51 protein-coding genes, 1 tRNA gene and 1 pseudogene (1 of these 53 running past the window's edge) are annotated in these 57,086 nt (G+C 63.9%); 25 read left to right on the forward strand and 28 right to left on the reverse strand.

Annotated features, from left to right (window positions below; all coding sequences use genetic code 11):
• The 4 genes from B552_RS27810 to B552_RS0122445 all read left to right on the forward strand — a co-directional run.
• The coding region (locus B552_RS27810) for a hypothetical protein (protein WP_237718324.1) at positions 1–325 on the forward strand (325 nt) is incomplete at its 5' end.
• Positions 326–1,118: 793 nt separating this feature from the next.
• Entirely contained in the window at positions 1,119–3,038 is a 1,920-nt protein-coding gene (locus tag B552_RS0122435) for a DEAD/DEAH box helicase (RefSeq protein WP_019451304.1), read from the forward strand.
• Between the two features lie 207 nt (positions 3,039–3,245).
• The gene (locus tag B552_RS0122440) at positions 3,246–3,518 is read left to right on the forward strand and encodes a type II toxin-antitoxin system Phd/YefM family antitoxin (RefSeq protein WP_019451305.1); all 273 of its coding nucleotides are present in this window, start codon (positions 3,246–3,248) and stop codon (positions 3,516–3,518) included.
• A complete protein-coding gene (locus B552_RS0122445; RefSeq protein WP_019451306.1) occupies positions 3,515–3,841 on the forward strand; it encodes a type II toxin-antitoxin system RelE/ParE family toxin in 327 nt (108 codons plus the stop codon). Before B552_RS0122440 ends, B552_RS0122445 begins: the two co-directional genes overlap by 4 nt.
• Before the next feature lie 44 nt (positions 3,842–3,885).
• On the opposite strand, the gene B552_RS0122450 is transcribed toward B552_RS0122445, so the two are convergent.
• Together B552_RS0122450 and egtD are read right to left on the reverse strand one after the other, a co-directional pair.
• A complete protein-coding gene (locus tag B552_RS0122450; protein WP_019451307.1) occupies positions 3,886–5,142 on the reverse strand; it encodes an ergothioneine biosynthesis protein EgtB in 1,257 nt (418 codons plus the stop codon).
• A 130-nt stretch (positions 5,143–5,272) separates the two neighbouring features.
• Positions 5,273–6,364 (reverse strand): L-histidine N(alpha)-methyltransferase, encoded by a 1,092-nt coding sequence (gene egtD / locus B552_RS0122455; protein ID WP_019451308.1) that lies wholly within the window; start codon positions 6,362–6,364, stop codon positions 5,273–5,275.
• A gap of 560 nt (positions 6,365–6,924) precedes the next feature.
• Here egtD and B552_RS0122460 point away from each other — a divergent pair.
• From B552_RS0122460 to B552_RS0122470, 3 genes are all read left to right on the forward strand, one after another.
• Positions 6,925–7,623 carry a TerC family protein gene (locus tag B552_RS0122460; protein ID WP_019451309.1) on the forward strand — a complete coding sequence of 233 codons (699 nt, stop codon included), beginning with the start codon at positions 6,925–6,927 and terminating at the stop codon, positions 7,621–7,623.
• 119 nt (positions 7,624–7,742) lie between these two features.
• Positions 7,743–8,537 (forward strand): thymidylate synthase, encoded by a 795-nt coding sequence (locus tag B552_RS0122465; RefSeq protein WP_019451310.1) that lies wholly within the window; start codon positions 7,743–7,745, stop codon positions 8,535–8,537.
• The gene (locus tag B552_RS0122470) at positions 8,534–9,034 is read left to right on the forward strand and encodes a dihydrofolate reductase (protein ID WP_019451311.1); all 501 of its coding nucleotides are present in this window, start codon (positions 8,534–8,536) and stop codon (positions 9,032–9,034) included. The genes B552_RS0122465 and B552_RS0122470 overlap by 4 nt, the downstream gene beginning before the upstream one ends.
• Positions 9,035–9,087: 53 nt before the next feature.
• Here B552_RS0122470 and pmbA read toward each other — a convergent pair whose 3' ends face one another.
• On the reverse strand, positions 9,088–10,455 hold the full coding sequence (gene pmbA, locus B552_RS0122475) for a metalloprotease PmbA (protein ID WP_019451312.1): 1,368 nt from the start codon (positions 10,453–10,455) through the stop codon (positions 9,088–9,090).
• Positions 10,456–10,512: 57 nt separating this feature from the next.
• On the opposite strand from pmbA, the gene yjgA reads away from it, so the two are divergent.
• Together yjgA and mog are read left to right on the forward strand one after the other, a co-directional pair.
• Positions 10,513–11,112 (forward strand): ribosome biogenesis factor YjgA, encoded by a 600-nt coding sequence (yjgA, locus tag B552_RS0122480; protein ID WP_019451313.1) that lies wholly within the window; start codon positions 10,513–10,515, stop codon positions 11,110–11,112.
• A complete protein-coding gene (gene mog, locus B552_RS0122485) occupies positions 11,109–11,753 on the forward strand; it encodes a molybdopterin adenylyltransferase (RefSeq protein WP_019451314.1) in 645 nt (214 codons plus the stop codon). The genes yjgA and mog overlap by 4 nt, the downstream gene beginning before the upstream one ends.
• A gap of 249 nt (positions 11,754–12,002) precedes the next feature.
• On the opposite strand, the gene orn is transcribed toward mog, so the two are convergent.
• A complete protein-coding gene (gene orn, locus B552_RS0122490) occupies positions 12,003–12,626 on the reverse strand; it encodes an oligoribonuclease (RefSeq protein ID WP_026035942.1) in 624 nt (207 codons plus the stop codon).
• Positions 12,627–12,791: 165 nt separating this feature from the next.
• On the opposite strand from orn, the gene B552_RS0122495 reads away from it, so the two are divergent.
• Genes B552_RS0122495 through B552_RS0122505 form a run of 3 tightly spaced genes read left to right on the forward strand, consistent with a single transcriptional unit; the run spans position 12,792 to position 15,351 of the window.
• Entirely contained in the window at positions 12,792–14,042 is a 1,251-nt protein-coding gene (locus tag B552_RS0122495) for a M48 family metallopeptidase (protein WP_019451316.1), read from the forward strand.
• On the forward strand, positions 14,039–15,010 hold the full coding sequence (rsgA, locus tag B552_RS0122500; protein ID WP_019451317.1) for a ribosome small subunit-dependent GTPase A: 972 nt from the start codon (positions 14,039–14,041) through the stop codon (positions 15,008–15,010). Before B552_RS0122495 ends, rsgA begins: the two co-directional genes overlap by 4 nt.
• A gap of 35 nt (positions 15,011–15,045) precedes the next feature.
• Positions 15,046–15,351, forward strand: coding sequence for a DUF2007 domain-containing protein (locus tag B552_RS0122505; RefSeq protein WP_019451318.1), 306 nt, complete (start codon positions 15,046–15,048; stop codon positions 15,349–15,351).
• Between the two features lie 46 nt (positions 15,352–15,397).
• Here the strand turns inward: B552_RS0122505 and B552_RS0122510 are convergent, their stop codons facing one another.
• Positions 15,398–16,378: a CobD/CbiB family protein gene (locus tag B552_RS0122510; protein WP_019451319.1), complete on the reverse strand. Its 981-nt coding sequence runs from the start codon at positions 16,376–16,378 to the stop codon at positions 15,398–15,400.
• A 218-nt stretch (positions 16,379–16,596) separates the two neighbouring features.
• Complete coding sequence (locus B552_RS0122515) at positions 16,597–17,295, reverse strand: pirin family protein (protein ID WP_019451320.1); 699 nt, start codon at positions 17,293–17,295, stop codon at positions 16,597–16,599.
• A gap of 145 nt (positions 17,296–17,440) precedes the next feature.
• Between B552_RS0122515 and B552_RS0122520 the strand changes: the two genes are divergently transcribed.
• Together B552_RS0122520 and gluQRS are read left to right on the forward strand one after the other, a co-directional pair.
• A complete protein-coding gene (locus B552_RS0122520; protein ID WP_019451321.1) occupies positions 17,441–18,376 on the forward strand; it encodes a LysR family transcriptional regulator in 936 nt (311 codons plus the stop codon).
• A gap of 13 nt (positions 18,377–18,389) precedes the next feature.
• On the forward strand, positions 18,390–19,322 hold the full coding sequence (gene gluQRS / locus B552_RS0122525; RefSeq protein ID WP_019451322.1) for a tRNA glutamyl-Q(34) synthetase GluQRS: 933 nt from the start codon (positions 18,390–18,392) through the stop codon (positions 19,320–19,322).
• On the opposite strand, the gene B552_RS0122530 is transcribed toward gluQRS, so the two are convergent.
• Positions 19,265–20,767, reverse strand: a complete 1,503-nt coding sequence (locus tag B552_RS0122530) for a DEAD/DEAH box helicase (protein ID WP_019451323.1) — start codon at positions 20,765–20,767, stop codon at positions 19,265–19,267. The genes gluQRS and B552_RS0122530 overlap by 58 nt on opposite strands.
• Positions 20,768–21,007: 240 nt before the next feature.
• Between B552_RS0122530 and B552_RS0122535 the strand changes: the two genes are divergently transcribed.
• Positions 21,008–22,618 (forward strand): alkaline phosphatase D family protein, encoded by a 1,611-nt coding sequence (locus B552_RS0122535; protein ID WP_019451324.1) that lies wholly within the window; start codon positions 21,008–21,010, stop codon positions 22,616–22,618.
• Between the two features lie 29 nt (positions 22,619–22,647).
• On the opposite strand, the gene B552_RS0122540 is transcribed toward B552_RS0122535, so the two are convergent.
• From B552_RS0122540 to B552_RS27820, 7 genes are all read right to left on the reverse strand, one after another.
• Positions 22,648–24,321 (reverse strand): acyl CoA:acetate/3-ketoacid CoA transferase, encoded by a 1,674-nt coding sequence (locus B552_RS0122540; protein WP_019451325.1) that lies wholly within the window; start codon positions 24,319–24,321, stop codon positions 22,648–22,650.
• A gap of 283 nt (positions 24,322–24,604) precedes the next feature.
• Positions 24,605–25,213, reverse strand: a complete 609-nt coding sequence (locus B552_RS0122545; RefSeq protein WP_019451326.1) for a glutathione S-transferase — start codon at positions 25,211–25,213, stop codon at positions 24,605–24,607.
• A gap of 217 nt (positions 25,214–25,430) precedes the next feature.
• Positions 25,431–26,081, reverse strand: coding sequence for a hypothetical protein (locus tag B552_RS27815; protein WP_035880202.1), 651 nt, complete (start codon positions 26,079–26,081; stop codon positions 25,431–25,433).
• Between the two features lie 106 nt (positions 26,082–26,187).
• Positions 26,188–26,811 (reverse strand): hypothetical protein, encoded by a 624-nt coding sequence (locus B552_RS0122560; protein ID WP_019451328.1) that lies wholly within the window; start codon positions 26,809–26,811, stop codon positions 26,188–26,190.
• Positions 26,812–26,914: 103 nt separating this feature from the next.
• Positions 26,915–27,535, reverse strand: coding sequence for a hypothetical protein (locus B552_RS0122570; RefSeq protein ID WP_026035944.1), 621 nt, complete (start codon positions 27,533–27,535; stop codon positions 26,915–26,917).
• A gap of 3 nt (positions 27,536–27,538) precedes the next feature.
• Complete coding sequence (locus B552_RS0122575; RefSeq protein WP_019451330.1) at positions 27,539–28,555, reverse strand: hypothetical protein; 1,017 nt, start codon at positions 28,553–28,555, stop codon at positions 27,539–27,541.
• Between the two features lie 271 nt (positions 28,556–28,826).
• Positions 28,827–29,423, reverse strand: a complete 597-nt coding sequence (locus B552_RS27820; protein WP_019451331.1) for a hypothetical protein — start codon at positions 29,421–29,423, stop codon at positions 28,827–28,829.
• Positions 29,424–29,665: 242 nt separating this feature from the next.
• On the opposite strand from B552_RS27820, the pseudogene B552_RS29280 reads away from it, so the two are divergent.
• Positions 29,666–30,889 (forward strand): annotated as a pseudogene (locus B552_RS29280) (glycosyltransferase); the annotation flags it as partial.
• A 72-nt stretch (positions 30,890–30,961) separates the two neighbouring features.
• Here B552_RS29280 and B552_RS0122590 read toward each other — a convergent pair.
• Positions 30,962–31,040: transfer RNA gene (locus tag B552_RS0122590), tRNA-Ile, on the reverse strand.
• 10 nt (positions 31,041–31,050) lie between these two features.
• The gene (rpoD, locus tag B552_RS0122595) at positions 31,051–33,312 is read right to left on the reverse strand and encodes an RNA polymerase sigma factor RpoD (protein WP_348600380.1); all 2,262 of its coding nucleotides are present in this window, start codon (positions 33,310–33,312) and stop codon (positions 31,051–31,053) included.
• A 10-nt stretch (positions 33,313–33,322) separates the two neighbouring features.
• Between rpoD and B552_RS28675 the strand changes: the two genes are divergently transcribed.
• The gene (locus B552_RS28675; RefSeq protein ID WP_237718326.1) at positions 33,323–33,730 is read left to right on the forward strand and encodes a hypothetical protein; all 408 of its coding nucleotides are present in this window, start codon (positions 33,323–33,325) and stop codon (positions 33,728–33,730) included.
• Between the two features lie 82 nt (positions 33,731–33,812).
• Here B552_RS28675 and dnaG read toward each other — a convergent pair whose 3' ends face one another.
• From dnaG to B552_RS0122620, 4 genes are all read right to left on the reverse strand, one after another.
• Positions 33,813–35,654: a DNA primase gene (dnaG, locus tag B552_RS0122605; protein WP_019451334.1), complete on the reverse strand. Its 1,842-nt coding sequence runs from the start codon at positions 35,652–35,654 to the stop codon at positions 33,813–33,815.
• A gap of 248 nt (positions 35,655–35,902) precedes the next feature.
• Positions 35,903–36,352 carry a GatB/YqeY domain-containing protein gene (locus B552_RS0122610; protein ID WP_019451335.1) on the reverse strand — a complete coding sequence of 150 codons (450 nt, stop codon included), beginning with the start codon at positions 36,350–36,352 and terminating at the stop codon, positions 35,903–35,905.
• 124 nt (positions 36,353–36,476) lie between these two features.
• Positions 36,477–36,689, reverse strand: a complete 213-nt coding sequence (rpsU, locus tag B552_RS0122615; RefSeq protein WP_026035947.1) for a 30S ribosomal protein S21 — start codon at positions 36,687–36,689, stop codon at positions 36,477–36,479.
• Positions 36,690–36,820: 131 nt separating this feature from the next.
• A complete protein-coding gene (locus B552_RS0122620; RefSeq protein WP_019451337.1) occupies positions 36,821–38,062 on the reverse strand; it encodes an NAD(P)/FAD-dependent oxidoreductase in 1,242 nt (413 codons plus the stop codon).
• A 158-nt stretch (positions 38,063–38,220) separates the two neighbouring features.
• On the opposite strand from B552_RS0122620, the gene tsaD reads away from it, so the two are divergent.
• Positions 38,221–39,249, forward strand: coding sequence for a tRNA (adenosine(37)-N6)-threonylcarbamoyltransferase complex transferase subunit TsaD (gene tsaD / locus B552_RS0122625; RefSeq protein ID WP_019451338.1), 1,029 nt, complete (start codon positions 38,221–38,223; stop codon positions 39,247–39,249).
• A gap of 52 nt (positions 39,250–39,301) precedes the next feature.
• Here tsaD and folE2 read toward each other — a convergent pair whose 3' ends face one another.
• The 4 genes from folE2 to B552_RS0122645 all read right to left on the reverse strand — a co-directional run bounded on the left by folE2 (position 39,302) and on the right by B552_RS0122645 (position 43,586).
• Positions 39,302–40,105: a GTP cyclohydrolase FolE2 gene (gene folE2, locus B552_RS0122630; RefSeq protein ID WP_019451339.1), complete on the reverse strand. Its 804-nt coding sequence runs from the start codon at positions 40,103–40,105 to the stop codon at positions 39,302–39,304.
• Between the two features lie 325 nt (positions 40,106–40,430).
• Positions 40,431–42,347 (reverse strand): 1-deoxy-D-xylulose-5-phosphate synthase, encoded by a 1,917-nt coding sequence (gene dxs / locus B552_RS0122635; protein WP_019451340.1) that lies wholly within the window; start codon positions 42,345–42,347, stop codon positions 40,431–40,433.
• Between the two features lie 43 nt (positions 42,348–42,390).
• A complete protein-coding gene (locus tag B552_RS0122640; RefSeq protein WP_019451341.1) occupies positions 42,391–43,275 on the reverse strand; it encodes a farnesyl diphosphate synthase in 885 nt (294 codons plus the stop codon).
• The gene (locus B552_RS0122645; RefSeq protein WP_026035948.1) at positions 43,272–43,586 is read right to left on the reverse strand and encodes an exodeoxyribonuclease VII small subunit; all 315 of its coding nucleotides are present in this window, start codon (positions 43,584–43,586) and stop codon (positions 43,272–43,274) included. Before B552_RS0122645 ends, B552_RS0122640 begins: the two co-directional genes overlap by 4 nt.
• Before the next feature lie 424 nt (positions 43,587–44,010).
• On the opposite strand from B552_RS0122645, the gene B552_RS0122650 reads away from it, so the two are divergent.
• The 3 genes from B552_RS0122650 (at position 44,011) to B552_RS0122660 (ending at position 47,162) form a co-directional block, all read left to right on the forward strand.
• The gene (locus tag B552_RS0122650) at positions 44,011–45,117 is read left to right on the forward strand and encodes an aromatic ring-hydroxylating dioxygenase subunit alpha (RefSeq protein WP_019451343.1); all 1,107 of its coding nucleotides are present in this window, start codon (positions 44,011–44,013) and stop codon (positions 45,115–45,117) included.
• Between the two features lie 201 nt (positions 45,118–45,318).
• Positions 45,319–46,239: a DMT family transporter gene (locus B552_RS0122655; protein ID WP_019451344.1), complete on the forward strand. Its 921-nt coding sequence runs from the start codon at positions 45,319–45,321 to the stop codon at positions 46,237–46,239.
• 65 nt (positions 46,240–46,304) lie between these two features.
• On the forward strand, positions 46,305–47,162 hold the full coding sequence (locus tag B552_RS0122660; RefSeq protein WP_019451345.1) for a sulfurtransferase: 858 nt from the start codon (positions 46,305–46,307) through the stop codon (positions 47,160–47,162).
• Positions 47,163–47,199: 37 nt separating this feature from the next.
• Here B552_RS0122660 and B552_RS0122665 read toward each other — a convergent pair whose 3' ends face one another.
• The 4 genes from B552_RS0122665 to polA all read right to left on the reverse strand — a co-directional run bounded on the left by B552_RS0122665 (position 47,200) and on the right by polA (position 53,735).
• On the reverse strand, positions 47,200–48,012 hold the full coding sequence (locus tag B552_RS0122665) for a ZIP family metal transporter (RefSeq protein ID WP_237718328.1): 813 nt from the start codon (positions 48,010–48,012) through the stop codon (positions 47,200–47,202).
• A 151-nt stretch (positions 48,013–48,163) separates the two neighbouring features.
• Positions 48,164–49,036: a dienelactone hydrolase family protein gene (locus B552_RS0122670; RefSeq protein ID WP_019451347.1), complete on the reverse strand. Its 873-nt coding sequence runs from the start codon at positions 49,034–49,036 to the stop codon at positions 48,164–48,166.
• 222 nt (positions 49,037–49,258) lie between these two features.
• Entirely contained in the window at positions 49,259–50,662 is a 1,404-nt protein-coding gene (locus B552_RS0122675) for an NAD(P)/FAD-dependent oxidoreductase (protein ID WP_019451348.1), read from the reverse strand.
• Between the two features lie 268 nt (positions 50,663–50,930).
• Entirely contained in the window at positions 50,931–53,735 is a 2,805-nt protein-coding gene (gene polA, locus B552_RS0122680; RefSeq protein WP_026035951.1) for a DNA polymerase I, read from the reverse strand.
• Positions 53,736–53,739: 4 nt separating this feature from the next.
• On the opposite strand from polA, the gene B552_RS27825 reads away from it, so the two are divergent.
• The 4 genes from B552_RS27825 to B552_RS0122700 all read left to right on the forward strand — a co-directional run.
• Positions 53,740–54,687, forward strand: a complete 948-nt coding sequence (locus tag B552_RS27825; RefSeq protein ID WP_026035952.1) for a TIGR00730 family Rossman fold protein — start codon at positions 53,740–53,742, stop codon at positions 54,685–54,687.
• A 175-nt stretch (positions 54,688–54,862) separates the two neighbouring features.
• Positions 54,863–55,285, forward strand: coding sequence for a membrane protein (locus tag B552_RS0122690; RefSeq protein ID WP_026035953.1), 423 nt, complete (start codon positions 54,863–54,865; stop codon positions 55,283–55,285).
• A 171-nt stretch (positions 55,286–55,456) separates the two neighbouring features.
• Complete coding sequence (locus B552_RS0122695; protein ID WP_026035954.1) at positions 55,457–56,443, forward strand: homoserine kinase; 987 nt, start codon at positions 55,457–55,459, stop codon at positions 56,441–56,443.
• A 6-nt stretch (positions 56,444–56,449) separates the two neighbouring features.
• Positions 56,450–57,086, forward strand: the 5' portion of a protein-coding gene (locus B552_RS0122700) for a BPSS1780 family membrane protein (RefSeq protein WP_019451354.1). The gene runs 167 nt beyond the window's last position; the window shows 637 of its 804 coding nt (coding positions 1–637); its start codon is at positions 56,450–56,452; the stop codon falls past the right edge of the window.

The raw sequence follows: 57,086 nt of genomic DNA on the forward strand, positions 1-57,086 counted from the left end.
GGGGCCGCTCGCCTATACTGAATCGGGCCGCGCCTGCCCCGGCGCTGTCCTGGCCGGCGCGACAACGGCTGGCCAAAGGGCAAGGCCCGAGAAGCTGGAGAACGCCATGGCAGTGATCGTCATCAAGGACTTGCCGGAGAACATGGACCTCGACCGCGAGGCCATGACCGCCATCATCGGCGGCGCCCGCGTGACAGGCACCTATCGCTGGCAGTCCTCGCACCGGCGCCCGTCGCTTACAAGACTGATCCAGTATCCGGAGGGATTCCCCGGCGCGTCACAGGCTGCAGGGCAGGAACGGGAGGCCGGGACCAAGCGCAAGTAGGCATCCGCGCTTCCGGCCACACAAAAGAAAAAGCCCGCCAAGTAATTGGCGGGCTTTTGGCTGCGGACGGGCCCGGACCACCTGGGTCTGCGTCGCCGGCGAACTCCGGTCATTCCCATACCAAGCATGTTTCCTATGATTCCGCCCATGACGCGGACGTCCATCCGGACCACCCGGACAGTCGAAGAAAACCTGGCAGTGGCATCAATGACCGCAATGCCGGAGGCGAGCGGCAAGCCAACCTTGCCGAAGGCAGGATCAGCGGGACTTGTCGTCGTCCGCCCCATACGAGCACGTATGCTCGCGCACTGGAGTATAGGCAGCCGGGAGACACAATCAAGCAATGTGCCCGACACATCTCGTTACGATTAGGAATTTTCGCGGTGCAACAAAAAATTCGGCGATCTGCTATACTCCGCGCCGTGAGTTTCGCACTGTGAGTTCCGCACCTCGCCCCGGCCTTCGCGCCAAAGCGTATCCGCTGCCCTCCCAAGATCTGCTCCCTGCCTCTGTCATTCTTCAGAAGTTTCTCTGACAGGCGCCTGGCCAGAACGCACCGCTCACCTGACGCCGCCTCGTCTCCGATCCTGAAGAACAGCCTGTTTGTTTAGCTGTTTGCCTGCCAGGGTTCCGGTTGGTTCCTGATGACCAGTCGCCCCTGCCTGCCGCCGTATTGCCAGCTGAGTCTGTCGAACGGCCCACCGATTGGCGCCGAAGCCTTTTTAAAGACTTTGCACTGCGCCCACCCCTTCGCGCATAGGCCAGGGGTGCCATGCATTCATACAAGTAAGACATGACCCAGCACGACTTCCGTGCGGAGCAGCCTTTTGCCTCCGCCACTGACGCTTCCATTTCGTCCGCCGCTGAAGTGAGCCCGCTCGACAAGCTCGACGCGATGCTCAATGCCGATACCGCCTCGGCCGCCCCGGCTGCCGCTGCTGAAGCCTCGGAAAACGGCTTTACGAAGCTCGGCCTCGACCCCGCCATCCTGCGCGCGCTGGCCGAAGCCAACTACAACAACCCCACCCCGGTTCAGGCCCAGGCGATTCCTGCGTTCCTGGCTGGCCGCGACCTGCTGGTCTCGAGCCAGACCGGCTCGGGCAAGACCGCCGCGTTCATGCTGCCCGCGATCCAGCGCATCAGCGAAAAGCCGTCGCCGAATCGCCCGACCGAACCGGCCAAGCGCATGAAGGGCAAGCGCCCCCGCCCGTCTCCGGCCCAGCCGTCGCTGCTGGTGCTGACGCCGACGCGCGAACTGGCCCTGCAGGTGACCGATGCTGCAGCCAAGTACGGCCGCCATCTGCGCCGCATCGTTTGCGCCAGCATCCTGGGCGGCATGCCCTATCCGAAGCAACTGGCCATGCTGGCTCGCATGCCGGACATCCTCGTGGCCACGCCGGGCCGCCTGCTCGACCATATCGAAGCCGGCCGCATCGACCTGTCCGCGCTGGACATGCTGGTGTTCGACGAAGCCGACCGCATGCTCGACATGGGCTTTGCCGATGACATCGACGCAATCGTCGCTGCCACGCCGGCCTCGCGCCAGACGCTGATGTTCTCGGCCACGCTGGACGCGCGCATTGCCCAACTGGCCTCGCGCCAACTGAAGGACCCGCAGCGCATCGAGATCGCCGCCGCCCGCGCCGATCACAGCAACATCGAACAGCGCCTGCACTTCACCGACGACATGTCGCACAAGGAGCGCCTGCTGGACCACCTGCTGCGCGACGCATCGCTGAAGCAGGCCATCGTGTTCACGGCCACCAAGCGCGACGCCGACTCGCTGGCAGAACGCCTGTCGGACACCGGCTTTGCTGCTGGCGCGCTGCACGGCGACATGACGCAGGGTGCGCGTAACCGCACGCTGACGGCCCTGCGCCGTGGCAACCTGCGCGTGCTGGTGGCCACGGACGTGGCCGCTCGCGGTATCGACGTGCCCGACATCACGCACGTGGTGAACTTCGACCTGCCCAAGCAGGCGGAAGACTACGTGCACCGCATCGGCCGTACCGGCCGTGCGGGCCGCTCGGGCGTTGCAATCAACCTCGTGAACCACGGTGACATGTTCCAGTGGCGCCGTATCGAGCGCTTCACGAACAACCGCATCGACGCATCGGTGATCGAAGGTTTCGAGCCGCGTCGCTCGCCGAAGCCGCGCTCGAACTTCGGCGGCAAGCCGGGCGGCCGTGACGGCTTCCGCGGCAACGGTGGCGGCTACCGCGGCAACAACGGCGGCGGCTACCGTGGCAACAACGGCGGCAACCGCGAAGGCGGCGAGCGCAGCTTTGGCGATCGCAACTTCGGCGAGCGCAAGTTCGGCGGCGAAAACCGCGGCTTCGGCGATCGTGGCGCACGCCCGTTCGGCGACGACAACCGTGGCTTTGGCGACCGCGGCGAGCGCGGCTTTGGCGATCGTGGCAACGGTGGATACCGCGGCCAGGGCCAGGGCCAGGGTCAAGGCCAGCAGCGCAGCTTCGGCGGCGATCGCAACGCCGGTGGCGAACGCAGCTTTGGCAACCGCGACTTTGCGCAACGTGACGGCGGCCGTGACTTTGGCGGCAACCGCGACGGCCAGCGCGATGGCAACCGCAACTTTGGCGACCGCAGCTTCGGTGACCGCAGCTTCGGCGACCGCAAGTTCGGCGATCGTGGCGATCGCGGCGGCTTCGGCGGCCAGCGCAACGGCAACAGCCGCTCGCGCTACGAGCGCTAAAGCGAAAAGCTGGCCTGTTGGGCTAGCCACTAGCGAAATGCGTTGAAGGATCGGGGGCTGTCCTGGAAAGGACAGCCCCCGATTTGCATTCCGGCTGCCATCCGGCGCAGTCGGCAGGGTGCCGCTTCCTGCACTGGCGCGAGCTTGCCGAGGCGACCGAATTCGGTCTATATTCAGTCCTATCCTTTGCAAGCGGAGAGCATAGCCGTGAAGTTCTCAACCCAGGTCAAACCGATCAGTTACCTCAAGAGCCACGCGGCCGAGATCGTCAAGGACATTTCCGAGTCCCGCGAGCCGATGCTGATTACCCAGAACGGCGAGGCAAAGCTTGTGGTGATGGATGTCCGCTCGTACGAGCAGCAGGAAGAAACGCTTGCGCTGCTGAAGCTGCTTGCCATCGGCAGCCGTGACATCGAGCACGGGCGCTTCCGCGATGTCGAGGACGTATTTGCAGATCTGGACAGGGAAGACCGCGAATGAAAGTGGTATTCCTTGCGGGGGCTGAAGAAGACCTGAAGGAGCTTCGCCACTACGTTGTCAGAAGCTTTGGCAAGCAAGCCTGGCTGGAGACTTTCCAGCGGATCAAGGACTCGGTGCGCGCGCTCCAGGATTACCCTCTGAGCGGCCCCATTCCAGACGAACTGGTGGATCTGGGCCTGCGGCAATACCGCCAGGTCGTCTCAAGCATGAACCGCATCATCTACGAGATCACCGAGGAAGTTATCTATATCCACATCGTGTGCGACACGCGCCGCGACATGAGGACACTTCTCTCGCGCAGGCTCCTGCGCATGGTTCCGTAGAGATTCCCTTGGAGTTCCCTTAGAGGTTCGTCAGGGAAAGCGGTCTACACCGCGCACGTCCTGAACCCCACGAACGACACATCATCCTCGGGCAGCAATGCCATCCGTGCGCGCGTATGGCGCAGCCGCGCGGGGCTTGCAAACGACACGCCGCGGACGGCCTGGTGGGTGCCGAAATGGCTCACGATCTCGCCATCGGTCGGCTCCGCGCTGAAGCCCAGATACGGCTCATATGGCGTGGCGGTCCACTCGCGCAGCGCGCCCCATTGCAGCCCACGGTTCTGCGTGGCCGCCAGTTCCCATTCCACTTCCTGCGGCAGGCGGCGGTCGGCCCACACGCACCATGCCTGCGCCTCGAACAGCGTGACATGTCGCACCGGTTCGTCGGGATTGAGCGTGCGCTCGGCGCCAAAGCGCGACACCACCCAGCTTCGCGTCACCGCGTGGCGTGCCCAGTAACGTGGCGCGGAGCGTTCCTGCGTCATCAGCCACTGGCGCCCCGCCATCGACCAGTAAGCCGGATGCTCATAGCCGTGGTCCTCGACGAATTCGAGGAACTGCGCGTTGGTAACCAGCGCGGCGTCCATCTCGAATGCCGGCACATAGACCTTCTGCGGCGGCAGTTCGTCCGGCCAGGCAAACCCGTGGGGTTCGCTCCAGCCCTGTGTGAAAGTGCCGCCCGGAAAATGGAGCGAGTCGTTGTGCGAAACAGAAGCCGACGGTCCCACCGAGGCGGGTTCCGCCGGCGCGATCTCCAGCGCCTGCAGCAACGCGGCAATCGTCTCGCCCTGCATGTCCTCGTGATACAGCGCACGGCGGAACGGGTACAGCGTGGCGTCTTCGTCGTCAGCGAGCGGCGCGATACGGCGCAGCAACCCATCGAGCACCTGCGTCGCGTATTGCTTCACGCGCGACACATCGGGCAGCGCAATCTCCCAGCGCTCGTCCGGTCCAATGCGGTCGGGGTCGAACCACTCGTCGGCACCATCCAGCAGCGACGGCTCGCTGGCCACTGGCAGGCGAATGCCGCCCTGCTCCAGGTGGCGCACGCCGCGCAGGCACCACCATTCGGCATGCCAGGCGATATGGCCAAGTGTCCACAACGGCGGATTGCAGTCGTACTGGCGCTCCACGGTCCAGCCGCGCCGCGTCTGGCCGAATGCGCCGAGCCACGCGAGCGTGCGGTTGCGCGACTCCACGAGCGCCTGCGCGAGCCCCTCGCGCGGCAAACGGCGCGCATTGGGCCACGCCGCATTGCCGCCGGTGAAGTGGAGATCGGGAAGCATGGAAAAGCCGCTCATCGAAAGATCCGTGACTGTGGGTAAATAGGGGGCCGGACACGCCAGTTGCGCGCATTATGACACCGGCGCAGCGGCGGCCATTTCGCGCGCGCCCTATCCCCTGCTGACGCCGCGGCTTCTCCGCGCAGGATCACCCGCGCGCGTGGAACACCGCGAACCAGCCACGCGGATCGGTCCAGCTTACGGGGTCGGTAAAACCGGCGGCCTCGAGCAGGATCGCAAAATCCTCGGGGCGATACTTGTGCGAATCCTCGGTATGAATCCGTTCGCCGGAGGCGAAGCGGCGCTCGCCCTCGGGCCAGCGCACGGTCACGTCGCGCACGGCTTCAAGATGCATCTGGATGCGCGATGCCTGCCGGTCGAACGTCGCCGCATGGCGCCAGTCCTCCAGCGCGAAATCGCTGCCCACGATGCGGTTCACATTGCGCAGCACGTTGCGATTGAACGCAGCCGTCACGCCAAGCGCATCGTCATAGGCAGCGACCAGCGTATCGGCATCCTTGTAGAGATCGACGCCGATCAGCACGCCATCGCCGTGCCCGGCCGCCGCACGCAGACGTTGCAGCAGCGCCAGCGCATCGATCGGCGAGAAATTGCCGATGCTGGAGCCCGGGTAGAAGAACAACCTGCGGCCACGCATGACGTTGGTGGGAAGGTCTAGCGGCCGGCACAGGTCGGCCCCCAGCCCCAGCATGGGGATCTGCGGATGCTGCTGCTGCAGGCCTGAGAGCGTGCCGCGCAGGAAGTCCACAGAGATATCGAGTGCGACGTACTGGGCCGGCTGCAGGCTCGGGAAGAGCCGCGCGGCCTTTTCGCAATTGCCGGCGCCCAGGTCGATCAGCACGCAGCCACTACCCGCGCGTGCGGCGATCGCCGGAGCGGCGCCGGCGAAGATCGAAGCCTCGGTGCGGGTCGGGTAGTACTCGGGCAGATCGGTGATGGCCTCGAACAGGCGCGAGCCGAGCACATCGTAGAAAAACTTGGGGCTGATGCTGGCCTGCGGCCGGGCAAGCCCCGCCACGATCTCGGCGCGCAGCGCGCCGCTGTCTTCGTGGAACTGCTGGATGAACTCGGGCCGCAGACCGGCATGGACGCCATTGGCGACGACCAGGCGCGGAGCCGGATCCGGAGCGCGATTGGACGCGGAATGGTGATTGGCGTGGTTCAGCGATTGGGGCGATTGGGAGCGTGACGGGTTCAGTGGTGTCGTAACGGCCGGCATGACGTTTCCTTGTTGTCGATGGGCACTACGTGAATCCCTCAAAAACCGCGCGGCACGGCGACGGCGCGCGGCTGGCGCGGGATGCCCACCTGTCCTGTCCGGTGCCCATCGGCCGCCTGCCAATCCAACAAGCATAGGCGCATATGAATATGCGTGCGCCACAAGTTGCATCATCCGGCACTTTGGAAGTTGTTCCATACATTCAGGCGCATCGTCGGCGGTGCAACATATTTGCCTCGGCTTCGGTATAATCGCGCCCAACGCGTCCGCCGGAGTCTCTGGCGCCGCGTCCCTTCCAAAGGGAAGTTAAAGGGGAGTAGCTTGGGGGCCCATGCCCTTAGCACAATCGTCATTCCGAGACGCTGACCCGTCTCCGGTTGTGCTGACCCTGGTGCGCATACCGCACCAGCTGTGTCGAGCAAGACCTTTGCAACCTGGTTTTACGGTTTGCAAAGGCAGTCCCGCCGATCCGGCAACTTCCGCGCTCCGTAATCCCAGGTGTCACAAAAGACCTTGCTGGCCTGACCGGCCGGCAGCTTGTTCGCACTTGAGGAGCCTATATGGAGTGGTTTACCGATTTGTTCACGATGCAGTTCCTGACGGCGCTGCTGTCCATCGTCGTCATCGACCTGGTACTGGCTGGCGATAACGCCATCGTGATTGCACTGGCGGCGCGCAACCTGCCGCCTCACCTGCAGAAGAAGGCGATCGTCTGGGGTACCGTCGGCGCCGTGGTCGTGCGTTCGGCGATGACCATCGGTGTGGTCTGGCTGCTCAAGATCCCCGGCCTGCTGCTGGTTGGCGGCCTGGCGCTGGTCTGGATCGCCTACAAGCTGCTGGCCGCCGAGGAAGGCGGCGACGAACACGGCGCTGGCGCCGCCACGCTGATGGGCGCGATGAAGACGATCATCATCGCCGACGCGGTGATGGGCGTGGACAACGTGCTGGCCGTGGCCGGCGCCGCCCACGGCAGCTTCCTGCTGGTGGTGCTGGGCCTGCTGATCAGCATCCCGATCGTGGTGTGGGGCTCAAGCCTGGTGCTCAAGCTGATGGGGCGCTTCCCGGCCATCATCTACGTGGGCGCCGGCGTGCTGGCCTTCACGGCAGTCAAGATGATCCTGGGCGAGCCGATCATCAAGGATTTCTTCGCAAGCCAGCCCGTGCTGTACTGGGGCCTGTACGTGGTGGTCGTCGGCGGCGTACTTGGCGCCGGCTACCTGACGCAGAAGCGCCGGGAACCTGCCACGCAACCCAACTGACAACCCAACTGACGCCGCGCGTCTGACGCAGAAAGCCGCCTCCGGGCGGCTTTCTGCTTTCAGGCTAAAATCCGTGCTTGCGGCCAGCGCGCCAACATCACATCCCACTTCCTGTTCCGATGAAACAGTACCTCGACTTCATGCGCCATGTGTACGAGCATGGCACCGAAAAGTCCGACCGCACCGGCACCGGCACGCGCTCGGTCTTCGGCTACCAGATGCGCTTCGACCTGAACGAAGGCTTCCCCGTCGTTACCACGAAGAAGCTGCACCTGAAGTCGATCATCCACGAACTGCTGTGGTTCCTGCAGGGCTCGACCAACATCAAGTACCTGAAGGACAACGGCGTCACCATCTGGGACGAATGGGCCGACGCCAATGGCGAACTGGGTCCGGTCTACGGGTATCAGTGGCGAGCCTGGCCGACGCCGGACGGCCGCCACATCGACCAGATCAGCGAAGTGGTTCAGCAGATCCGCAACAACCCCGACTCGCGCCGGCTGATCGTGTCAGCCTGGAACGTCGGCGAGATCCCGCAGATGAAGCTGCCGCCCTGCCACGCGTTCTTCCAGTTCTACGTGGCCGATGGCAAGCTCTCCTGCCAGCTCTACCAGCGCAGCGCCGACATCTTCCTTGGCGTGCCGTTCAACATCGCCAGCTATGCGCTGCTGACGCACATGATCGCGCAGCAATGCGGCCTGGGCGTCGGTGATTTCGTCTGGACCGGCGGCGACTGCCATATCTACAGCAATCACTTCGAGCAGGTGCAGACCCAGCTTGCCCGCACGCCGATGAAGCTGCCGACGCTGAACATCCTGCGCAAGCCCGACAGCATCTTCGACTACAAGTACGAGGACTTCGAGCTGGTCGGCTACGAATCGCACGCCGCAATCAAGGCGCCGGTGGCCGTATGACGCTATTGACGCTGATCGTCGCGCGCGCCCGCAACGGCGTGATCGGCCGCGACAACACATTGCCGTGGCGCCTGCCGGAAGACCTGCAGCACTTCAAGCGCACGACCATGGGTGCGCCGGTCATCATGGGCCGCAAGACCTGGGATTCGATTGGCCGCCCGCTGCCGGGCCGACGCAATATCGTGGTGAGCCGCAACCGGGATCTCACGATCGAAGGCGCCGAAGTGGTCGGCTCGCTCGAGGATGCGCAGCGGCTGTGTGTCGGTGTGGAGCAGGTATTCCTGATCGGCGGCGCGCAGCTCTATGCCGAGGCCCTGCCGTCTGCCGACCGCCTGGTCGTCACCGAAATCGATGCCGACGTGGAAGGCGATGCGTTCTTCCCCGCCGTGGACCGCACGAAATGGATCGAGGCGGCGCGGGAGGTGCACCATTCGGAGGCGAATGGTTTTGATTATGCGTTCGTGACTTACGAACGGCCGCCCTCGGGCGAAGAGTGACGCAAAAAAAGCGCCCTGCGGGGCGCTTTTGTCATCTTGGGGAACTCTGAGGCTCAGTTACCCGCGATCGTCATCTGCTCGATCAGGATCGAGCCGGTTTCCTTGGTACCGCGCACCAGCGCATCTGCGCCGACTGCGACGATCTGCTTGAGCATCTCGACCATATTGCCGGCGATTGTGATTTCTTCCACCGGGTACTGGATCACACCGTTCTCGACCCAGTAGCCCGACGCGCCGCGCGAATAATCGCCCGTCACGTAGTTCACGCCCTGCCCCATCAGCTCGGTCACCAGCAGGCCGGTGCCCATCTTCTTCAGCATGCCGGCGAAGTCATCGCCCGGCTGCGTCAGCGAGCTGGTCAGCGTCAGGTTGTGCGATCCGCCTGCGTTGCCGGTGGTCTTCATGCCGAGCTTGCGGGCCGAATACGTCGACAGGAAATAGCCCTCCACAACACCATCGCGCACCACGTCGCGCTCGTGCGTGCGCACGCCTTCCTCGTCGAACGGTGCGCTGCCCATGGCGCCGGGCACGTGCGGCTGTTCGTGGATCTGGATATGCGGTGCGAAGACGGCCTTGCCCAGCGTGTCGTACAGGAATGTCGATTTGCGATAGAGCGCACCGCCCGATACCGCCTGCACGAACGCACCAAGCAGGCCGGCCGCCAGCGGCGCCTCGAACAGCACCGGGCACTTGCGCGTGGACAGCTTGCGGGCGTTCAGGCGGGCCAGGGCGCGCTCCGCCGCATAGCGGCCGATTGCCTCCGGCTCGGCCAGCGTGTTCGGCGAGCGCTTCGACGAATACCAGTCGTCACGCTGCATGCCGCTGCCCGATCCGGCAATCGGCGCGCACGAGATGAAATGGCGCGAGTAAGGGTAACCGCCCGTGAAGCCGCGTGACGTGGCCAGCACGAACTGCGAATGCTGGGCAGACACGCTCGCGCCGTCGCTATTGCGGATCTTCGGCGAAACCGCAAAGGCAGCCGCCTCGGCACGGCGGGCGATATCGATGGCCCCTTCGGCATCGATGGTCCACGGGTGGAACAGGTCCAGGTCCTGCGGATTGCGCTCCAGCAGTTCTTCTTCGGCCAGGCCGGCGCAGTCGTCCTCGGCCGTGAAGCGGGCGATGTTGTATGCCGCCTCGGCCGTGGCACGCAGCGCGGCCGGCGAGAAATCCGACGTGCTGGCGTTGCCGCGGCGCTTCCCGATCATCACCGTCACGCCCACCACCTTGTCGCGATTCTGCTCGATGGTCTCCACCTGGCCCTTTCGCACCGAAACCGACAGGCCGCCGCCCTCGGAAATCTCGGTGGCGGCGTCCGTTGCGCCGAGCTCGCGTGCCACGCGCAGCACATCGGCCGCCATGGACTTGAGCTGGTCCTGGGTGTACGTGAAATGCGCGGTCTGTTCGGCAATCTGGCTCATATGGGCGGGCGTGATCAAAAGTCCAAACGGGAATCATAGCAAGATAAAATGCCGCCCATGACGCGAAATACCCGTAACAACTCCAACGGCCGTTTTCCGGGCGCCTTCGGCCCCGAAGAGGACGACGACCTGCCCAAGAGCAAGTCGCAGCGCAAGCGCGACATGACCGCCCTGCAGGATCTTGGCTCCGAACTCGAGGCCCTGCCCAAGGACCGGCTGGCCCGCGTGCCGATGCCGGAGCCACTGGCTGACGCCATCCACGCAGCCCGCAAGATCACGAGCCACGAAGGCAAGCGCCGCCAGATGCAGTTTGTCGGCAAGGTCATGCGGAACCTGGACGACGACGAAGTCGAGGCAATCCGCGCCGCGCTGGAAGGCTTCAAGGGCACCAGCAAGGCCGAGACGGCCCGGCTGCACCTGATCGAGCGCTGGCGCGACCTGCTGCTGGCCGACGACGCCATGCTGACGAAATTCCTGGGAGAACACCCGGGCAGCGACGTACAGGCGCTGCGCAACATCATCCGCAATGCCCGCAAGGAAAAGGAGCTGTCCAAGCCGCCGAAGTACTACCGGGAACTGTTCCAGGCCATCAAGACCGCGCTGGAAGACGGTGACACCGACGCAGCCCCCGACAACGTACCGGAGCCCGACGCATGAACCCGCCACTGACCTCACCCGTGCAACGCAGCAGCCCAGACGAACTGGTTGTCGGCTTCGTGTCGATTTCCGACCGGGCATCGTCCGGCACCTATCAGGACGAAGGCATCCCCGCACTGCGCGACTGGTTCGGCAAGACGCTGACCACGCCGTGGCAGGCTGTGGAACGGCTGATTCCCGACGAGCAGGCGCTGATTTCGCGCACGCTGATCGAACTGGTCGACGTGGCTGGCTGCGACCTGGTACTGACGACCGGCGGCACCGGCCCTGCGCGTCGCGATGTGACGCCGGAGGCCACGCTGGCCGTCGGTACCAAGGAGATGCCGGGTTTTGGCGAGCAGATGCGCCAGGTAAGCCTGCATTTCGTGCCGACCGCGATCCTGTCGCGCCAGGTGGCGGTCATCCGCGAAACACCGAGCCGCGCCGCTCTGATCGTGAACCTGCCCGGCCAGCCACGCGCAATCCGCGAGACGCTGGAAGGCCTGCGCGATGCCGACGGCAAGCCGGTTATCCAGGGCGTATTTGCCGCGGTGCCGTACTGCATCGACCTGATCGGCGGGCCTTACATCGAAACCGATGAGGCGGTGGTCAAGGCCTGGCGGCCGAAGAACGCGGTAAGGCAGAAGCCCGCAACAGCCTGACGGTTGCCTTCCCTCTCCCATGAAATGGGAGAGGGGTCGGGGAGAGGGCGCTGATGTTCAAATCACGACTGGTCGCCGGTTGAGCCGCCAGCCCTCTCCCCCTGCCCCTCTCCCGCCTGTTCAGACCGGAGAGGGGAGCAAACCCATCGCTACTTCAACCCCAGGTAAAGCCCAATCGGCACGAACACCACCGCGGCGATGTTGCCTAGCAGCATATGGAGCGGGGTTGAGGCGCTACTGGGCGGGCGATTAAGCAGCCGGCGCCTCGGGTGCCGCAGCAGGCGCCTCAGGTGCCACGGCCGGCGTCGACGTCTTGATGAAGTGCTGGCGGTAGTACTTCAGTTCTTCCACCGATTCCAGGATGTCGGCCAACGCCGTATGCAGCTGGCGCTTGGTGAAACCCTTGTGGATCGCCGGCTCCCAGCGCTTGCAGAGTTCCTTGAGCGTCGACACGTCAAGGTTGCGGTAGTGGAAGAACGCCTCGAGCTTGGGCATGTAGCGCGCCATGAACCGGCGGTCCTGGCAGATCGAGTTGCCGCACATCGGCGACTTGCTCGCTGGCACCCAGCGCTTCAGGAACGCCAGCAGTTCGGCCTCGGCCTGCGCCTCGGTCAGTGTGGAGGCCTTGACCTTGTCGATCAGGCCCGAGCGGCCGTGGGTGCCCTTGTTCCAGTTGTCCATGGCGTCGAGCACAGCGTCCGGCTGATGGATCACCAGCACCGGGCCTTCGGCCAGGATGTTGAGTTCGGAGTCGGTAACCACCACCGCCACTTCGATGATCCGGTCGGTGTCTGGCTGCAGGCCGGTCATTTCCATGTCCAGCCAGACGAGGTTATTTTCACTTTTGACGGAGGATGCGGAGGGGCTTGTCATCTGGCGGTACGGCTCGATATGGAAAACGGAAGGAATACGGATGAAATCGCCCGGCGGCCATATTGCGAAGGTACCCCCGGCGAACAATTTATAATTCTCGCATATCCGCCCCGGATGGCATGGTGCGCACACCTCCTGCCATGCCATCGTCAACAAGGCCCGCCGATGTTCACGCTGATCTTCCTTGCCGCTCTGGTCGTCATGGTACTGACCAAACTCTGGCTCGCCAGTCGCCAGATTCACCATGTGGGCCGCCATCGCGGCGCCGTGCCCGCGCGCTTTGCCGACACCATCACGCTTGCCGCCCACCAGAAGGCCGCTGACTACACGATCGCCCGCACGCGGCTGTCGATGCTGGAGGTGCTGGCCGGCGCAGCCGTGCTGATTGGCTTCACGATGCTGGGCGGCCTGCACGCGCTGAATCAGCTCTGGATCCATGTCTTCGGCGCAGGCGGCTATTTCTACGGCGTGGCGCTGATCGCCAGCGTGCTGCTGATTGGCGGACTTGTGGATCTGCCATTCTCGCTCTACGGCCAGTTCGTGATCGAGGAGCGCTTCGGCTTCAACAAGATGACCTTCGGCCTGTGGCTGGCGGACCTTGCCAAGATGGCGGTGGTGGCCTGCGTGCTGGGCCTGCCGCTGTTGCTGGCCGTACTGTGGCTGATGGACCAGGCCGGCACCTACTGGTGGGTGTGGACCTGGCTGCTCTGGATGGCCTTCAGCCTGCTGCTGCAGGTGATCTTCCCGACATTCATCGCGCCGCTCTTCAACAAGTTCGAACCGCTCAGCGACGAAAGCCTGCGCGATCGCATCGAGGCGCTGCTGCGCAAGTGCGGCTTCGCCAGCAAGGGCCTGTTCGTGATGGATGGCAGCAAGCGCAGCGCCCACGGCAACGCGTACTTCACCGGCTTTGGCGCCTCCAAGCGCATTGTGTTCTTCGACACGCTGCTGTCTCGCCTTGACGGCGAAGAAGTGGAAGCGGTGCTGGCGCACGAACTGGGGCACTTCAAGCGCCGCCACGTGGCCAAGATGATGATCGTGACGTTTGCGCTGTCGCTGGTATTCCTGGCCCTGCTCGGCTGGCTTGCCACGCGCGAATGGTTCTTCACCGGACTGGGTGTGCTGCCTAACTTCGGCGGCAGCAACCACGCGCTGGCGCTGGTGCTGTTCTTCCTGACACTGCCGGTTTTCACGTTCTTCCTCGGGCCGCTGGCCAGCCTGTCATCGCGCAAGCATGAGTTCGAAGCCGACGAGTTCGCCGCGCACCAGACCAACGCCGGCCACCTGGTCTCCGCGCTGGTCAAGCTGTACAAGGACAACGCCTCGACGCTGACGCCCGACCCGATCTACAGCGCGTTCTACTACTCGCATCCGCCCGCGGCACAGCGGATCGACCGGCTGCTGGCGCACGCATGACGCGCAGCGCACGCCATCACAACGCCGGCAAGGGCACCGGCAAGGGTAACGAGAGCGAAGCCGCGCTGATCGTCGCGGCACACGGCCGGCATTACGTGGTGGAGCGCGCGGATGGTTCGCGTCTGCACGCGTTCCCGCGCGGCAAGAAGAGCGACGCCGCCGTGGGCGACCATGTCCGCGTGGAAATGGCCGCGCTCGACCAGGGCGTGATCACGGCCATCGATCCGCGCAAGAACCTGCTGCATCGCTCCGACCAGTTCAAGTCGAAACTGCTGGCGGCCAATATCGACCAGGTGATCATCGTGCTGGCCACGGAACCGAGCTTCTCGGAGGACCTGCTCGGCCGGGCGCTGGTATCGGCCGAGGCATTGGAGATCCGTCCGCTGGTGATCCTGAACAAGATCGACCTGACCGGGCGGCTCGACGACGCGCGTCGTCGGCTCAAGCTCTACCAGGACTTGGGCTACGACACCCTCGAACTGTCTGTGCACGGGCAGCCCGAAGAGACGCTGGCCGCGCTCAGGCCGCGTACGGCGGGCGTATCGAGCATCCTGATCGGCCAGTCCGGCATGGGCAAGTCGTCGCTGCTGAACCTGCTGATCCCGGGCGTGGAAGCGCAGACGCGCGAGATTTCGTCAAAGCTCGATTCGGGCAAGCACACCACCACGTTCACGCGGCTTTACCACCTGCCCGAGGACTGGGCTGTTGTCGATGGCCGGCCCGGCTACCTGATCGACTCGCCCGGCTTCCAGGAATTCGGTCTGCACCACCTGAGCGAAGGCATGCTCGAGCGCGCATTCCCGGAATTCCGGCCGCGCCTGACCGAATGCAGGTTCTACAACTGCCACCACATCAACGAACCGGGCTGTGGCGTGCTGACGGCAATCGACGACGGCGCGATCTCCGAGCGTCGCCATCAGCTCTACACGCAGTTGCTGCACGAATCACGCCAACAAAAGCCGTGGTAAGGTAAGAGCACCTGTTTGCCTTGTCGGGCGACGCTATGAAGCTTCTGTTGAGGACGCCCTCGCTGGTCCATGCCGCGCACTGCGAGAACGTGTTGCGCGCGGCAGGCATCCGGGCTGAGGTTCGGAACACATGGCTGGCTGGCGCGGCGGGGGACATCCCGCTGCAGGAGAGCGCACCACAGGTGTGGATTGCGGACGAAGCGACGGAGGCAGACGCCTGGGCCGTATTGAATGCCGCGGCCAACCCGACGCCGGGGCCGCGCTGGCAATGCCGGCATTGCGGGGAATGGCACGAAGCCCAGTTCGCCGCGTGCTGGCACTGCGGGCATCAGCACGAATAAAAAAGCGCCACCGACCGTGGCGCTTTTTTTGTTGTGCACTGGCTGATCAGCCCACCCACAACGCCAGCGAGATCATCGCCAGCAGCAGCATCCAGAGAATCACTGCGCGCCAGACCAGCCCGACTGCCGATTGCAGCGTACGTACGCCCGGATCGGCGCCAAACTCGGGCGGCACGGGCTCCGCGCTGTCGTCCATGCCAGGCGCGTAGTCGACGCCGGCCAGGCTTGTGCGAAGCATCACGCTGGAATCTTCCTCGGCAAGCGGCGCACCAAGCCGCACTCCAAGCGCGCCGCCGCCACTGGCAAGCAGAATGCCGTTGACGGCGTCGTTCCACTTGCGCGCGTGGTTGCGCCACGCGTAGATCGCATCCTCGAAATTGCCGACGATCGCAAACCCGATCGAGGTCAGGCGCGACGGCACCCAGTCAAGCACGTAGAACGCCTGCGCCGCAAAGCAGCCCAGCGCCGGACTGCGCTCGTTCGACGAACTGTTCCACTGGCGGCTCAGGTACTCGGCCGTGCGATAGAGAATCACGCCGCCTGGGCCAATCGGCACCAGGAACCAGAAGAACACGCCAAACACATGACGGTGCACGGCGACGATCGCCGCTTCCAGCGTATGGCGCACGATTTCGCTGACCGGCATTTCGATGGTCTCGAGCCCGGTCCATTCATTCAGCAACGCGCGCGCGGTGTGCAGGTCATCGCGATTGAGCGCCTCGTGGATATCGGTGAAGTAGTGGCTGAACTGGCGGAAACCGAGCGTCAGGTAGAGCAGCAGTACGTTCCAGACCAGTGTCAGCGCCACGCTGATCGAGGCCAGCAGGTAGTGAACCACCACGACAGCCAGCGTCAGCGGCAGCACCACGGTCAGCCATGCCAGCGCGGCGTCGCGCGGGCGGCCGGTATCGAACGCATGCTCGGCTCGGTCACCCAGCACGCGCACGATGTCGAAAATAGGATTATTCCGCCCCAGGGCACGGAACTGTTCGGCAATCAGTGCCAGAAGAATGGAAACAAAAGTCATCGCGTGACGATAAATCGGCGCGCGGCGATGTGCCGCGCCGGTCGCATGGCGGTATAGCCAGACGATAGCATAGCGGCAACGTGGCCAAGGAAAAGTCGTGTAAGAACTAGTAAATGGCGACGCACTTTCGTGGCACGATCACTATTCGCCCCTCCTCCCATACGGCGGAAGAAGGGCTCCGAGTGACGATGAATTACGCAGGGTGACGCAATCGACAGTTACGGCAGGTCGAATACCAGTACCTCGGCCGCGCCGCCTTGCGACAGGTTCACGGCATCCACGCCTTCCAGCTTTGCGGCATCCCCGGCTTCAAGAACCTGCCCATTGACGCTCACCCGCCCGCGCGCCACGTGCACATAGGCGCGGCGGCCCGGGGCCACCGCCAGCGTGGCTGCTTCATCACCATCGAACAGGCCGGCATAGAGCCGCACATCCTGGTGGATGACCACGGAGCCATCGGCGCCATCGGGGCTGCCCACCAGGCGCAGACGGCCGCGCTTGTCCGCCGCGTCGAAGTGCTGTTCCTCATAGCCGGGCTCGATGCCAATCTGGTTCGGCATGATCCAGATCTGCAGGAAGTGCGTTGTGGCGTGCGCCGCGTGGTTGTACTCGGAGTGACGTACGCCGGTGCCGGCGCTCATGCGCTGCACGTCGCCCGGACGGATCACGCTGCCATTGCCCATGCTGTCCTTGTGGGCGAGTTCGCCTTCCAGCACGTAGCTGATGATCTCCATGTCGCGGTGCCCATGGGTACCGAAACCCATGCCCGGCGCCACGCGGTCTTCGTTGATCACGCGCAGCGGACCAAACTGGATATGGCGCGGGTCATGGTAGTCCGCGAACGAAAAGCTGTGGTACGACTTCAGCCAGCCATGGTCCGCATACCCGCGCTCTTCAGACTTACGGATTTCAATCATTTTGATGGCCCTCCTTGTGGCCTGGCTATCGACTCAGACGGCATGTCTTGACTGGGTCGGTGGCGTTTCGATGCTAGGCAGTTTAGGGGCACGGGAGTATATTGGCGGGCACAACGTTAGAAGTAGTCGTTCAGAAAATCTGAATATGCCACTATCCCTCGAATCCCTCGAAGTCCTTGACGCCATCGAGCGCAAGGGCAGCTTCGCCGCCGCTGCTCACGAGATGGGCAAAGTGCCTTCGGCACTGACCTATGTCGTCCGCAAGCTTGAGGAAGACCTCGACGTACTGCTGTTCGACCGCCGCCGTCATCGTGCCGAACTGACGCCCGCCGGCCGGACGCTGCTCGACGAAGGCCGCCATCTGCTGCACGCCGCCGACGACCTGGCGCGGCGCGTCAAACGGCTGGCCACGGGGTGGGAAGCAAGTCTGAGCATCGCGATCGACGACCTCATCAACTTCCGCGCATTGCTGCCCGTGATCCAGGATTTCTACACCGAGAACACGGCGACGCGGCTGCGCTTTTCCAAGGAAGTGCTGGGTGGCTCATGGGATGCGCTGGTCAGCAACCGGGCCGACCTGATCATTGGCGGCGCATTCGAGGCGCCGAGCACGCAGGGCTTTCAGGTGAGGCCGCTCGGGGCGATGCCGTTCGTGTTCGTGGTGGCGGCGCATCATCCGCTGGCAGCTGCTGAAGGCCCGCTTTCGATGACCGAGATTGCCAAGCACCGCATCGTGGCGGTGGGCGATACGTCGCGCAACCTGCCCGCGCGCACGTTTGGCGTGCTCGCGGGTCAGGACGTGCTGGTGGTGCCCACCATGCGCGACAAGCTTGAAGCGCAGATCCGCGGCCTGGGCTGCGGCTGGCTGCCTGCGCCGATGGCGCAGCCGCACATCGAGACCGGTGTGCTGCAGGCCCGGGAAACGGTGGAAGTACGCGCACCCGGCACTTTCAAGGTGGCCTGGCGGACCACCACGCGCGGCAAGGCACTGCAATGGTGGGCCAACAAGCTCGAAGACCCGCGCCTGGCGCAGGCGCTGCTGCTGCAGGCGCCACCAGCGTCGATGGAGCAACCTGACTGAATCGCGCAGTCCAATGCCGCAACGTTATCGGGGCCGTTTCGCGCCCTCACCCACTGGCCCGCTCCACCTTGGCTCGCTGGTCACCGCACTCGCAAGCTGGCTCGATGCCCGCGCGCATGGTGGCGACTGGCTGGTGCGCATCGAGGACATCGACTACCCGCGTTGCGTCAAGGGCGCCGATACCGACATCCTGCAGACGCTCGATGCGCTGGGACTGCATCCGGACGAGCCGCCGGTATGGCAGAGCCGCCGCGAAGCGCTTTATGCCGAAGCATTGCGCAAGCTCGATGCCGAAGGCCACCTCTACCCGTGCGGCTGCTCGCGCAAGGAAATCGCCGATTCGCTCGTGCACGTACGTGAGCGGCACCAGACGCTTGGCTATCCGGGCACCTGTCGCAACGGCCTGCACGGCAAGCTGCCGCGCGCGTGGCGCGTGCGCGTGCCGGACGGCCCGGCGGCCACGATCTGCTTTGAGGATCGCTGGCAGGGGCGTCAATGCCAGAACCTGGAAACGGAACTCGGGGATTTCGTGCTGCGGAGGGCTGATGGGCTATGGGCCTACCAGCTTGCAGTCGTGGTCGACGATGCCGCTCAGGGCATCACCGATATCGTGCGCGGCGCTGACCTGCTGGACTCAACGCCGCGGCAGATCCACCTGCAGCACCTGCTTGGCCTGCCGACACCAGCCTACCTGCATGTGCCGGTCGTGGTGAACGCCATCGGGGAAAAGCTCAGCAAGCAGAGCGGCGCGCAGGCGCTGGATACATCGGCGCCACTCGATACGCTCCGGGTGGCCGGCGCGCATCTGGGCATCATGAACGGAGAGACGACGGTTGCAGCCTGGCTGGCGACCGCAACCGCTCAATGGCTGGAGCGGCTCCGAATCATTCAGGACTTGCGCGGGGCGCCGCCGAGCAGCGCGGCCACCGGACGCTTGGGCGCCTGACGGCCTCGCGTCAGCGCGGCAGCCAGTTGCTCCTCGGCCTTCGGGGCCGGAATGTGGCTGTTCGACGGCTCGTAAGGACGCGAGAAGAACGGGTCGTCCGACGGACGGAAAGCCTGGCGCCCGCTCGGTTCGGTACGGCGGCGGCGTTGTTGTTGTTGTTCCTCGCCATCACCACCATTGTCACGGGCCCGGCGCACTTCCGTACGTGCGCGGCGGCGGTCCGAGTCTTCCTGACGCGCGCGCTCACCCGTCGGGTCGAAGCCATCGAGCGTCCCGCGCGGGATGCTGCGCTTGATCAGCTTTTCGATATCGCCCAGCAGACGGTCGTCATTGCCCGGCACGAAGATCGACAGCGCGTCGCCGCTGGCACCTGCGCGGCCCGTACGGCCGATGCGGTGCACATAGTCTTCCGCGCTGAACGGCAGGTCGAAGTTGATCACGCACGGCATGGCCGGGATGTCGAGACCGCGCGCGGCCACGTCAGTAGCCACCAGCGCGTCGATCGTGCCGTTCTTGAAGCCGTCGAGCGTCTGCATGCGCTCGGTCTGGGTCTTGTCGCCGTGAATCGCGGCGGCGTTGATGCCTTCGCGCTCCAGATGGCGCGCCAGGCGCGAGCAGCCGATCTTGCTGTTGACGAAGACGATGCACTGGCGCGACTGGTCCTGGGCGCGCTGCTTGAGCAGGTGCACAACGGCGGCCTGCTTGTGGCCGTCTTCCACCTGGAACACCAGCTGGCGCACGTTTTCGTTGGTCGAGTTGCTGCGCGCCACCTCGATCGTCACCGGCTGCTGCAGGTAGCTGGAGGCCAGCTTCTTGATTTCGGGCGAGAACGTGGCCGAAAACAGCAGCGTCTGGCGCTGCGCGGGCAACAGGTTGATGATGCGCTGCAGATCGGGCAGGAAGCCCATGTCGAGCATGCGGTCGGCCTCGTCGAGCACGAGCATCTGCACCTGCGACAGGTTCACCGACTTCTGCTGCACGTGATCGAGCAGACGGCCCGGCGTGGCCACGAGGATTTCCACACCACGGCGCAGTGCGTCGGTCTGCGGGTTCATGTCGACGCCGCCAAACACCACGGTGCTGCGCAGGTCTGTGTGCTGCGCGTACCGGGCGACGTTGTCGTAGACCTGGTCGGCCAGTTCGCGCGTGGGCGTCAGCATCAGCGCGCGCACCGGGTGGCGTGCTGGCGAAGCGCTTGCGTTGGCCATCGGCAGCAGACGCTGGATGATCGGCAGTGCGAAACCAGCGGTCTTGCCGGTGCCGGTCTGCGCGGCGCCCATCACATCCTTGCCCAGCAGCACCACGGGAATTGCCTGCGCCTGGATCGGCGTCGGCTTGGTGTAGCCCTGGTCGGACAAGGCGCGCAGAATGCGCGGATCCAGCCCGAAGCTTTCGAACGTTTGCTCTGCGGCTGGGGTCTGGTCTTGTGTGGTCGTCATCGTCATGGTTGGAGTGTCGGTGCAGGGCGCGAAGCCGTCGCAATCGGACACGCGTCTGGTACTGAGACCGGGCAAAGGATGAATTACCCGGAAAATCAAAGACTTGGATTCTACCATCAGTGCCCGGGCAAGGTCACCCGCCAGGGCAACCAGTATGGACGCCCCCGATGTCAACAACATGTCACATCCAGCGGTCACCATATTGGCCCAACCAAGTGCCGATCACGACCCATTCAGGCATCGCCCATGACCGATACCATCCTGCCCGCCGAGCCCAGTGACCTTACCCGCCGCAGCTTCCTGCGTACTTCGCGGCGCTTCCTGGGGCTTGGAGCCGGCCTGGCGCTGGTAGGCCCGGCAGCACTTGCCGCACCGGCCGTGGTGGCTTCCGGCCGCCCCGGTGCGGCAGACGGCATCCAGCTTGGCGATCCGTCGGATGACGGGCTGGTGATCTGGGCCCGCGCCGAGCAACAGTCGCGCATGGTGGTCGAGTACGCCACGGCGCCGGATTTCCGCAACGCGATGCGCATTTCGGGCCCGCTGGCCACCAGCGAAGCCGACTTCACGGCCCGCACGCTGCTGACCGGCCTGCTGCCGGGCCAGCAGTACCACGTGCGCGTGGCGTTCGAAAATGCCGACCAGCGCCGCGGGATGGGCGCGTGGATGCAGGGCCAGTTCCGCACGGCGGCGCAGCAGCCGGATAAGCCCATCCGTTTCGTGTGGTCGGGCGATACGGCCGGCCAGGGCTGGGGTATCAACCCCGACTTCGGCGGCATGCGCATCTATGAAGCCATGCGCCAGCGCAATCCTGATTTTTTCATCCATAGCGGCGACACGATCTACGCGGATAGCCCGATCTCCGCCGAGCAAAAAGCCGAGGATGGCCGCATCTGGCGCAACCTGGTCACCGAGGAAGTCAGCAAGGTGGCCGAGACGCTGAAGGAATTCCGCGGCCGTCATCGCTACAACATGATGGACGCGAACGTGCGCCGCTTCGCCAGCCAGGTGCCGCAGATCTGGCAATGGGACGACCACGAGATCACCAACAACTGGTCGGACTCGAAAGACCTGTCCGGCGACGCGCGCTACACGGAAAAGGACGTGCGCGTGCTGGTGGCGCGCGGCAGCCGCGCGTTCCTGGAAAATGCGCCGATGCGCTGGCACAGACAAGGGCTGGCAGAGCGCGTGCATCGCAAGATCGCCTACGGCCCGCTGCTCGACGTGTTCGTGCTCGACATGCGCAGCTTCCGCGGCCCGAACGGCGTCAACCGCGAGACGTCCGAGAGCGCTGCCACCGCGTTCCTCGGCAACGCGCAACTTGAATGGCTGGTGGCCGAACTGATGGCGTCACAGGCCACGTGGAAGATCATCGCCGCCGATATGCCGATCGGCCTTGGCGTGCCCGATGGCAAGGATGCGCAGGGGCGCCCGCGCTGGGAAGCGATCGCCAACGGCGATGGCCCGCCGCTGGGGCGCGAACTGGAAACCGCGCGGCTGCTGACACGCATCCGCCAGGCTGGCATCAAGAACGTGGTGTGGGTGACGGCGGACGTGCACTACTGCGCCGCCCACCACTACTCGCCTGAGCGCGCGGTGTACAAGGACTTCGACCCGTTCTGGGAATTCGTGGCCGGCCCTCTCAACGCGGGCAGCTTCGGGCCGAATCCGCTCGACAACACGTTCGGCCCGCGTGTCGTATTCCAGAAAGCGCCCACCGCGCAAAACATGTCGCCGTTTGCCGGCTACCAGTTCTTCGGCGAGGTCAACATCGACCCCACGTCGCGTGCGCTGACCGTCGACCTGCGCGACCTGAACGGTGTGTCGCAGTACTCGCAGACGCTGCAGGCGCAGGCCTGAGCGGCCTGATCGCACGCGCCGCCGGGCGCTCAATCGCTCCTGATCCCGTTGTGCCGGGCGGCCAGCTTCATGACGCCGGGCCGGAACAGCCGTGCGTCCATCAGGCGCAAATCGTCGGCCACGGCTACCGGCGTGGCGCATTGATCCAGCACGTCGCGCTGCAGGTCCACGCCCGGCGCAATCTCCACCAGCGTCAGGCGTGGCTCGCCCTTCGCATCGGCACGCATCTCGAACACCGCGCGTTCGGTGATGTAGAGCACCGGAACGCCGAGCGATGCCACGTATGGCCCGTTGAAGCTCAGGTGCGAGACCTCTGGCACGATCTTCTTCACGCGGCCTTCGCGAACGATCTGCAGTTGATCGTTCTCGGCACGAATGTCGAGTCCACCGGCCGTCAGCGTGCCCATGAACACCACGGCGCGCGCGCTCTGCGTGATGTTGATGAAACCGCCGACCCCGGCAATCAGCGCACCCGCTCCCTCACCAAACTTGCTCACGTTGACGTTGCCGTGGCCGTCGAGTTCGGCCAGCCCGAGGATGGCCAGATCGATGCCGCCGCCTTCATAGAAATCGAACTGCGCGGGCTGATCAACGACCGCCTCGGGATACGCCGACGCACCGAAGCTCAACCCATCGGCAGGCGTGCCGCCGATTGGGCCCGCTTCCACCGTCAGCGTGAATCCGCCTAGCCCGGCCTGATGGGCAAGCGCGCCCACGGCGGCCGGCATGCCCACGCCAAGATTCACCACGCGCGGCTGGCGCGCGGCCAGTTCCATGACGGCGCGGCGCTGCACGATCATGCGTGCATCGAGCGGCGCCGATGCATCGGGCAGCGCCTCGGCCTCCTTCGCCTTCTCGGCGGCATCGGCCGCCTCGCCACGCCACGGTCTGACGTAGGCCTCGTTGTAAGGCTCGGCGAATGTCATCTGATGATGCGCGAGCTCCTCGCTGACCACCACGTAGTCCACGAGAATGCCCGGCACGTGGATGGCCTGCAGGTTTTCGTGATAGTCGACGATCGACTCCACCTGTGCGACCACGATGCCGCCCGAGTTGTGCGCGGCCTGCGCCATCGCCAGCAACTCATGATGGAACGCCTCGCGATGCGTGCTGAGGTTGCCGCGCGTGTCGGACGCCGTGCAGCGGATCAGCGCGCAGTCGATGCGGAAGCTCGGATAGAACAGGTACTCGTCGCCACGGAAATCCACGGCCTCGACCCAGTTAGCGGTGCCGGCGGCGATGGCATCGCGGGCGCGCTGGTTGACTGCGCCACCGTGGTAGCGCGCGTCTTTCTCTGTGCGCGGATCGACAAACGTATGCAGGCCGATCTTCGTCAACACGCCGGGCTTGCCGCCCGCGATGGCGCGATAGAGATGCGTCAGCACGCCCTGCGGCAGGTTGAATCCCTCGCACTGCTCGTTCATCGCCAGCGTGGCCAGCCGCGTGGCGGAGCGCCAGTGCCCGCCGACGATTGCGTGCGTCATGCCGGCATTGCCAAAGTGATTCACGCCACGCGCGCCACGGTCGCCCTGCCCGGCCGAATACACGAGCGTCAGGTCACGCGGCAGCCCATCGCGCAAGAAACGCTGTTCGAGCGCCTCGGTCACGCCTTCGGCATGGCCTGCCCCAACAAACCCGGCGCTGGCGACGGTCCAGCCGCTCTGGACGAGTTCCGCCGCCTGCGCGGTGGTGATGACCTTCATTGCTGTCTCCTGGATTTTCTGCTCTTGTGGTTTCTACCAGCTCACGTTCTTGCGAACAAATGTCGGCCGTCCGAAAAGGAAAAAGCCCCGCTGGCCGGGGAGGTCAGCGGGGCTGAAGTGGTAGCGGGGCAAGGATCCTGTTCGCCCCGAAAGAGATCTTGCTGTAGAAGCCTTGCTGCTGCATCCCCCGAATGCGGGGAATTTGGTGGGGTACCGCACAAACCGCGCATCCGCTTCTACGCCAATTTCTACTTCAACGCCGCGCTGGCCAACACACGTTCCATCACGCGTGAGGCAAGTCCTTGAACGCTGCGAACTGCTCGACCGCGGACGTGAATGTCTCCAGCGCCGGATGCCGCGCAGGATTCACCTGCCCGGGCAGCATCGCCTGGGTAAAGGTCCAGACCACGGCCGCCGTCAAGCCGGCCTGATCGACCGCACGCGCATCGGCCGGCACCGGCATGCTGGCAACCTCCTGCTCGAGCAATTCGAATGCGCTGGCGCGCTGACCATCGATCCGGTCCACCCACGGCTGGTGCTGCTTGGCCTCGGGCCGCAGATTGTGCTCGTAGACGTTCTGAACGACCTTCTCGCAGGCAGCCAGCGCCAGGCCGATCGTGCGCAGCGCGCGCTGGCGCGCCTCCAGGCCGGACGGCATCAGGCTGCGTCCGGCCAGTGCCTCGGCATAGTCGATGATCAGCGTCGAATCCATCAGCACCACACCGTTGTCGCACACCAGCGACGGCGCCTTGACCACGGGATTGATCGCCCTGAACTGCTCGAAGGTGCGGAACACCGAGACCGATTCGTGTGTGAACGGCAATTCGAGCAAACGCAGCGTGATGGCGGTACGGCGCACGTAGGGGGAATCGAGCATGCCGATCAGTCTCATGTCCTTGGCTCCAGGAAGTACTTCAGGTGGGGATGCGTGCCGCGCCCAACGCGCAATGCAGGTCGTGCGTCATGATCGCCCGGAATGCGGCAGGCCCGAGGTGAGAGAGTGTATATCGGCTACGCGAGGCTAGTGCAAACAGCCCGAACCGCTCCACCCCTGAAGCGGGCGCGCGCGGCGATGGCCGGCTAACGTCCTCGTGCTGACTCGACCGAGATCACGGCCGATCTTGCCAATCCCCGGCGACGTCCGCAGTGTCATCGTGCAACCATGGCGCCGCGAAGCTGAGAGTGATCAGGTAGCGCTCATCTTCCGGACGGTTCTCATGGACGAATCGAGCGATAAAGAGTATGGCCTGATACTTCTCGCCTGCTGCCCAGTATGTCGTCGGACTGTCTCCAGTTCTGATCAGCGCACGCACCTCCGGGGTATCAACCAAAGGGGCATTGGGCTCGACATGGAAGGGCCTCCAGCCACCGCTTCGAAGCTGCCGCTGCAAGTCCATAAGGACGGCCATCGCTTCGTCTAGCGGCAGCGTTTTTACCTGCGGCGACATTCGTATCGCGTCCACATTGCCGTGATTGTCGTAGGCCACAGACAGGAACTTTGCCGGCGGCGTTGTGAAGCCATACTGGGGATCTGTAAAACGCAAATTGGCCGGGCGTTTGACAATACCCCCCCAGTCTCTTCCTGGCTCAACCGGCGGCAATGTCGATCGCGATCGCTCGCGCACCTGTTCGTACGGCTCACCAATTGTCAACTGAACCTCATCAACCGGACGAGTTGCTGCGTAGAGCAGCCACAGCGCCGCTGCCGCAAGCACCGCGCCGAGAAGTTTGGCACACCACCTTCGCTTTGCTTCTGCCACCTTTCACCTCCCGTGCGCGATGAGGTAGATCGAGTTTTCGACAAGGGCTCGCTCTATGGTGGCACGGAGCAATTCGTCGAACTGCATTCCCGATCCATTCTCAGTTTTAGCGCGCGTCATCGGAAATCCACGGCGTACTCAGACTAATGGAAATGAGATAGCGCTCGTCATCCGGATTCTCATCGGTGCGGAAACAACGGACGTCCAGCATGAGCTGAAATTTTGTGGCGACCTCCCAAAACTCCGTAGGTGCTTCGCAACGGCGGATTCTGGCTTTGACAGAGGGCGTGTTCTCAATAGGCGGGTCATCGACTACACGGAACCTGGTCCAGCCGCCACGGAGAAGTTGTTTCTGTAGATCCGTGACAATCTCCATCGTCTCGTTGAGCGGCAGCGTTTTGACCTGCGGTGACATTCGTATGACGTCCACGTTGCCATGATTGTCGTAGCCCACGGTCAAGAATTTTGCCGGTGGGGTGGTGAAGCCATACTGGGGGTCCGCGAAACACAATCTGGCCGGTCGCCTGACGACGCCCATCCAAACCTTTCCAGGCACAAGAGGCTGCAACACTGAGCCCGATCGCTCGCGCACCTGTTCGTACGGCTCGCCAATCGTCAAGTGAACCTCGTCAACCGGACGAATTGCCGCGTAGAGCAGCCACAGCGCCGCTGCCGCAAGCACCGCGCCGAGAAGTTTGGCACACCACCTCCGTTTGGCTTTTGCCACCATTCACCTCTCGCGCGCGATCAGGTAGATCGAGTTCTCTACAAGGGCTCGCTCTATGGGGTCACGGAGCAATCGGTCGAATTGCATTCCCGATCCATTCTCAGTTTTAGCGCGCGTCATCGGAAACCCACGGTGTACTCAGACTAATGGAAATGAGATAGCGCTCGTCATCCGGATTTTCGTCGATGCGGAAACAACGGACGTCCAGCATGAGCTGAAATTTTGTGGCGACCTCCCAAAACTCCGTAGGTGCTTCGCAACGGCGGATTCTGGCTTTGACAGAGGGCGTGTTCTCAATTGGCGGGTCATCGACTACACGGAACCTGGTCCAGCCGCCACGGAGAAGCTGATTCTGTAGATCCGTGACAATCTCCATCGTCTCGTTGAGCGGCAGCGTTTTGACCTGTGGTGACATTCGTATAGAAATCACATTGCCGTGCCCGTCATAGGCCACGGACAGAAATTTTGCCGGTGGTGTGGTGAAGCCATACTGCGGATCGATAAACCGTAGTTTCGCGGGGCGCGTAACAACACCCCCCCAGTGTCCACCAGGCTCAACCGGCGGCAATGTCGATCGCGATCGCTGGCGCACCTGTTCGTACGGCTCGCCAATCGTCAGCTGAACCTCATCAATCGGACGGGTTGCTGCGTAGAGCAGCCACAGCGCCGCTGCCGCAAGCACCGCGCCTAGAAGTTTGGCACACCACCTTCGCTTCGCTTTTGCCACGATTCACCTCCCGTGCGCGATCAGGTAGATCGAGTTCTCGACAAGGACTCGCTCTATGGGATTGCGCAGAAGTCGGTCGAATTGATCTGCGGCGCGCATCACGAAGGCCATGCGCTGACCGGCATCGGCCAGGTTGGCCAGCGGTTTGTCGCTGAACCGCTCCCGCCGCGCCAACGTGCCCGAGACCGTGCACTGGTTGGCCAGGACCAACTCCACCTCCCGCGCCGAGGATGTAGGAAAGTTCAGCGCCCACGCAAACTGATTGGCGCGCATCAACGTCGCGAAAGCCGGATCGTTGTACATGGCGGGCTGCAGTATGTTGATCTGCTCGTGCCGCGCCAGAGACTCCACGCCGAGTTGGATGTTGCCAGCGTCAATGGCTTCGAATCCCCGCTCTACGTCTGGCTGCAACCCACCAAAAGGGACGCGATCACCAATCGGCCACACAACTGATCCCCGCAGCAATTTGCGCTCTGGCAAACACCGCTTGAACCTCTCCAACCCATGCCTTTTGTAGAACACGTGCAACGGCCAGATATCTAGAAACAGCGCCGTGTTGCCCTTGGCCAGCATCTGGTAGATCTTGTGCGCGACTTCGCCAGTTGCCTGGTCCGCCATCGGCATGCGGGGCGATGCAAATGGCGAAAATCGATCCAGTACCGGGCGCTGCTGGTCCCACTGCTGGTAGGCGCGGCGCTGCTGATTCGATTTGCCAATCATCTCGGCGGCGTTCAGAAGTCCGCATCCGACCTGCTTCGATGCGAATGCGGCAAGACCCGCCCATTGAAAGCGGCGATCCTCCAGCCACAGCTTTGCGTAGGCGGCGTTGATGGCCCGGTTGCGCGCGATGGGATCGTCGACTGCGACGATGGCTTCGGCCTGCTTCTGGTAGTAGCGCCAGCAATCGATACAGTCTTGCTTGTCGTCCGCCGCCTGCTTTCTTGCGGCGGCCTCGTCTGCCTTCCAGTTGGGGTAGCAGCTGGGACAACGTTTGTTATCGCATTTCTGGGAGTCGCTCATGGGATCTCTGCGTGAGTTACCTGGACGACGCCCATTTGGGCGAAATGCGGTGCTGCGATCAATCGCAGATCTACGAATGTGCGTTGAGGTTTTCTGCTATCAGTGCTGCGAGATTTTTAGTTCACAACGGCAGGCCGCGATGGCATCTCGGAAATGTAAACCCCCGCTCATCGAGCGGGGGCTGAAGCGGTAACAGCGGGGGATCCAGCGACCTACGAAACGTCGCAAGCCAGCGCTCTGGTCCCGCTCTCCCAGAACGGCCCTCCGGCCGTCAGCCGCGATGGCGGCCGTTATGCTTGTCGTGGTAGATCTGGCCGCTGGCGCGGTTCTCGGCACGGTTGACAGCGCCCTCTTCCCTGCCGTTGATATGGCCATTGCGTCCGGCGCGCGCTTCCGTACGATCGACATGGGCCTGGCCGCGCTCCAGCTGCGCCGTTTCGCGATTGGTCAGCGAGCCGTTCTCCACACCATTGCGAATGCGCGTTTCCTGATTGATATTGCGCTGGACGTCGGCTTGCATCCGTTGCGACGAGACGCTATCCGGATTGCCCACCTTGCCATTGTGCGTATCGCGCGAAATGTCCTGGCTCACGCGATTCTGCGCATTCTGGATACGCGCCTGCTCCTGCGGCGACACCCTGCCATTCTGCAGCGAGTTGGCTTCCATGCGATCGACCTTCGCTTCCTGCTTTTCCAGGCTCGACGCTTCGCGCGTGGTCAGCGTGCCGGACTTCAGGCCGTTTTCGATGCGCTGCTGCTGGTTGACGTCGCGCTGCGTATCGTAAGTCACCGCGCCGGTCTGCGCGCTGGCGATACCCGAAATGGCAGCAGCGAAAAGGCCTGCAAGAAGAACGGAACTGCGCTTCATGATTGATTCCTCCACGTGAGATGTCAGATTGTTCGGGGCGTCGATTCTGCGGATGACGTCTCCCTTGCCTGCATTAATGCGGCAGCATCGCGGCCGGAGGACGCTCAGTCTGTAAGCCGTGTTACGGGACATTTCGCGCGGCAGGGTGCAAGACTGCATGTGCGGTCGTGCAGACAATCGGTCTCAATGACACAAATGCCATAATCGCCGTTCGCATTGGCCATCCGGCCAGGAGGTGAACAATGAAACTGGCTGTGGTGACATATGGCACCGAAGGCGATACGCGACCGCTCGCGGCGCTGGGTCGAGCGTTGATGGACGCAGGCCATCAGGTTCATCTGCTGGCCGACGCATCCACGCTGCATTCGGCGGCAGCGCTCGGCATTCCGGCATCGCCACTGTCCGGCGATATCCGAGCGGCCCTGGCGCCGGGCGAAGCGCTCTCGAACGCTGTCTCGCGCCATGGCGGTTTCCAGAACACGAGCCGCGCGCTGGCAGCCATCGCCAATACCAATACGCCTGCCTGGATGCGTGAGGTGGCTGATGCGTCGGAAGGCTGCGACGCGCTGATCGTCTCTGGGCTGGCCGCCTTCGTCGGATTGTCCGTTGCCGAATATCGAGGTATCCCGGCCATTGGGACGGGGCTGATTCCGATCACGCCAACCGCCGATTTCGCGTCGCCGTTCCTGCCGCCGGACAAGGTGCCACGATGGCTGAACCGGTCCAGCCACCGCCTGGTGAATGGACTGCTTTGGCAGGCATTCCGCAAGACCACGAACACGGCGCGTGCCGATGTCTGCGGCCTGCCGCCACGCAAGCGCGTCTGGACCGAACATCCGATGATCTATGGCGTGTCTCCGAGCCTGCTGCCACGCCCGGACGACTGGCCCGCCAATGCGTTCGTTTGCGGCCAGTGGAGCAGCGCTCCCGCCGCCTGGACACCACCCCCGGCGCTGGAGGATTTCCTTGCGGCGGGAGAACCGCCGATCTACGTCGGCTTCGGCAGCATGGCGGGGTTCGACCGCGCAAGGCTGGCCGACGCGCTGATCACCGCGATTGCGGGCCGGCGCGCACTGTTCTATCCGGGCTGGAGCGGTATCGATGCCGCATCGTTGCCGGAAAACTTCTTCGTGCTCGGCGAAACGCCGCACCACTGGCTCTTCCCGCGGACCTCGACGGTGATCCACCATGGCGGTTCCGGGACGACGCATTCGGCCGCAAGGGCCGGGATACCTTCCGTGGTGGTGCCGTTTGCAGGGGACCAGCCCTTCTGGGCGGAACGGCTACGGCAAGCCGGCGTGGCTGGCGAACCTGTCACGGGCCGGCGCCTGCAGGCCTCCGTGCTGGCGCAAGGCATTGCATTCGCACAACGGCCAGAGGTGCTGGACCGCGCGAGACAGCTTGGCGGGCGAATGGCGTTAGAGGATGGGCTGGGCAATGCGGTGAGGGCGTTCGAGCAGTTGGTGGATGCAGTCCGTCGTGGTTCCGCAGACAAAAAAAGGGGTTACGGCAAATACCGTAACCCCTTTTTACAGCAGTGGTGGGCCTCCCGTGAGTCGAACACGGCACCAACGGATTATGAGTCCGCTGCTCTAACCAGGCATGAGCTAGAGGCCCGTGAAAGGCCTTAGTTGCCTTCCAGGAAGCTCTTCAGCTTGTCAGAGCGGCTCGGGTGCCGCAGCTTGCGCAGCGCCTTTGCCTCGATCTGGCGGATCCGTTCTCGCGTCACGTCGAACTGCTTGCCGACTTCCTCGAGCGTGTGGTCCGTGCTCATTTCGATGCCGAAACGCATGCGCAGCACCTTGGCTTCGCGCGGCGTCAGGCTGTCGAGCACGTCCTTGACCACGTCGCGCATGGAGCCATGCAGCGCAGCCTCGGCCGGGGCCAGCGTGTTCGTGTCCTCGATGAAGTCGCCCAGATGGGAATCGTCGTCGTCACCGATCGGCGTTTCCATGGAGATCGGTTCCTTGGCGATCTTCATGATCTTGCGGATCTTGTCCTCGGGCATCTCCATCTTCTCGGCCAGCGTTGCCGGATCCGGCTCGTTGCCGGTTTCCTGCAGGATCTGGCGCGAGATCCGGTTCATCTTGTTGATCGTTTCGATCATGTGCACCGGAATACGAATCGTGCGAGCCTGGTCAGCAATCGAACGCGTAATGGCCTGGCGGATCCACCACGTGGCGTAAGTGGAGAACTTGTAGCCGCGACGGTATTCGAACTTGTCCACCGCCTTCATCAGGCCGATGTTGCCTTCCTGGATCAGGTCCAGGAACTGCAGGCCGCGGTTCGTGTACTTCTTCGCGATCGAGATCACCAGGCGCAGGTTGGCCTCGGTCATTTCACGCTTGGCTTCGCGCGCGCGCTTCTCGCCTTCGGACATCTTGCGGTTGACGTCCTTCAGCTCCTTCAGCGGCAGCACCACGCGGGCCTGCAGGTCGATCAGCTTCTGTTGCAGTTCGTGCACGGCCGGCACGTTACGCTCGACGATCGTGCTGTAACCCTTGTTGTCGGCCACGATGGTCTGGATCCAGTCCAGGTTCGTCTCGTTGCCCGGGAAGCGGGCCACGAAATCGGCACGCGGCATGCCGCACTTGTCGACCACGATGTTCAGGATGGCGCGTTCGAGCTTGCGAACTTCATCCACCTGGCCACGCAGCGTGTCGCACAGGCGCTCGACGTTACGCGCGGTGAAGCGAATGCCCATCAGCTCGGCCTGGATCGCTTCCTGGGCCTTCACGTACGGCTTCGACTTGTAGCCTTCCTTCTCGAATGCGCGGCGCATCTTGTCGAACTGCTCGGCGATCACGCGGAATTTCTCCAGCGCGGCAACCTTCAGTTCTTCAAGCTGGCGAGCCGACGCACCGGCGCCAGCGCCACCGTCGTCATCCTCGTCATCGCCTTCCTCGTCGCCCTCTTCGTCCGAATCCTCGTCTTCGTCATCGGAAGCGGCCGACTGGGCCTGCGAGTTGTCCTGGACTTCCTCGGCGTTCGGGTCGATCAGGCCGTCGACGAACTCGTCGATCTTGATCTCTTCGTTGGCCACGCGCTCGGCGCTGGCCAGGATTTCCGAGATGGTGACCGGGCAGGCCGAGATGGCCATGACCATGTCCTTGAGGCCCGCTTCGATGCGCTTGGCGATTTCGATTTCGCCTTCGCGCGTCAGCAGTTCCACCGTACCCATCTCGCGCATGTACATGCGGACCGGATCGGTGGTGCGGCCGAATTCGGAGTCAACCGTCGACAGCGCGGCTTCGGCTTCTTCCTCGGCCTCTTCCTCGCTCGTGGCGGACGGTGCGTTGTCGTTGAGCAGCAGCGTCTCGGCGTCCGGCGCCTGTTCGTAGACGGCGATGCCGATGTCGTTCAGCGTGGCGACCAGCGTGTCGATCGTTTCCGAATCGACCATGTCGTCCGGCAGGTGATCGTTGATTTCCGCATAGGTCAGGTAGCCGCGCGACTTGCCCAGCTTGATCAGCGCCTTGAGCTTCTGGCGGCGGACCTCGAGTTCTTCCTCGCTACCGGCCTGGTTGGACGAGGCGAACTCCTTGAGCAGAGCCTTTTCCTTGGCCTTGCGGTCCTTCGCCTTCTGCTTCTCGGTCTTGGGCGCAGCGGCGGGAGTGGCCGGCGCGTCGTTGTCGTAAAACTCTTCAGTCACGTCTTCGATTGTGCTGTCTGCTTGCTGCATCTCGGCCTTGGGCTTGCGGCCGCGCTTCTTGGGCTCCGGCTTGACGGCCGGAGCGGCGGGCTGCTCGGATGCAACGGGTGCGGGAGTCGCGGCACGGGCCTTGGGCGCGGCGGCAGCGGTTGCGCCTGCCTTGGCGCCCCCACTCCGTGTGCCGGCCGTCGTTGCCGCACGCTTGCTCTCGACTTCGGTATTCTGCTGTTTCGCCACGGTGATACTCTTGCCTTTCACTGGTGCAGCGGCGCTCTTGCCGCTTGTATTGGCGCTCTTGCCGCTCTCGCGTGCCGAAGTCGAGGGCTTTGTGTTTTCGGATGTGCGATTCCTGGCGGAAGCGGTTCCGTCGGGCGCAGTAGCGCTCCGCGCGGATTTTGCTGGCGCAGACCGGGCTGATGTCGTCCTGACTGACGCGGTCGATGTCTTCGCCGCCGTTGTTTTCACGGACGCCTTGCCGCTCCCTGATTGGGGAGCTTTGGAGGGTGCCTTCACGGCTACCCCTTCGGTTGCTTTGGCCTTTGCCATTGGCACGCTCACTTTCGCCAGTAATGGGAAGAAAGATTTCGCAATCCAAACCGGGCATTGTAGCACGTCGCCAACCCCCGGCTTCCTGTCAGGTGGTGTTTTCACCTGAAAAATCAAGGCTTAAGCAGTTTGGCCAACAAAATTCCAGTCAGTTCAGGCCACGTGCACAACGGCTCAAGCCAAAAGTTGGTTCAACTGTCCTCCGCCGTGGCCGGCCGCCAGCCCATTTGTCGGCGGCGCTGCACTTCCCGCGACAGCCACAGATAACGGGTCTTGGTCGCCTCGTCGGCCGTGCCCGCGCTCACCATGGCCTCCAGCGTCTTCTGCTCCCGCTCGAGCGGCTCGGCCAACAGCTTATGAACCGCGCCGTCGAACTCATGTGTCGCCGGCTCCTCTTCGATGTCCTCCCGAAGTACCGCCGTGCGTGCGCTTGCATAGACGTCCGCATAAGGCGTCTGCGCAAGCTGCTCGCTGAATGCCGCAAAGTTCACTTCGCCCTGGATACCATCGCAGGCTGTCACGAGGTGAGCCAGAACCTCGGTTTCGGGACGCTGGGGATCCAGCAGCAATGCCCGGGTATCTTCATCAAGCCGCGCCGCCAGCGACGGGTAGCACATCAAAAGCTGGATTACGCGCTGCTCAAGCCCGGTCGGCGCCTGCCGGCGCGCGCGCGGGCGGGGCTGTGCGAAACGCCCAACGCGCGACGAATCGCTGCCTAAACCACAAACGGCCTCGATCTCGGCTGGCGTCGTACCCGTAGCATCGGCAAGTTCACGCACAATCTGTAGCCGCAGCCCGCCTGCCGGCATCGCCTGAAGCATCGGCTTGGCCTCGTACTGGGCACGGGCGCGACCCTCGGGCTGGCGCAGATCCTGGTCTTCGGTGACGATTTGCAGCAGGAAGCGCGACAAAGGCATCGCGTTCTGGACCTGGCGCGCAAATGCGTCGGTGCCTTCCTCGCGGACGTAACTGTCGGGATCATGTTCAGCAGGCAGAAACAGGAAGCGAATCGTCTTGTTGTCTGCCACGTGAGGCAGACAGGCCTCCAGCGCCCGGCGCGCCGCGCGGCGGCCTGCGGCATCGCCATCGAACGAGAAAACCACGGCATCCGTCTGACGCATCAGCTTCTGCACGTGCACCGGGGTGCAAGCCGTACCCAGCGTGGCGACGGCGTTGGCAAATCCAAGCTGGGCCAGTGCCACCACGTCCATGTAGCCTTCCACCACCAACACGTAGCCATTTTCGCGGATTGCGTGGCGTGCCTCGAACAGGCCGTAGAGCTCCGTTCCCTTGCTGAAGAGCGGCGTTTCCGGAGAGTTCAGGTACTTTGGCTCGCCCTGCCCCATCACGCGGCCGCCGAAACCGATCACGTTGCCCTTGGTATTGCGGATCGGAAACATGATGCGATCACGGAAGCGGTCATAGCGGCGCGGCTTGCCGTCGGCGTCGCGCTTTTCCTGCGACTCGATCAGCAGCCCGGCCTCCACCAGCGGCGCGGCAATCGCGTCATCACGGTAACTGCCGAATACCGCTTCAAGCCCCTGCCAGTCATCCGGCGCGTAGCCAAGCCCGAAGTGGGCAGCAATCTCGCCTGTCAGGCCGCGGCCCTTGAGGTACTGGATTGCCTGCGGCGCCCCGCGCAACTGCTTCCTGTAGAAATCGGTGGCGCGGGTCATGGCGTCGGTAAGCGCTATCGACCTGGCCTGCTGCTCTGCCCGCTGCGCGGGCGGCAGGCTATTGCGTTCCTCGGGCACCGACAGCCCGACCGACTGGGCAAGTTCGCGTACCGCGTCAGGGTAGGACTGCCCCGAATACTCCATCAGGAAGCCGATGGCCGAACCATGCGCGCCGCACCCGAAGCAGTGGTAGAACTGCTTGGTCGGCGAAACCGTGAACGACGGCGATTTCTCGTTATGGAACGGGCACAGGCCCATGAAGTTGGCGCCGCCCTTCTTCAACTGCACGTACTTGCCCACCACATCGACAATGTCGACGCGGTTGAGCAGGTCCTGAATAAAGGATTGCGGAATCACCCGACTGACCGTCCTGATGGCGCGACCTGCCCGGAACGCCGGTGGCCGCTGTATTGTTCTCTGGGATGCGTGACCGGGACGTCGCCCGGCAGCTATCGACTCATTGTAGTGCAGATGCAACGCGGCGCCGGCGATTGCCCACATTGACCATCAACTCCGGCTAATGTGGTGGCAACTTCATGCATTGCAATCGCCGATCACGCACTGCGCACGCACTGCGCAAGTTTTGCGACTGATCTGCGAGAGAGTTACTTCGGTGCCAGCGCCGCCTTTACCAGAGCGGACACGGCGGTCATGTCGGCACGGCCTGCCAGGCGCGATTTCACCATGCCCATGACCTTGCCCATGTCCTGAGGACCGGCTGCACCGGTTTCAGCCACGGCCTTCTGCACTTCGGCGGCCACCTCGGCTTCGGACAACTGCGCCGGCATGTAGATCGTCAGCACGTCCACTTCGGCCTTTTCCTTCGCCACCAGGTCATCGCGGCCAGCCTGCTCGAACTGGCTGATCGAGTCCTTGCGCTGCTTGATCATCTTGTCGATCACGGCGGTGATAGCGGCATCGTCAAGCTCCACGCGGTCGTCGACTTCGCGCTGCTTGATGGCTGCCAGCAGCAGGCGGATCGTACCGAGGCGATCGGCTTCGCGGGCGCGCATCGCGGCCTTCATGTCGTCGTTGATGCGGATTTTGAGGGACATGGCAATCTTCCGAAAAATTGGGATACGCGCCGACCATGGACGCGTGCTGGACAACTCCGACCATAACGCAAAAACCCGCCGGAGCCATGCTCCTAGCGGGTTTCATGCTGACGCCAAGACGCGCTCAGTACAGCTTTTTCGGCAACATCTGGCTGCGAAGGCGCTTGTAGTTGCGTTTGACGGCGGCGTCGCGCTTGCGTTTGCGCTCGGCGGTCGGCTTCTCGTAAAACTCTCGAGCGCGCAGCTCCGGGATCAGGCCGTTCTTCTCGATGGTGCGCTTGAAGCGACGCATTGCGACTTCAAACGGCTCATTTTCTTTCAGGCGAATTGTTGTCATTTGGCCAAAAAGCAAAGAGAAAACCAGGAATCGTGCCGGCACCGCGCCAGCGGCTTTACGAGAGCAGCCGATTGTAGCGCAAGGTCTGCCACGCTGCACGTGGGCGCCCACCACAGCCGGAGGCGTGCCGCCTACACGACGGCGCCGGCAGCGCGTGCCGCTTCCGCCACGGCCTCGCCCGCCGCCACAGCCGACGCCCAGGCCCACTGGAAGTTGTAGCCGCCAAGCCAGCCGGTCACGTCGACCACTTCGCCGATGAAGTAGAGCCCATCGACCTCGCGCGCCATCATCGTCGCCGAAGACAGTCCGCGCGTGTCCACGCCGCCCATTGTCACCTCAGCCTTCTTGTAGCCCTCGGTCCCGGACGGCACCAGGCGCCAGCGATTGAGCGACTCACCGAGCTGACGCAGTGACTTGTCGGGCATATCGGCCACAGATTGCGCGCCCGACAGCCCGGCTGCCGCGCACCATGCGTCGGCCAGCCGCGAGGGCAGACGCTCGCCGAGCAGGTTATTCAGGTGCTTGCGGCTGCCCTTCTTGTGGCCGATCAGCCACGCCGCGGCGTCCTCGCCATCGAACAGATCGATCTCGATCGGCGCACCCGGGCGCCAAAAGCTTGAAATCTGCAGCACGGCGGGGCCGGACAGGCCACGGTGCGTCCACAGCAGATCTTCCTTGAACGCGCCGGCAGCCTTGCCGTTGCCGGTGGCAATGTCGACTTCCATCGACACCCCCGCAAGCGGCACAAACGGCTGCCAGGCCTGTCCGTCGAACGTCAGCGGCACCAGCGCCGGACGCGTATCGACAATCTTCAGGCCAAACTGGCGCGCAATGGCATAGCCGAAATCCGTGGCGCCAATCTTCGGGATCGACAACCCGCCCGTCGCCACCACCACCGCCCCAGCGCGCACCGTGCCCTGCGTGGTCAGCAACAGATAGTCGCTACCCTCGCGCCGGATCTCCTGAATACTGCAGCCGGTCTGCCATCGCACGCCGCCGCTCTCGCACTCGGCGCGCAGCAGGCTGATGACGTCCTCGGCGCTGTCGTTGCAGAACAGTTGGCCGCGGTGCTTCTCGTGCCAGCCGATGTCGTAGCGGCGCATCAGCGCCAGGAAATCCTGCGGCGTGTAGCGCACCAGCGCCGAGCGGCAGAAATGGGGGTTGGACGACAGGTAGTTGGCCGGGCCGGCCTGCAGATTGGTGAAATTGCAGCGTCCGCCGCCAGAGATACGGATCTTCTCGGCCAGACGCGTGGCGTGGTCGATCAGCACCACCCGCGCGCCGCGCTGCCCGGCCACCGCGGCACACATCATGCCGGCCGCCCCCGCGCCCAGCACCGCCACATCGAACCGTTCTTTTCTGCTTTGAGTCATGCTGCCCTTTCAACGAAGCGGGGATTGTAGCGAAATGCCGCCCGGCGAGCGCGCCCGGCCCCGGTGTGCTACCCTGCTGGCCTTCAGATTTTGCCGGCACGATCGCTGCAGATCACTGCATCAACGCGTTCCCGGCCGCACCAGAACCACCAGAAACCATGCTTGTCCTCGGCATCGAATCCTCCTGCGACGAAACCGGGCTGGCCCTCTATGACACCGAGGCCGGCCTGCTCGCGCATGCGCTGCACTCGCAGATCGCCATGCATCGCGAATACGGCGGCGTGGTGCCCGAACTGGCATCGCGAGACCACATCCGGCGCGTGCTGCCACTGCTGCAACAGGTACTTGATGAAGCTGGCCGCACGCGCGCAGACATCGACGCCATCGCCTATACCCAGGGCCCCGGGCTGGCCGGCGCCCTGCTGGTCGGCGCGTCTGTGGCCAATGCGCTGGGCTTTGCGCTGGGCGTGCCGATGATTGGCGTGCATCACCTTGAGGGCCATCTGCTGTCGCCGCTGCTGACCAGCGCCCCGCCACCGTTCCCGTTCGTGGCACTGCTGGTTTCGGGCGGGCACACCCAGCTGATGGAAGTCAAAGGCATCGGCGATTACCGGTTGCTTGGCGAAACGCTCGACGATGCCGCCGGCGAAGCGTTCGACAAGACCGCCAAGCTGCTGGGCCTGGGCTATCCGGGCGGCCCGGAAGTCTCGCGGCTGGCCGAGTTCGGCAACCCCGACGCATTCGAGCTGCCACGGCCGATGCTGCATTCGGGCAATCTCGATTTCTCGTTCGCCGGCCTGAAGACCGCCGTGCTGACGCAGACGCGCAAGCTCAGCAATACGTGCGAACAGGATCGAGCCAATCTGGCGCGCGCATTCGTCGACGCGATCGTCGACGTGCTGGCCGCGAAGTCGTTCGCCGCGCTCAAGCAGACCGGCGACAAGCGGCTGGTTGTAGCTGGCGGCGTGGGCGCGAATCGCCAGCTACGCGAGCGGCTCAATGAAATGGGCAAGCGCCGCAAGGTCGAAGTGTTCTACCCCGACCTGGCGTTCTGCACCGACAACGGGGCCATGATCGCCTTCGCCGGCGCGATGCGTCTGCAGGCGGCGCCGCAGCTTGCGCGGCACGACTACGACTATGGCGTGACGCCGCGCTGGGATCTGGCTGACATCAGGCTGCCGGCTTGAAGTTGCCTCTCTCCCGCATGCGGGAGAGAGGGAGCAATCCATCGGTACTTGATCAGGCCAACCGCTTGTCGTGCTCAATCACCGCGTAAGCGCTGTGATTGTGGATCGATTCGAAGTTCTCGGCTTCGAGCGTGTACGCCACGATGCGATCGTCGGCGTTCAGGCGCATCGCGATGTCGCGCACGAGGTCTTCCACGAACTTCGGATTCTCGTAGGCGCGCTCGGTGACGAACTTCTCGTCGGGACGCTTGAGCAGGCCCCACAGTTCGCACGATGCCTCTTCCTCGGCCATGCGCACGAGCGTCTCCACGCTCAGGTCGCCGGCCAGCTCCACCTGCATCGTGATATGCGAACGCTGGTTGTGCGCGCCGTATTGCGAAATCTTTTTCGAGCACGGGCACAGGCTCGTCACCGGCACCAGCGCGGTCATGAACAGGCGCGTCTGGCCGTCGCGGGCCTCGGCAACCAGCGTCACCTCGTAGTCCAGCAGCGACTGCACGCCCGATACCGGCGCCGTCTTCGAGATGAAATACGGGAACGAGACCTCGATGCGGCCTGCATCGGCTTCCAGGCGCACCAGCATGTCGTCGAGCAACGCGCGGAATGCGGCCAGGTCCAGCGCCGCGCGGTTGTCTTCGAGCAGGGCCATGAAGCGCGACATGTGCGTGCCCTTCTGGTCGGCCGGCAGGCGCACATCCAGGTTGAACGTACCGACGGTACCCACGTCTCCGGAAGGAGTCTTCAGCGTGAGCGGAAAGCGCACGCCCTTCACGCCCACGCGCTGGATCACGATCTGGCGGGTATCCACGCTCGACTGGACGTCGGGCATGACAAAGGCGGGATTGATGTCATTCATCTACGGTTTCCTCCAGGAGGCCATCAGAGGGGGGCAGGCCATCCTTACGGTCGCGGCGTTTTCGCAGAACCTCTCCACGCCGCGCAACGAGTGTGAAACGACGGGTCCAGGCTTGATCGAGGGCGCCGGCCCGTAGCTGCGAACACAAAAAATGGAAGTGCGATTCTACGGGATATTGGCGAGCCTTGTCGCAGCGCCGCATTAATCCGCATATTTCCTGCGGGTAATGTTCGGGCGATGCCGGGAAACGCCATTTCAACGCGCCCAAAAGCAAACCGGCGCGGGATTACCGCGCCGGTTTGTCTGACTGCGATGCCAAATGGCGTCAGGCCACGCGCGTCGCCACCTTCACCGGTTGCGCCGCCAGGCCGAAACGCTCGCGCACCGAGCGTTCGATTCCGGCCGCATCGAGGCCGCACAGCGACAACAGGTACGCCGGATCGCCGTGATCGATGAACTTGTCGGGAAGGCCCAGCACAAGCGTCGGAATCTCGATGCCCGCCTCGGACAGCGCTTCAAGCACGGCGCCACCGGCACCGCCCATCGTGGCACCCTCTTCCACCGTGACGAGGAAGTCGTGGCTGGCGGCCAGTTGCTTGACCAGTTCGACGTCGAGCGGCTTCACGAAACGCATGTTGGCCACCGTGGCGTCGATCTGCTCGGCAGCGGTCAGTGCCGGGTGCAGCATCGAACCGAAAGCCAGGATCGCCACGCGCTGACCTGCGCGCGCATGGCCTTCGCGACGGATCTCGCCCTTGCCCACCGGCAGCGCCGTCAGCTCGGCCTGCGTGGCCACGCCAACGCCCGCGCCGCGCGGATAGCGCACGGCGGTCGGGCAATCCTGCTGGTAAGCCGTGGTCAGCAGCTGGCGGCACTCGTTCTCGTCGGACGGCGTCATCACCATCATGTTGGGGATGCAGCGCAGGAACGGAATGTCGTAGGCACCGGCATGCGTGGCGCCATCAGCGCCCACCAGCCCCGCGCGGTCCAGTGCGAACACCACCGGCAGATTCTGCAGCGCCACGTCGTGGATAAGCTGGTCGTAACCGCGCTGCAGGAACGTCGAGTAGATCGCCACCACCGGCTTCAGGCCTTCACAGGCCAGGCCGCCAGCAAACGTGACCGCGTGCTGCTCGGCGATACCGACGTCGTAGTAGCGGTCCGGGAAGCGCTTCTCGAACTCGACCATGCCCGAGCCCTCGCGCATGGCCGGCGTTACGCCGATCAGCCGCTTGTCGGCAGCGGCCATGTCGCACAGCCACTCGCCGAACACTTGCGTATAGGTCTTGCGCGACGGCTTGGCCGACGGACGAATACCTTCGGCCGGGTTGAACTTGCCGGGGCCGTGGTAAAGGATCGGATCGGCCTCGGCCAGCTTGTAGCCCTGACCCTTCTTGGTCACCACGTGCAGGAACTGCGGGCCGTGCCCTTCCAGCGCGCGCTGGCGGATGTTCTGCAGCGTCGGCACCAGCGATTCGAGGTCGTGGCCGTCGATCGGGCCGATATAGTCAAAGCCGAATTCCTCGAACAGCGTGGCCGGCACGACCATGCCCTTGGCATGTTCTTCCAGGCGCTTTGCGAACTCGAGCACCGGCGGCGCGACCGACAACACCTTCTCGATGCCCTTCTTGGTCGCTGCGTAGAACTGGCCCGACAGCAGGCGCGCCAGGTGCTTGTTCAGCATGCCCACCGGCGGCGAGATCGACATGTCGTTGTCGTTCAGCACCACCAGCATCGGCAGGTCCTTGTAGACACCTGCGTTGTTCATGGCTTCGAAGGCCATGCCGGCGGTCATCGCACCATCGCCGATCACGGCGATGCCCACGCGCTTCTCGCCACGCGTACGCGCGCCAAGCGCCATGCCCAGTGCCGCGGAAATCGACGTCGACGAGTGCGCGGTGCCGAACGTGTCGTATTCGCTTTCGGCGCGACGCGGGAAGCCGGAGATACCACCGAACTGGCGCAGCGTCGACATGCGGTCGCGGCGGCCGGTCAGGATCTTGTGGGGGTAGCTCTGGTGACCCACGTCCCAGACCACGCGGTCGTTGGGCGTGTCGAAGACATAGTGCAGCGCAATGGTCAGTTCCACCGTGCCAAGGTTGGACGACAGGTGCCCGCCGGTCTGCGAGACCGATTCGAGCACGTAGGCGCGGAGTTCCTCGGCCAGCGTGTTGAGCTGGCGACGGTCCAGCTTGCGCAGGTCCGCGGGGTCGTCGATTTTGTTGAGCAGCGTGTAGGTCATGGTGTCCGTTCGGCCGCCGGATTCTTTGTGTCCGGCTTTCAGTTCAGTTTGAGCGCAGCACGATCAGGTCGGCCAGTTCCGCCAGACGTCCGGCGCGTGCGCCGAATCCAGCCAGCGCCTCGTGGGCGTCGGTGCGTAGCTGGGCGGCCAGCTCCCGTGCTGCATCCAGGCCAAGCAGCGACACGTAGGTCGGCTTGTCGTTAGCGGCGTCCTTGCCGGCGGTCTTGCCAAGCGTGGCCGTATCGGCAGTCACGTCGAGAATATCGTCTACGACCTGGAACGCCAATCCCACAGCCGCGGAATAGCGGTCAAGCGCGGCCAGACCGGCCGGATCGATGCTTCCGCACAACGCCCCCATGCGCACGCTGGCGCGCAGCAGCGCACCGGTCTTCATGCGATGCATGCCCTCCAGCGCCTCGCGGGTCATTGCCTTGCCGACGTTCTGCAGGTCGATCGCCTGGCCGCCGCACATGCCGACCGAACCCGACGCCACGGCCAGTTCGGACACCAGCTTCAGGCGCGCTTCCGCACCAAGTGCCGGAGCCTGGGCCAGCACGATGAACGCCTGCGTCTGCAGCGCGTCGCCCACCAGCAGTGCCGTGGCCTCGTCATAGGCCTTGTGGACCGTCGGACGGCCGCGGCGCAGGTCATCGTCGTCCATGCAAGGCATGTCGTCGTGAACCAGCGAATATGCGTGAATCATCTCCACAGCGCATGCCGCGGCGTCGCAGGCTTCAGGTGTCGCACCGACCACTTCGCCCGCAGCATGAACCAGCAGCGGGCGTACCCGCTTGCCACCGCCGAGCACAGCATAGCGCATGGCTTCATGCAAGGTGTGTGGAATTGTGTCCGTGGACGGTAGGGCCGCGTCGAGGGCGGCCTCGGTGCGGGCGCCTTGCGTCCGCATCCAGGTAGCGAAATCGCTCATTCGAAATCTGCGCTATTGCTGTTGCTATCTGCGTTGTTCTGGGTGCGCGTCTCGCCGGCCAGCGGCTTCAGCGCGTCACCTTCCAGTACCTTGACCTGTTGCGCGACCCGCTCCAGGCTCTGCTGGCAGAAGCGGACGAGTTCGGCTCCACGGCGGTAGGCGGCAAGCGACGCCTCCAGCGGCAACTCGCCGCTCTCCATGCTCGCCACCAACGTCTCCAGTTCGGCCATTGCGGCCTCGTAGGAAGCCGGCGGCGCACTGGCGGCCGGCGTATCTTCAGGCTGGACCGGGGTGGTCGTCGTTCTTGGCATGTCGGGCCTTGATCAGGGGAATTCGGGATTTTACGCCAATCCTGGGCTTGGTCGCAGAATCGCCTGACCAGCACAATAGCCACATAGGCCCCATGGGTACCCCCTAACATCGGCTTTTGACAAGGAAGTGACGTGTGCGCCCGGGTCGTCATTCGGAATGCGCTGCAAAGGGCACCTCCATGACGACCCGGGTCGACTTTTTCGCTAAAAAGGCAAAAAAATCAGTCCCTTAACTTTTTGGGTCGGGTACAATCCCGGGCTCGTCAGCGAGTTCCCCACCGTTGCGTCAACCACGCATTCCCAGGTCACCAGACACGCGGGAACTGGTCCGGGTCCGGCTCGTCTGACACTGTTTCCCAAATCGATTTCATATTTCGATGGTTGGGTTGTTCACTGCTTTCGCCTGTTATAGGGAGTGGGGATAATGTCCAATCTCAGCACCGCGCTCAAACTTGCGCCGGCTGATTCGCAGTTGCCCGTCAACGTCTACTTTGACGAGGCACTGTATCAACAAGAACTGGAACTGCTGTTCAAGAAGGGCCCGGGCTACGTCGGCCACGAACTGATGGTGCCGGAGACCGGCGACTTTCAGACGCTGGCCGCCGAAGACGAAGGCCGCATGCTGGTGCGCAACCCGGGCGGCATCGAACTGCTCTCCAACGTCTGCCGTCATCGCCAGGCCATCATGCTCAACGGCCGCGGCAACGCCAAGAACATCGTCTGTCCGCTACACCGCTGGACCTACGACCTCAAGGGTGACCTTCTCGGCGCTCCGCACTTCGAAAAACAGCCTTGCGTTCACCTGAACCGCTCGCCGCTCCAGAACTGGAACGGCCTGCTGTTCGAGGGCGAACGCGACGTGCGCGCCGACCTTGGCAAACTAGGCGTGGCGCAGGACCTGGACTTCGATGGCTACAAACTCGACCACGTAGAGGTTCACGACTGCGACTACAACTGGAAGACCTTTATCGAGGTCTATCTGGAGGACTACCACGTCGTGCCGTTCCACCCCGGCCTGGGCAGCTTTGTGTCCTGCGACGACCTCAATTGGGAGTTCGGCGAATGGCACAGCGTGCAGACCGTGGGCTTGCATGCTGGCCTGAAGCGCCCCGGCAGCCCCACGTACGAGAAGTGGCACGAGGCGGTGTTGCGCTTCAACAACGGCCAACTGCCGAAGTACGGTGCGATCTGGCTGACGTACTACCCCAACATCATGGTGGAGTGGTACCCGAACGTGCTGTGCATCTCCACGCTGCACCCATTGGGTCCGAACAAGACGCGCAATATCGTCGAGTTCTACTACCCCGAGGAAATCGTGCTGTTCGAGCGTGAGTTCGTCGAAGCCGAGCGCGCCGCCTATATGGAGACGTGCATCGAGGACGACGAGATTGCCGAGCGCATGGACGCCGGACGCCTGGCCCTGATGAAGCGCGGCATCAGCGAAACCGGCCCGTACCAGTCCCCGATGGAAGACGGCATGCAGCACTTCCACGAGTGGTACCGCCGCGCGATGGACTACAACAAGCGATAGCCGCCGTGCGCTGATCGCCCGTTATCTGTGGATGACATCAGGACGGACCGCGAGAGCGGTCCGTCCTGCATTGGAGCGGCCCTCCCGGCACTGCTAGAATCCATCCCTTATTCGTTGCCAGTACAACGGATTTTCATTGCGAGGCCGCTCCATCAAGAAGCCGGCCCGCGCCCCTGATCCAATCTCGCCATCTCCGACGCCATGCAATCGCTCTGGATGTTGTTTGCCGCCTTCTCGTTCTCGCTGATGGGGGTGGGCGTCAAGCTGGCGGCCGAGTTCTACACCACGGGCGAAATCGTCTTCTACCGCAGCCTGATCGGCGTGACGATCATGTGGATCATGCTGGCTTCGCGAGGTGTCCCGGTGCGTACGCCGCACATGGCCACGCATATCAAGCGCAGCGTGTTCGGCGTGACAGCCCTGCTTCTCTGGTTCACGTCGATCTCGATGCTGCCGCTGGCCACGGCGATGACGCTGAACTACATGTCGCCGGTCTGGATCGCCATGATCCTTGGTGCCAGTGCCGCGCTGGCCGGTACGGCTGGCGCTGCCGACCGCAAGCTGATTGGCGCGATCCTGCTCTCGTTTGCGGGCGTCATCTGCCTGCTGCAGCCTTCGGTGGGCCATGACCAGTTGACCGGCGGCCTGATCGGCCTGATCTCTGGCGTGTTCACGGCGCTGGCCTATGTGGAAGTGCGGCAGCTTGGCCAACTCGGAGAGCCCGAGGGGCGCATCGTGTTCTACTTCTCGGCCGTGGGTCTCGTCTGCGGACTGGTCTGGATGCTCTATTCGGGCGTAAGCCCCCATACCTGGTATGGCGCGGGCCTGCTGCTGGCGATCGGCATCCTGGCCACGCTCGGCCAGACCTCGATGACGCGTGCCTACAAGCGCGGCAACACGCTCCTGACTGCCAACCTGCAGTACGCGGGCATCGTGTTCTCGAGCCTGTGGGGCACCCTGGTGTGGGATGACAAGCTTAATTGGATCTCGTGGCTCGGGATGGCGCTGATCATTGCCAGCGGCATCGCCACCACGCTCACGCGCGCCCGCGCTACCGACGATCACCCGACACCGGCCACGCCGGTAAAGTCGCTCGAGGCCGAGGTGCATCCAGAGGTGTAGTGGTGGGTTGCGGGCGCCGGCAGGTGTAGCATTGGCGATCGATCTCATTCGCAGACACGACCCTCATGCCGACTCCGCTGATCACCGCCTCCGAACTCGACCAACTGCGCGCCGCGGGCAAGCAGCATGTGGTCGTCTTCGACTGTTCGTTCGACCTGACCAACCCCGCCGCCGGGCGCGATGGCTATCAGCAGGGCCATATTCCTGGCGCGCACTACCTGCACCTGGACAACGAACTGTCCGGCCCAAAGACCGGCACCAACGGCCGCCATCCGCTGCCCGATCCCGAATTGTTTGCCGCACGCCTGCGTGCATTGGGCGTCAACGACGATACGCTCGTAGTGGCGTATGACGCGCAAGGCAGCATGTACGCGGCACGGCTCTGGTGGATGATGCGCTGGACCGGCCATGCGGCGGTGGCCGTGATCGATGGCGGCCGGAATGCGTGGGTCGCCGCGGGCCTTCCGCTCGAACATGGCGCCACGCCGGACCCGGAAACGGCAGGCAACCTGACTCGCCGCCCGTCGCTCGTGAAGACCGTGGACGCCAACGCGCTGCTGGCCAATCTGAGCCAGCCTTCAATGCTTGTTGTCGATGCCCGCGCAGCCGACCGGTTCCGCGGCGAGAACGAAACGCTCGACCCCGTCGGCGGTCACATTCCCGGCGCCGCCAATCGCTTCTTCAAGGACAACCTCGCCGCGGACGGCTACTTCAAGCCGGCGGACCAGTTGCGCGCCGACTTCAGCCAGGTATTCGCCGGAAAGGCGCCGGGGCAGACGGTGATGCAATGCGGCTCGGGCGTTACGGCCTGCCACAATCTACTGGCGCTGGAAGTGGCCGGCCTGACCGGTGCCGCGCTGTACCCGGGATCGTGGAGCGAGTGGTGCGCGGACCCGAAGCGCCCTGTCGCCACGGGTGCTTGAACAGGTAGCTGACGACCGAGGTCGGCCGCACGCGGCGTCAGTTTGACGCCGCCTCTGCGGCAACGCGCGAATGGCTATGCGCGTGCTGCTCATGCACGCCGTTCGTGATGAATACGATGGCCGCAATGCCCGCCGCCACCAGCACCACCTGCATCGCCGACTCCTTGAGCCGCGGCTTGCGCTGCATCTGCGGCATCAGGTCGCTGACGGCGATATAGACGAAGCTGCTCGATGCAATCACCAGCACATACGGAATCCAGCTTGTGAGTTGGTCGAGCAGGAAGTACCCGACGAGCCCGCCAATGATGGCGGCCACACTCGACAGCAGGTTGAACGCAAACGCGCGCGCCTTCGAAAAACCGGCGTTCAGCAGCACGATGAAATCACCCACTTCCTGCGGGATTTCGTGTGCGGCGATGGCCAGCGCCGTGACGATGCCGATATGCGGATTGGCCAGGAACGCGGCGGCAATCACAATGCCATCGGCAAAATTGTGGAAGGTATCGCCAACCAGGATCGTCAGGCCGCTGCGGCCCGCTTCCTCGCGGTCATGGCCGTGATGGTGATGGTGCCCGTCGCCTTCGTGGTGATGCGAATGGCGCAGCAGCGAGATCTTCTCCAGCAGGAAGAAACCAAGCAGCCCGGCCAGCAGTGTGCCAAACAGCGCACGCGGGTCGGCGCCGGATTCGAACGCCTCCGGCAGAGAATGCAGCAACGCCGTGGCCAACAAGACACCTACCGAAAAGCTCACCATGCGCTCCACCACGCGCGACGCCACGGTCAGCGATAGCAGCGCCGCCCCCAGAATGCTGCCGACGCCAGAAATCGTCGCGGCCAGCAGGATGTACAGAAGCGTGGAATGGATAATGGGCTCCCCGGAACCGGCCCCTGCCCGACAACCGGGCAGTCGTAGCCGACTGCTTTGCAACCTTTAACGCAACAAGGTTGCAAAAACGCAAAAGCCGCATTGTACGTAGATCAATGCCTTCTTTGCAATCTCCTCACACGCTGTGTTCGCGGAACCAGTCCAGACAGCGCTGCCAGCCGTCCTTTGCAGCAGACTCCACATAGCTGGACCGATAGTCGGCGTTGAACGCATGCCCCGCTTCCGGGTAGACGACGAACTGCGACGCCTTGGCACTCGGGTCCGATGACGCCGCCAGCGCGGATTTCATCCGTGCCACCTGCTCCTGCGTGATGCCAGTGTCCTTGCCGCCGTACAGGCCCAGCACAGGTGCGTCGAGATCGTTGACGATATCGACCGGATTGCGCGGCTTGAGCGCCGAGGGCTCGCCCACAAGCTGGCCGTACCACGCGACACCGGCCTTCACGCGCTTGCTGTGCGCCGAGTAAAGCCAGGTGATGCGGCCGCCCCAGCAGAAACCGGTGACGGCCAGACGGTTCAGGTCGCCGCCGTGATTGCCGGCCCATGCCACGCAGGCGTCGAGATCGCCCATGACCTGCGCATCCGGCACCTTCTGGATGATGTTGGCCTGCAATTCCTGAATCGTCCCATAACTGCTCGGGTCTCCCTGGCGGGCAAACAACTCGGGAGCAATGGCCAGATAGCCGAGCTTGGCAAAGCGGCGGCAGATATCGGCGATGTGCTCATGCACGCCGAATATCTCACTGATTACGAGCACCACGGGCAGGTTTGTCTTGCCCTGGGGCTGGGCGCGATAGACAGGCATCTTGAAGCCGTTCGACTCGATCGTGACCTCACCGGCGGTCAGGCCGTTGAAATCGGTCTTGATGGTCGCGGCGGTCACCGGCAGCACGGCGGCGGCGAAGGCCGACCCGAGTGCGGTCTTGACGAAACTGCGGCGGTCAAACTTCTGACCGGGTACGAGGCTTTCGACTTCGGGCTTCAGCAAGGCGGTCTCCTTGATTTTGTAATGGAGGCTGTTTCAGGATGAAGCGAAGCGGTTCTGGCTAGGCGCGGGGCCGCAGACAGTACAAGTGGTACTGGCCGAGGCCCCGCAACGACGCCAGAATCATTCTGAAACGGCCTGCAAGTGACGCAGACATCGCCGCCAATTCTAGCAATCTCCAGAAAACCGGGCCGGCAGTGCCCTGCCGGCCCGCCACTGACAGGCTTAGTGCAGCTTCACGCGTGGGCTGGTCTTGCTGCGCAGCCAGTGCGTCACGGTGTCCAGGCCCATGCCAATCGCGCCATGCAGCGCCAGCACGTGCATCCGGTACAGCGACGTGTACATGAAGCGCGCAAACAGCCCTTCGATAAACATCGAGCCGCCGATCAGCCCGCCCATCAGGCTGCCCACGGCACTGAAGTGGCCCAGGGACACCAGCGAACCAAAGTCCTTGAAGCCGAACTTCGGCAGCGGCTTGCCAGCCAGGCGCGCGCGAATTGCATCGTAGAGGAACGTGGCCTGCTGATGCGCGGCCTGGGCACGCGGCGGCACCGTGGTCTGCTTCTCCGGCCAGGGAGCGGCCGCGCAGTCACCGAAAGCAAAAATATCGGAGTCGGTCTCGGTCTGGAGCGTGGGGCCCACCAAGATCTGGCCCATCTTGCTGACCGGCAGACCCAGCGTGCGCAACACCCCGGGCGCGGTGATACCGGCAGCCCACACCGTCAGATCGGCGTCGATGTGCCTGCCGCTGGCTGTAAGCACGGCATCACGGGTGACTTCCGTCACGCGCTCCGACGTGAACACGTCGACATCGAGCTTGCGCAGCAGCTTGGTGGTCTCTACCGATACCCGCTCGGACAGCGCCGGGAGGATTCGTGGGCCGGCTTCGACGATGTGGATGCGCACGTCTCGGCGCGGATCAAGCTGGTGCAGCCCGTAAGCATTCAGCACGTGGGCGGTGTTACGCAGTTCGGCCGACAGTTCGACGCCCGTGGCGCCAGCGCCGATGATCGCCACATCAACGCGCGGACGGCCATCCTCGCCCACACGCCCGCGGCCATTCTGCGCGCGCACGCATGCCGCGATCAGCTTGCGGCGGAAGCGTTCGGCCTGATCGACGGTATCGAGTGCGATGGCGTGCTCCGCCGCGCCCGGTACGTTGAAGAAGTGCGTGATGCAGCCGATGGCGAGCACGAGCGTGTCATACGGCAGTTCGCGCGCGGGCAACAGTTCCGCGCCGTCCTGGTCGAGGCACGCGGCCACCTGGATGACCTTGCGCTCCCGGTCGATGCCGGTCAGTTCGCCCTGCTGGAACTCGAAGTAGTGCCAGCGTGCCTGCGCCACATATTCGAGTTGGTGGGTGTTGGGGTCCATGCTGCCGGCTGCCACTTCGTGCAGCAGCGGCTTCCAGATGTGCGTGGGCGAGCGGTCGACCAGCGTTACCTGTGCCGTGCCGGGCTTGCCCAGCTTGTCGCCAAGGCGCGTGACCAGCTCAAGCCCGCCGGCCCCGCCACCGACAACGATGATGCGGTGGGCCTGATTGTCCGACCGCGGTGCCGTACCGGCCTGTGTAGTGCTGGTTGCCGCCTCCCTCTGCGCGCTTTCCTCTCTGTCGTATGCGTGACTCATGGTCTACCCGATGTTTTCAATTTGAAAACCGGCAGGCCTCGTCGGCGATCTTTGTGTTGTCGTCTTGCGCCGCGAAACCGATGTTCTTGCGATGTGTCTTGATGTGCCGCAAATGCAGGCGTTTCTGCCAGTGTGCTGCAGAGCAGCACAACTGGCAAGCCTTCCGCAGTTGCTTCAATCAGTACTCTTATGCATACATCGGCATCGCACGGAAGACAGCCACGGTGGGCTGTCAGTGAGCGGCCATCAGTGGGCCGTCAGTGGGCTGTCAGTGCGCTTCTTCCCAGTTAGCGCCACTGCCCACTTCGGCCACCAGCGGCACCTTGAGGCTGGCCACCGAGCACATCAGTTCGGGCAGTTTGGTCTTGACCAGTTCGAATTCGGCTTGCGGCACCTCGAGCACCAGTTCGTCATGCACCTGCATGATCTGGCGCGTACCGAGCTTCCCGGCCTCGATCCAGTCCTGCACGGCAATCATCGAGAGCTTGATCAGGTCGGCGGCCGTGCCCTGCATCGGTGCGTTGATGGCCGCACGCTCTGCGGCCTGCCGGCGCGGGCCGTTACCGCCGTTGATGTCCGGCAGCCACAGACGGCGACCAAACACGGTTTCGACATAGCCCTGCTCGCGCGCCGTCTGGCGCGTCTGCTCCATGTAGTGGGCCACGCCCGGGTAACGCATGAAGTAGCGGTCGATGTAGTGTTTGGCCGCCTCGCGCTCGATGCCAAGATTGCTGGCCAGACCGAATGCGCTCATGCCATAGATCAGGCCGAAGTTGATCACCTTGGCATAGCGGCGCTGCTCGCTGTTCACCGCCTCGCGCTCCACGCCGAAGATCTCCCCGGCCGTCGCTCGGTGGATGTCCTCGCCATTTGCAAACGCGCGCAGCAGGTTCTCGTCACCCGAGATATGCGCCATGATGCGCAGTTCGATCTGCGAATAGTCTGCCGAGACAATCACGTTGCCCGGCGCGGCAATGAACGCTTCACGAATGCGGCGCCCTTCCTCGGTACGCACCGGAATGTTCTGCAGGTTCGGATCGGTCGATGCCAGGCGGCCAGTCACAGCGGTGGCCTGGCCGTAGCTCGTGTGCACGCGTCCGGTGTTTGGGTTGACCATCTTCGGCAGCTTGTCCGTATAGGTCGACTTCAGCTTGGACAGGCCACGATAATCCAGCAGCAGCTTCGGCAGCGGATAGTCCTCCGCCAGCTTCTGCAGCACCTCCTCGTCGGTCGACGGCGCGCCGCTCGCGGTCTTCTTGACCACCGGCAGCTTCATCTGGCCGAACAGGATCTCGCCGATCTGCTTCGGCGAGCCCAGGTTGAACGGCTGGCCCGCTGCCTCGTGCGCGGCGCGCTCCGTTTCCATCATGCGCTGCCCAAGCTCGGCGCTCTGCGTCGCCAGGCGCTCCGCATCGATCAGCACGCCGTTGCGCTCGATCTTCTGCAGCACCACCGAGACCGGAATCTCGATCTGCTCGTAGACGTACTTCAGGCCCTCGGCTTCCTCAAGCCTGGGCAGCATCTTGCGGTGCAGGCGCAGCGTCACATCCGCATCTTCTGCCGCGTACTCGGTGGCACGCTGCAGGTCGATCTGGTCGAAGCCGATCTGGCTGGCACCCTTGCCGCAGACCTCTTCGTACGTGATCGTCTTCAGGCTCAGCAGGCGCTCGGCCAGGCTATCCATGCCGTGATTGCGGTGCGATGCCAGCACGTAGCTTTCGAGCATCGTGTCGTGCGTCACGCCACGCAGCGATACGCCGTGGTTGGCAAACACGTGCACGTCGTACTTCAGGTGCTGGCCGAGCTTCGGCCGCGATGGATCTTCGAGCCATGCACGCATCCGCTCCAGCACGGACTCGCGAGAGAGCTGGCCATGATTTTCCAGGCCTGCGACGTCGGGGCCGCGATGCGCCACCGGGATATAGGCCGCCTCGCCCGGTTCGACGGAAACCGAAATGCCGACCAGTTGCGCCTGCATCGGATCAAGCGAGGTCGTCTCCGTGTCGATGGCAACGAGCGGCGCGTCGACCAGCTTCTGCATCCACTCGTCCAGCGCCGCTTCGGTCGTCACGGTCTCGTACCGGATCTCGGCCGGCGGCAAGTCTTCGGCAGGCGCCTCCTCGTGCGCGGGGGCATCGAACAACCCGCCCTGCGCCGGCGCAGGCTTTGGCGCGGCGCGCGCGGCGGCGCGTGCATTCGGCAGCGATTCACCGGATGCCTCGCGCAGCCACGTCTTGAAGCCATAGCGCTGGAAGAACGCAATCAGCTTTTCCTTGTCCTCGCCAAGGCCGTGCAACGCGTGGAAATCGGCCACCGCCCCGCTCAGGTCGCAATCGGTCTTGACCGTGACCAGCTCGCGCGCACGCGGCAGCCACTCGAGCGTGTTACGCAGGTTCTCGCCGACCACGCCCTTGATCTTGTCGGCATTGGTCATGATGTCGTCGAGCGTGCCGTACTCCGTCAGCCATTTGACCGCGGTCTTCGGGCCAACCTTCGGTACGCCGGGCACGTTGTCCACCGCGTCACCGATCAACGACAGATAGTCGACAATGCGTTCGGGCGGCACGCCGAACTTCGTCTGCACGCCGGGCGGGTCAAGGACTTCGCCGCTCATCGTGTTGACCAGCGTGACGGTTCCATTGACAAGCTGCGCCAGATCCTTGTCGCCGGTGGAAACCACGGTGTTCACGCCCTGGCCCGTAGCCTGGAGCGCCAGCGTGCCGATCACGTCGTCCGCTTCCACGCCCTCCACGACCACGATCGGCCAGCCCAGCGCGCGCACGGCTTCGTGGATCGGCTCGATCTGCCTGGCAAGGTCCTCGGGCATCGACGGTCGATGCTCCTTGTATGCCGGATAGAGATCATCGCGGAACGTCTTGCCCTTGGCGTCGAACACGCAGGCGATATACTGTGCCGGGTAATCGTTGCGCAGCTTGCGCAACATGTTGATCATGCCGTAGATTGCCCCTGTGGGCAGACCTTCGCCATTCCTCAGGTCCGGCAGAGCGTGATACGCGCGATATAGATAGCTCGACCCATCGACGAGCAAGAGTGTTTTTGGACTATCCGACATTCCCATGGACTCTAAATTGACTGGTGCCCCCGCAGGCGGTGCTGACGCCGCCCCCCTTGCCGATACGGATGTTGCTGATATTTCCGGTGACACGGTGAATCCGCGGCCCGAGAAAGCCGCCGCTCATGCTGCCGCCATCGCCGCCAAGGCCGATGCCGCTGCGGCTGGCAAGAACCCCGAAGCGCAGGAAGCTGCCGCTCGTGCTGCGGCGGCGCGCGCAAATCCGCGCAAGATGATCCCGAGCCTGCGTGCGCTGGCCGATGAAGACCGCGCAACGGCCAAGAAGGCACGCGCCTCGTGGCAAATGTTCACGATTATGGCAGAGTTCATCGAGGCGACCGAGTACCTCTCGGAGATCCGCCCTGCCGTCTCGATCTATGGCAGCGCGCGCCTGCGGGAAGACTCCCCTTATTACCAGAAGACGATCGAGATCGCCCGGCTGTTCTCGGACGCCGGCTTCGCGGTCATCTCCGGCGGCGGCCCCGGCATCATGGAGGCCGCCAACAAAGGCGCGCACGCGGGCAAATCCGCCAGCGTCGGCCTGAACATCGAACTGCCGCACGAACAGCAGGGCAATCCGTATCAGGACATTGCCATGCGGTTCCGCCACTTCTTCACGCGCAAGGTCACCTTCGTCAAGAACTCGGACGCATTCATCGTCATGCCGGGCGGCTTCGGCACGCTCGACGAACTGGCCGAAGTGCTGACGCTGGTACAAACCGGCAAGTCGCGTGCGGTGCCTGTGGTGATGTACGGCAGCCGCTTCTGGAAGGGGCTGCTCGACTGGTTCCGCTTCACGCTGCTGCCGATGGGCCTGATCGCCGAGCACGATCTTGACCTGATGAAGATCGTCGACGAGCCGCAGGAAGTGCTCGAGGCCGTCTATGAGTACTACGAGAAGCGCGGCGGCGACCACCCGATTCCGCCCAAGGAAGAAATGTTTTATCTGTAAGGCATGGCTTGCCGGCGGCGACACCGGCGGGTGGACACAAGGCCACGAGAGCGGCCCGGAAACGACAGGAATTGCTAGAATGGAAGCGTTTTCCTGCCAGACCCGGCGCCGCCGGGCAGCGCAGGTCCAATTCGCGCCGCGCGGGGCCGCCTGCCCGCGCGCACAGGAGCCCCAGATGACTTCCCCTTCGCAACCGGGTGCCAGGCTTGCCGATCTCCAGATGGCCATTGGACGCCATGGGTACCTGCTCGCGCTTGCCGCAACCGTGCTGGCGCTGACAGTGACCACCCATGCCGCGGCTCAGGGCAACTCGGAGAGCAGCAACGCGCTGACTCAGCAGGAGCTGAATCAGATCAACAACCAGCCGATCACCAAGGCTTCCAAGAGCGAGCTGAACAAGCCCCGGGAGCCGAGCTTCGTGCTGCGCGAGCGTGATGGCACGCAGGTCACCGAGTACCGCAACAAGGGGCGGGCCACCGATATCCAGGTACAGTCCGGCTTCGGCACCAAGTATGAAATGAGCAAGCCCGAAGACAGTTCGCCCGCGATTCGTGACCACGACGTGAATCGTGTTCCGTCGGTCAACCTGAAGTTCTGACCGGCGCGTATTACCCAGATTTACCCAGTTAGTCTTTTCACCCACGATCCTCGCCGGGCATGGTGCCCGGTGAAGGTCGCGCCGGCCCTCCGGCAGTGATGCCGCGGCGGCAGACCGCCATTGCCATCCGCCTTCGGTCTGTCGCGTTCCGATTCGCACCAACAAAACAGTATGGCCGTTTTCACCACGGTCTCGCAGGACGAGATCGCCCGCTGGCTGCTTGACTACGACCTTGGCGAAGTGCGCGCGCTGCGCGGCATCGCCTCGGGCATCGAGAACAGCAATTTCTTTCTGACCATGGAGCAGGACGGCGTCACGCACGAGTACGTGCTGACGATCTTCGAGCGGTTGCGCTTCGAGCAATTGCCGTACTACCTGCACCTGATGGACCATCTGGCACGCCATGACATCAGCGTGCCCGCACCGATGCCCGCCCGCGACGGCGAGATCCTGCGCGAGCTGAAGGGCAAGCCGGCGACCATCGTCACGCGCCTGCCTGGTGCCTCGCAACTGGCGCCGCAGGCCGATCATTGCGCCGAAGTCGGCACGATGCTCGCTCGCATGCACCTTGCCGGCCAGGACTATCCACGCAAGCAGCCGAACCTGCGCAGCCTGGCCTGGTGGCAGCAGACCGCGCCCGAGATCGCCCCGTTCCTCGATACCGCCCAGCGCAAGCTGTTGACCGACGAGATTGCGCATCAGACCGCGTTCTTCGGCAGCGGTGACTACGCCGCCCTGCAAGGCGGCCCCTGCCACTGCGACCTGTTCCGCGATAACGCACTGTTCGATACCGACGCGGCGGGCAAGCACCGGTTGGGCGGCTTCTTCGATTTCTACTTTGCCGGCAACGACAAATGGCTGTTTGACCTTGCCGTCACCGTCAACGACTGGTGCATCGACCTGCCGACCGGCGTGCTGGACCCCGTGCGTGCGCAGGCCATGCTGCGGGCTTATCATGCGGTCAGGCCCCTGACGGCCGTGGAGGCCGCGCACTGGCAGGACATGCTGCGCGCCGGCGCGCTGCGTTTCTGGGTTTCACGCCTGTGGGACTTCTACCTGCCGCGTGAGGCCGACATGCTCCAGCCGCACGATCCGACCCATTTCGAACGCATCCTGCGCCACCGCATCGACGACGCTGCAGCGCTCCCCTGGATCTGATTCCCCATGCAACTACTGGAAGTTTCCGCCAAGGAAGGCTACGTCTGGTTCCGCCAGGGCATCTGGCTGTTCCGCAAGAATCCGCTTGCGTTCCTGATGCTGCTGTTCATCTATCTGCTGGCCGCGCAGCTGGCCGTCTTCGTGCCACTGTTCGGCATCATCGCGCTGCTGGTCTTCACGCCGGGGCTGTCCGTTGGCGTGATGACCGCGTGCCGCGATGTCATTCAGAGCAAGCGCGTCCTGCCCACGGTGCTGGTGGCAGGCTTCCGCTCGAACGGCAAGCAGGCCACCCGCAACCTGCTGGTGCTGGGCGCCATCTATGCGGTGCTGGTATTCGCGCTGAGCTTCATTGCCACGGCCGCGGTTGATATCAGCGCGCTGGCGCCGATGGTACTCAAGGGCGAGGAGCCCTCCGGCGAGGCGATCCGTCAGCTGTATTACGCGCTGCTGATTGGCGCACTGCTGTACACGCCTGTGGCAATGATGTTCTGGTTCGCGCCGATGCTCTCGGCCTGGCACGGCGTGCCGCCCGTCAAGGCGCTCTTCTTCAGCTGGACCGCCTGCTGGCGCAATCGCGGCGCGTTCTTCACGTACGCAATGTTGTTCGCTCTGCTGCTGGTGGCTGTGCCGCTGTTCCTGGAGG

The organism is Cupriavidus sp. BIS7 (assembly GCF_000292345.1).
GTDB lineage: Bacteria > Pseudomonadota > Gammaproteobacteria > Burkholderiales > Burkholderiaceae > Cupriavidus.

Coding starts and splice junctions, on each gene's coding strand:
- B552_RS0122435 (WP_019451304.1), top strand. CDS start 1,119: ATGACCCAGCACGACTTCCGTGCGGAGCAGCCTTTTGCCTCCGCCACT.
- B552_RS0122445 (WP_019451306.1), top strand. CDS start 3,515: ATGAAAGTGGTATTCCTTGCGGGGGCTGAAGAAGACCTGAAGGAGCTT.
- B552_RS0122450 (WP_019451307.1), bottom strand. CDS start 5,142: ATGAGCGGCTTTTCCATGCTTCCCGATCTCCACTTCACCGGCGGCAAT.
- egtD (WP_019451308.1), bottom strand. CDS start 6,364: ATGCCGGCCGTTACGACACCACTGAACCCGTCACGCTCCCAATCGCCC.
- B552_RS0122460 (WP_019451309.1), top strand. CDS start 6,925: ATGGAGTGGTTTACCGATTTGTTCACGATGCAGTTCCTGACGGCGCTG.
- B552_RS0122465 (WP_019451310.1), top strand. CDS start 7,743: ATGAAACAGTACCTCGACTTCATGCGCCATGTGTACGAGCATGGCACC.
- B552_RS0122470 (WP_019451311.1), top strand. CDS start 8,534: ATGACGCTATTGACGCTGATCGTCGCGCGCGCCCGCAACGGCGTGATC.
- pmbA (WP_019451312.1), bottom strand. CDS start 10,455: ATGAGCCAGATTGCCGAACAGACCGCGCATTTCACGTACACCCAGGAC.
- yjgA (WP_019451313.1), top strand. CDS start 10,513: ATGACGCGAAATACCCGTAACAACTCCAACGGCCGTTTTCCGGGCGCC.
- mog (WP_019451314.1), top strand. CDS start 11,109: ATGAACCCGCCACTGACCTCACCCGTGCAACGCAGCAGCCCAGACGAA.
- orn (WP_026035942.1), bottom strand. CDS start 12,626: ATGACAAGCCCCTCCGCATCCTCCGTCAAAAGTGAAAATAACCTCGTC.
- B552_RS0122495 (WP_019451316.1), top strand. CDS start 12,792: ATGTTCACGCTGATCTTCCTTGCCGCTCTGGTCGTCATGGTACTGACC.
- rsgA (WP_019451317.1), top strand. CDS start 14,039: ATGACGCGCAGCGCACGCCATCACAACGCCGGCAAGGGCACCGGCAAG.
- B552_RS0122505 (WP_019451318.1), top strand. CDS start 15,046: ATGAAGCTTCTGTTGAGGACGCCCTCGCTGGTCCATGCCGCGCACTGC.
- B552_RS0122510 (WP_019451319.1), bottom strand. CDS start 16,378: ATGACTTTTGTTTCCATTCTTCTGGCACTGATTGCCGAACAGTTCCGT.
- B552_RS0122515 (WP_019451320.1), bottom strand. CDS start 17,295: ATGATTGAAATCCGTAAGTCTGAAGAGCGCGGGTATGCGGACCATGGC.
- B552_RS0122520 (WP_019451321.1), top strand. CDS start 17,441: ATGCCACTATCCCTCGAATCCCTCGAAGTCCTTGACGCCATCGAGCGC.
- gluQRS (WP_019451322.1), top strand. CDS start 18,390: ATGCCGCAACGTTATCGGGGCCGTTTCGCGCCCTCACCCACTGGCCCG.
- B552_RS0122530 (WP_019451323.1), bottom strand. CDS start 20,767: ATGACGATGACGACCACACAAGACCAGACCCCAGCCGCAGAGCAAACG.
- B552_RS0122535 (WP_019451324.1), top strand. CDS start 21,008: ATGACCGATACCATCCTGCCCGCCGAGCCCAGTGACCTTACCCGCCGC.
- B552_RS0122540 (WP_019451325.1), bottom strand. CDS start 24,321: ATGAAGGTCATCACCACCGCGCAGGCGGCGGAACTCGTCCAGAGCGGC.
- B552_RS0122545 (WP_019451326.1), bottom strand. CDS start 25,213: ATGAGACTGATCGGCATGCTCGATTCCCCCTACGTGCGCCGTACCGCC.
- B552_RS0122560 (WP_019451328.1), bottom strand. CDS start 26,811: ATGGTGGCAAAAGCCAAACGGAGGTGGTGTGCCAAACTTCTCGGCGCG.
- B552_RS0122575 (WP_019451330.1), bottom strand. CDS start 28,555: ATGAGCGACTCCCAGAAATGCGATAACAAACGTTGTCCCAGCTGCTAC.
- B552_RS27820 (WP_019451331.1), bottom strand. CDS start 29,423: ATGAAGCGCAGTTCCGTTCTTCTTGCAGGCCTTTTCGCTGCTGCCATT.
- B552_RS0122610 (WP_019451335.1), bottom strand. CDS start 36,352: ATGTCCCTCAAAATCCGCATCAACGACGACATGAAGGCCGCGATGCGC.
- rpsU (WP_026035947.1), bottom strand. CDS start 36,689: ATGACAACAATTCGCCTGAAAGAAAATGAGCCGTTTGAAGTCGCAATG.
- B552_RS0122620 (WP_019451337.1), bottom strand. CDS start 38,062: ATGACTCAAAGCAGAAAAGAACGGTTCGATGTGGCGGTGCTGGGCGCG.
- tsaD (WP_019451338.1), top strand. CDS start 38,221: ATGCTTGTCCTCGGCATCGAATCCTCCTGCGACGAAACCGGGCTGGCC.
- folE2 (WP_019451339.1), bottom strand. CDS start 40,105: ATGAATGACATCAATCCCGCCTTTGTCATGCCCGACGTCCAGTCGAGC.
- dxs (WP_019451340.1), bottom strand. CDS start 42,347: ATGACCTACACGCTGCTCAACAAAATCGACGACCCCGCGGACCTGCGC.
- B552_RS0122640 (WP_019451341.1), bottom strand. CDS start 43,275: ATGAGCGATTTCGCTACCTGGATGCGGACGCAAGGCGCCCGCACCGAG.
- B552_RS0122645 (WP_026035948.1), bottom strand. CDS start 43,586: ATGCCAAGAACGACGACCACCCCGGTCCAGCCTGAAGATACGCCGGCC.
- B552_RS0122650 (WP_019451343.1), top strand. CDS start 44,011: ATGTCCAATCTCAGCACCGCGCTCAAACTTGCGCCGGCTGATTCGCAG.
- B552_RS0122655 (WP_019451344.1), top strand. CDS start 45,319: ATGCAATCGCTCTGGATGTTGTTTGCCGCCTTCTCGTTCTCGCTGATG.
- B552_RS0122660 (WP_019451345.1), top strand. CDS start 46,305: ATGCCGACTCCGCTGATCACCGCCTCCGAACTCGACCAACTGCGCGCC.
- B552_RS0122675 (WP_019451348.1), bottom strand. CDS start 50,662: ATGAGTCACGCATACGACAGAGAGGAAAGCGCGCAGAGGGAGGCGGCA.
- polA (WP_026035951.1), bottom strand. CDS start 53,735: ATGTCGGATAGTCCAAAAACACTCTTGCTCGTCGATGGGTCGAGCTAT.
- B552_RS27825 (WP_026035952.1), top strand. CDS start 53,740: ATGGACTCTAAATTGACTGGTGCCCCCGCAGGCGGTGCTGACGCCGCC.
- B552_RS0122690 (WP_026035953.1), top strand. CDS start 54,863: ATGACTTCCCCTTCGCAACCGGGTGCCAGGCTTGCCGATCTCCAGATG.
- B552_RS0122695 (WP_026035954.1), top strand. CDS start 55,457: ATGGCCGTTTTCACCACGGTCTCGCAGGACGAGATCGCCCGCTGGCTG.